Origin of the sequence: Salipiger bermudensis HTCC2601, from assembly GCF_000153725.1 — a bacterium.
GTDB classification, from domain to species: Bacteria; Pseudomonadota; Alphaproteobacteria; order Rhodobacterales; family Rhodobacteraceae; genus Salipiger; species Salipiger bermudensis.
The window spans coordinates 152,244-208,329 of sequence record NZ_DS022277.1; the positions used below are offsets into that span (position 1 = coordinate 152,244).

Sequence of the window (56,086 nt, forward strand, 5' to 3'; positions counted from 1 at the left end):
CCCGACGTGCCCGCGGGCCTCGCCAAGATCGCGCCGCACATTCCGCTGGTGGCGCTCACCAACTCGATGAACAGCCAGATTCCGCACAACATCGAGAAGCTCGGCGCGCCGATCGCGCATGTCTTCACCGCCGAAAGCGCGCAGGCCTACAAGCCGCAGATGCGCCCCTTCGAGTACATGTTCGACATGCTCGGCTGCGGCCCGGAAGACGTGCTGCACGTCTCGTCGTCGTTCCGCTATGACCTGATGACCGCGCATGATATCGGCATCAAACACAAGGTCTGGGTCAACCGCGGCCACGAGCCGGCCAACCCGTTCTACGGCTATACCGAGATCAAGGACATCTCCGGCCTGCCCGGCGTCGTCGGTCTTTGAGAGGAGCCACCGCGATGCAGTTCAAATCCTACTGGCACGACACGGCGCCAGCTTTCGCCTCGGCCCAGGACGGCCCGGTCGAGGGCAAGGTCGACGTGGTGGTGATCGGCGCGGGTTTCACCGGCCTCAACGCGGCCCGCAAACTCGCCCGCGAGGGGGTGAGCGTTGCGGTGCTCGAAGCCCGGCATGTGGGCTTCGGCGGCTCGGGCCGCAATGGCGGGCATCTCAACAACGGCATGGCCCATGGCTATGGCGAAGCCAAGGCGCAGCTCGGCGCCGAGCGCGCCAAGGCGCTGTGGCAGGCCTATGACCGCTCGATCGACATGATCGAGGAGGTGATCGCCGAAGAGGGTATCGCCTGCGACTTCCGCCGCTCCGGCAAGCTCAAGCTCGCCTCCAAGCCCGGTCACGTGGCCGGCCTGCGGTCGAATTTCGAGCTGATCCACCGCGAGGTCGATCCCGACACCCGCTTCCTCGAGGCGCATGAGCTGACAGACGAAATCGGCTCGGATCAGTTCCACGGCGCGATGCTCTACGGCAAGTCCGGCATGATGCATATGGGCCGCTACGTGAATGGGCTGGCCGAGGCCGCGCATCGCCGCGGCGCGAAGATCTGGGAAGACGCCCCGGTCATCGGGCGCAAGCGCGAGGGCGGCGGCTGGCTGATCCAGACGCCCAAGGGCACGATCCGCGCCGAGCGCGTGATCGCCGCGACCAATGCCTATTCCAACAGCGTCGAATGCGCGCCCCTGGGCTATTTCCGCAAGCGCATCATCTCGGTGGGCTCGTTCATCGTGGCCACCCGCCCGCTCAGCGAGGCCGAGATCGCGGCGACCCTGCCGGGCGACCGCACCTATGTCACCTCGATGAACATCGGCAACTATTTCCGCCTGTCGCCGGACAAGCGGATGATCTTCGGCGGGCGGGCGCGGTTCTCGGCCACCTCGGACCAGAGCTCGGACGCCAAGTCGGGCAAGGTGCTGCGCGCGGCGCTGACCGAGATGTTCCCGCAGATGGCCGGTGTCGGGATCGACTATTGCTGGGGTGGCATGGTCGGCATGACCAAGGACCGCTTCCCGCGTGCGGGTGAGGCCGACGGCATGCTCTACGGCATGGGCTATTCCGGCCACGGCGCGCAGATGGCGACGCTGATGGGGCAGGTTCTGGCCGACATGGCGATGGGCCGCACCGACACCAACCCGCTGCAGGGGCTCGACTGGCCCAAGGTGCCGCTGCACTCGGGCAAGCCGTGGTTCCTGCCGCTGGTGGGCGTGTATTTCGGCCTCAAGGACAGGCTGTCGTAGGTCGGGGCGCTTCAGAGCGCCCCCCCGATTGCTCACCCCAGCGATTGCATGGCCAGCCCGTAGGTCATGGGACCGCTCTGGGCACGGCGCAAGCGGCCGAAGCGCATGTCGGTGACTGTGTCGTAGACCCCGAGACCCGCAGCCGAGAGGAAGGCCTCGAAGCGTTCGCTCTCGACGATGGTGTCGAGCCGCAGGAACGCGCCTTCGTTGGCAAGGATGAAATGCGCCGCGAGTTGCATCGCCACCTCATCCTGCTCGGCGATCAGCGGTCCGATGACCCGGCCCTTGCCGAAGGCGCGCATCATGGCGAAGCCCTCGATTGCGCCGCCGCGCTCGGCGACGATCACCTCGGAGACCCCGTTCAGCGCGTCGAGGATTGCCGTCCTGGCCGCACCGTAGGCGTGCTGATCAAGCGCCCGGATCGCGGGCAGGTCGCCGGGCTGCATGGCCCGCACGGTCAGCCCCGTTACCGGCTCGGGCGGACGGATCGCGCGTGCCACGCCCTGATGCTGATACACCAGTCCCATCGGCACGAACCCGGCCGCTTCGTAGAGGCGATAGCCCTCACGTGTGGCCGACAGGCGCAGATCGCGCCCTTGCAGGTCGTTGATCACGCGCCGGAGAAGCCGTCCGCCGGTGCCCTGTGCCTGCAGACGCGGGGTGGTGACCATCATCCCGAGCATGGCGAAATCCTCGCCGCTCGGAAATCCCATCGCCGAGCTCAGCGGCCTGCCAATCTCATCAAGTGCGACATAGCCCTTGCCCAGCCCGATGCAGAGCGCGATGTCCGGGGGGCGGTGCGGCCAGAAAACGCTCATGGTCAGCTCGTGCATCCGCGTGAGGATGGCTGGACTGATCTCTTCGATATGCGCCTTGTAAATGTCGACCTGCATCCAGTCGCTTTCCACGCTGGGTGCCTTGCGTGTCATGAATGCGTCATGACGGGACAGCGCCTCTTGCGGCATCACTTCGGCGCTGCCTGCAGGCAGCGATGGGCCAAGATAATCCTGTGTGAGGCTTGTCTTCATGGTCTTTCCGTTTCGGGCCGGCGGCCCAATGACGGACCTCGTCCCCTTTATCCGACAAAATCCATGAAAAGATATGCCGTTTCGCCGCTCTCGCCCGAAGGTTCTGCTGTAGTTCAGCGCCCGCACCAGCGGCAACCCGCGATTTCGCGCATCGAGTCTGGTCAGTGATCACGCAATCAGGCGTCGCCAAGTCCCTCTGGCCACCGGCCAGCGCTGGCGACACGTGGTGAACAGTCTGACCATCAACACGCTGACGACACCTGCCCGCGAGGCGCCAGACTCGGCTTCCTGCGAACCACGATTTGATATGTTATATCATCGTCACAGTTCCTCTGTTAAACACGTCCGAGTCGATGCGAAAGGACGCACAATGAAGACATTCCGGATCACCGCCCTGGCCGCACTGGTCGCGGCGCCGCTTGCATCGGCGCAGGCGGACGAGCACCGCGAGCTCGGCGCGCACCAGCACGGCGTCGCATCCTCCGCACTTCGCACGAAGATCTCGGCCGCCCTGCGTCGCTTCGTCCATGCCCGCCCAGAGGCAGCCGCGCTGGTGGCCCGGCAGTTCATGGCTCGCGAGGACTGGTCGCAGGGCCCCTTGCTTGCCAAGATCATGGAAGGGGACAAGCTGACCTCGGCGCCCGACCTGATGGCGGTGGCGATCTACGTGGCACAGGCCCGCAGTGCGGATGCCAACATGGCGCGTGCCGACGGCTCAGAGGGCTGAGATCCTGACGGCCTGGTCGGCCCGGACATTCCGGGGCGCCACCCTCACCTGCGCTCGCGAAGACAGGCGCCCGGCTGACCGGGCGCCTGCGGTGCATCAGGCCAGCGCTCTGCGGCGACGACGGAGATGGACCGCGATCTCGACTGCCACGAGGACCAGCATCGACAGGCCGACCAGCGGGAAGAACACCCCCGCCGCGACCGCCATCAGCAGCAGCGCGCGCGGGATGCGCCAGTCCGTGGGTACCTGCGGCACGCCGAGCGCACCCGACGGGCGGCGCTTCCACCACATCGCGGCTCCGGAAACGCAGAGCCCGACCATGGCGAGGCAGGCCAGCAGCAGTACGATCTGGTTCACCAGTCCGAACTCCTGCCCCATATGCACCGAGATCCCCCACTCGGCCCAGCGGCCCAGCGTGCCGAGATCCGCAAGCCCCGCATCGTAGAGCACCTCGCCGCTATACTGATCGAGGTGGATGACCCGCTCATAGGTGATGTCGTCGGGATAGACCGAGGCGGTAAAGACACCCTCCGCTCCGCGCGGCATCGACACCGCATAGCCCGGCACGATGCCCAGCTCCTCTACCGTCGCGACCACCTGGTCGAGCGTCTGCGGCACGCCCTCCGCCGATCCGGACTGCGGCACCGGCTGCTGCTCGATGATCCAGGGCGCGCGGTCGGTGGCCTCCGAAAGCGGCACTGTCGAAAGCGGCAGGCCCGACCAGTAGCCCTCGGGCATGCCGAGGCCCAGCCCGTTGGCATAATCGTAGAACTTGCCGCCCCAGACCGAGGACCACGGCAGGCCGGTCATCGCGAGAAACACGATGAACCCGGCAGTGTAGATCCCCGTGACCGCGTGCAGATCGCGCCACCACGGCCGGCCCCGACTTGCCTTGATCGACACGGTGCCGAGCTTCTTGTTGCGCGGCCACCAGAGATAGGTGCCGGTTGCGGCGAGCAGCACCATCCAGCCGGCGGCCATCTCGATCAGCCGGTTGCCGAACCAGCCGACATATTCCAGCGAGTGCAGCTTGCGCACGACATACATCGCCGGGCTTCCGGCGGCGCCCGCGTCCCAGAGCGTGCCCAGAACGGTACACGTGTAGGGATCGACATAGACCGTGTTCTTGAGCCCGTCCGGGCCGAGGATATCGACCTCGGCGCTGCGATTGTCCGCCGCCGGGGGCGTGTAGGCCTTGATCTCGCCGGGATGCGTGTCAAGCGCGGCGCCGGCGATCGCCGAGGGCGCAAGCTGGCTGGCCGCCGGCTCGACAAAGCGCAGCCGGGAATGGGCGGCGTCGTTGATCTCGTCCTTGAAGAGATAAATCCCGCCGGTGACCGCGAGGATCAGGACGAAAGGCAGGATCAGCAGGCCTGCGATGAAATGCCAGCGCCAAACGGCGCGGTAGAGCGCGGCAGACCCCGCGCGAGAAGTGGTATCCGTCATGAGACAGCTCCGGTTGGCCCGACGATCCGCCGGGCACGAAAAAGGGCGACCGGGCGGGCGCACCGCCCCGGCGTGATGTCTGGAGATAAGACGGCGCAGCGCCGTCAGACGGAGACCGGTGGCGCCCTTGGGGAATGACGGAGGTTGCGCGCTTGCGCGGCCCGGTGCAGGTCGTCCCGCCGCTGCCAAGCCTCATGCGGCTCGAGCAGGGTCTGGCGCTCTGCCCGGGCGCTCTCGGGGGCGTCAGGAAGCCCATGACACAGCGGGCAATGGTGATCATGCCCGGCGTGCTCGCCGCAAAGATCGGCAGGGGCCGCGCCATAGGTGAGCGCATACGCCTCGTAGCCGGCAGCGGCGCGGTCGGGGGCCATGAGCATGGCGGAAATCATGCTCGACAATGCCAATAGCACGCCGAGCGAGAGACCCACTACAAGAGACGCCCGTTCACACATGACCGGCTTGTGGCACGGGTAGAGCTCGAGCGGAAGTGCAGAAATGCCAACGCGTTCCATGAGACTGTCCGGCATTCCGCGCCTCCCCCTGTGGGGGGCCCGTGTTCTGCAAGAAGCCACCGCGGGCGCCGCTCACGATCGTGTCCTGGCACGAGCATTATGACGCCGCGGGCGGCGCCAAGGGCAACGAACGCTGGCGGTCACCGTCGATCTTCAGTGAAGGTTTGGCCTACGCATTCCTGCCAATCCAACGCAAGTCAGGCGCGTGTGCATTGCCTCACCGACCGGATCTTGCACACGCCTTTCCTGCATCCGTACCAAAGGAGGCGTGGGACCGTCGAGCAGGAACCCATCGTCTCAGCACCAAGCTTTTTCGGCGCTCGGCGAAGTCGACCGATAGTGCGCCTCCTGGTTTGTCCATCGTCCGAGCGTCGTCTCGAAGCGCGCCGACCTAGATGATGGCTCGCGTCTTGTACCGGAACCTTGCAAGTCCGCGCCGACCGCCAAGTCTTGTCCACGCCCAACCGCCGCAAGCAGGCTCTTCTCGGCTGCCCTCTTCCTGTTCGGCCACGCCGCGACATCCTGCCGGTGTCGCGGCGGGGCTCGTCCGGGCTCTACATCATGCCGGGCAGCCACAGCGAGAGCTGCGGCAGCGCCACCAGAAGGCCGAGCGTCACCAGCATGGCGCACCAGAACGGGATCACGCCCCAGAAAATCTCGCTCAGCGGCACGTCGCGCGCCACCGACTTCACGATGAAGACGTTTATCCCCACCGGCGGCGAGATCAGCCCCATCTCGAGCGTCAGCACCACCAGCACCCCAAACCAGATCGGATCGATGCCGAGCGACAGGATCACTGGCATGAAGATTGGCAACGTCAGCACCAGCATCGCCAGCCCCTCGAGGAAGCAGCCAAGCACGAGGTAGATCGCGAGGATCAGGATCAGCGTACCGTAGGTGCCCAGATCGAAGGCCACGAGCATCCGGCTGACCTCGGCGGGCAGGTGGCTGAGCGCGATGAACGGGTTGATCAGGTGCGCCGCCATCAGGATCAGCATCACCGAGGCGGTGGTCACGACGCTGCTGCGTGCCGCCTGCCAGAAGCTGCGCAGGTCGAGCGTGCGGCTCACCGCGCCGATGACGATGACCAGAGCCGCACCGACGCCGGCGGCCTCGGTGGGTGAGAACACGCCGGTATAGATGCCGCCGATGGTCAGCAGGATCACCACGAGGATCGGGATCGCACCGAGAAACGCGCGGCCCTTCTCCGACAGCGTCGTGGCCGGGCCCTTCGGTCCGAGCGAGGGTTTCAGCGCGCACAGCAGCAGCACCGTCAGCAGGAACAGCGTCAGAAGCAGGATGCCCGGCAGCACGCCTGCCATGAACAGCCGGCCGATGCTTTGCTCGGTCAGGATGGCGTAGATCACGAAGCCGGTGGAGGGCGGGATCAGGATGCCCAGCGTGCCGCCCGCCGCCACCACGCCGGTGGAAAGGCGCGGGCTGTAATTGAACCGGTCCATCTCGGCCAGCGCGGTGCGGCCCATGGTCAGCGCAGAGGCCACCGATGAGCCCGAGAGCGCGGCGAAGCCGCCACAGCCGATCACGGTCGCCGCGGCCAGCCCGCCGCGCACCTGTCCGATGGTGGCATAGGCGGCCTCGTAGAGCCGCCGGCTCATGCCGGTCACGCTCGCCACGTTGCCCATCAGGATGAACAGCGGCACCACGATGAGCTCGGAATTCGAGGCCAGTGCGAAAGTCTCCGAGGCCAGCAGCCCGGTGGCCGCCTGAAGCCCGTTCAAGATCCAGATGCCCACGAAGCCCACGGTGAACATGGCAAAGGCAACCGGGATCCGCAGCAGAAGCAGGACAAGAAGCAGCACGAAGCCGGCGCTGCCGATCAAAACCGGGCTCATGATGTCTCCTGCGCGGGATGGGGGCGGCGCGGGGTGATCAGCGCGCGCAGGATCAGGGCCAGCGCGGCGATCAAAGACAAGGCGCAGAGCGCGTATTGAAACCACGCGGTCGGCAGGCGCAGCAGGTTGCTCGACAGGTTCAGCATTTGGCTCAGCTGCGCGCTTTTGAAGACGGTGTAGGCGATCGCAACGAAGATCGTCGCACCCAGCACACCGGCGACCAGATCGATGGCGCGGTTCAGGCGCGGCGGAAAGCGCGGCTCGAGAATGTCGACGACGATATGCCCGTCCTCGCGGCCGCAAAGCGCCATGCCGCCGAACACCACGATCACCATCGTCATCATCACCAGATCCTGCGCGCCGTAGAGCGGCGCTCCAAAATTTCGCCCGACCACGTCGACCACGATCACAGCCACCACGAAGAGCAGGCCCAGCGTGCCGATGATCGCGGAGAGGCGGATCAGCCCCTCCGCAAATTTGTGCAGGGCGCGCATCACTGGCCCTGGATCGCGGCCAGCGCCGCTTCGCCACCAACCTCGGCCACATAGGCGTCAGTGACCTCGGCCAGCGCATCGTCAAAGGCCTTGCTCGCTGCGGCGTCGAGATCGTTGACGGTGATGCTGTCCGAGCTGCGCGCCTCCTCAAGCGCCTTGTCGGCAGTGGCGACCCAGGCCTCCTCGGTCATCTTCGAGATCGGCTCGCCCTTGATTTCGTCGAGCGCCGCCCGCGCCTCGTCGGAGAGGCCGTCATAGACGCCCTTGTTCATCACCGTGTAAAAGGTGAGACGGCCGAGGTTCGGCCCGGTAGTGACGGTGCTCACAACCTCGTTGAGCTTGAAGTCCGACAGCACCGAGGCACCGCTGACCAGCCCGTCGATCAGGCCAGTCTGGAGGCCGTTATAGACCTGCGTCATCGGCAGCTGCACCGGCGTCGCGCCAAGCGCCTCCATCGCCTCGGCGGCAATTGAGCCCGCCACGCGGATCTTCAGACCGCTGAGATCGCCGGGGCTGAGCACCTCGCGCTCCTTCATCATCAGGATGTTGGGCTCGGCCCCCCAGAGTGCGATCGCCTCGGTCATCGGGAACTCGCTCTTGAGCTCGGCGTCGAACGCGCGCCAGAGCGCGGCATAGCCCGGCTCCTCGAGCGGCAGCGCGCCCGGCAGCTCGACGATCAGCGTCTTGGGGAATTGCGACGAGGTGTAGCCCGGCAGGCCCCAGCCCATGTCCGCCGTGCCCTGCACGATGCGGACATACTGATCCGCCGGACCTGCGCCAAGCTCACCACCGTGGAAAGCGCGCAGGCTCGCGCCTTCAGTCGTGCCCTCGGCGAACGCGCTGGCGAGCGGGTCGATCTGCGCCTCGGTGATGGTATGGAACGGTGGCGCCCAGTTGGCGTATTTGAGCTCCTGCGCCTCGGTCGCGGCGGCCAGCGAGACGGCGAGCGACGCTGCCGTTGCGAGTGACGTGATCTTCATGGTTCTCCTCCCGTTTGAACCCTCTTCAAGAGCCTGAGCCGTCCGTTGCGGCGGCACAAGCCAATCTCCCGTTCAGGCGAAAATGGCGTCTTTCAACGCGGCAAGATCAGCCGATCCCCCCGGCGCCAGAAGCCGCCGCGCCTTCATGTGGGTCCGCGCATTGTTGACGGTTTCCACCGCCGCAAGCCCACCCGCGTCAAACCGCGCGACCAGACCGTCCGCAACGACCTCCTCCGTCGCCGCGGGGCCGGCAAAGCCCGCGATCTGCAATTTCTGATCGCCCTGATCGGACCAGAACCACGGCACCGCCGCGTAGTCCGGGCAGGCGCCCTTGGCGATGCGGGCGGCGATCAGCCGGGCGTGATCGGTCGCGGCCTGAACGCTTTCCAGCCGTACCATGGCACCGCTGCGCGGATCGGGGAAGCTCGCACAATCGCCAAGCGCCGAGATCGCCGGGTCCGAGGTGAGGAGCTGCGCATCCACCGAGACGCCGTTCACGGTCTCGATCCCGGCTGCCTCGGCCAGTTCGGTGTTGGGGCGCACGCCAGCCGCCAGCAGAACGAAATCGGCCTCGACCCGCGCGCCATCATCGAGCGCCACGCCCGCCGCATCGACGCCGATCGCGGCACGCCCCAGATGAAGCGCGACGCCCTGTGCCCGGTGCCACGCCTCGAAATGCCGCGACATCGCCGGCGACACCGCCCGCGCCATCAGGCGCGGCGCGGCCTCGATCACGCGCACCTCGTGGCCCAGTTTGCGCGCCACCGCGGCGAACTCGAGGCCGATGAAGCCGCCGCCGATCACCGCGATGCGCCGGGGGGCGGCGAGCGCCTCGCGCAGACGCCCGGCATCGGCAAGGGTGCGCAGATCAAAGGCATGCTCCAGCCCGTCGATGGGCGGGCGCAGGTTGCGGGTGCCGGTGGCGAGGATCAGGTGATCATAGCCCAGCCGCCGGTCGCCCCCGACGCCGTCAAGCCGGACCTCGCAGGCCCCACGGTCGATTTCGAGCATCCGCGTGTCCGGCAGATAGGTCACCTGCTTGCTCTCGAAGAAGCTGGCGGGGCGCAGGGTCAGGGCCTCGGCCTTGCCGTCGAGCAGGTAGGCCTTCGACAGCGGCGGGCGCTGGTAGGGCAGCCCCGGCTCGGCGCCAATCAGGGTGATCGCGCCGTCAAAGCCGTTCTGCCGCAGGCTGATCGCGGCCTGAAGTCCGCCCTGCCCCGCACCGACGATGACGACCCGCGAAGGGCTCACAACTGCTCCTCCGGCAGGTGCACCACCAACCCGTCGAGCGACGGGTCGAGCTTGATCTGGCAGGACAGGCGCGAGCGCTCGGTGACCTCGGAGGCGGCGCCCTCGAGCATCTCGTCCTCGTCGTCGGAGCGCTGGCCTGTTCTGGCCTCCCACGCCTCGTCGACATAGCAGTGGCAAGTCGCGCACATCATCGAGCCGCCGCACTCGCCGACGATGCCCTCGACATCGTTCGAAACCGCGGCCTGCATCACGCTGGTGCCCTCTTCGGCTTCGATCACCGTCTCGGTCCCGTCATGGGCGACATAGGTCACCTTGATCATCGTTGTCTCCTCCTCGAATGTCTCGCGTCCCGCAGCGCTCAGTTGAGCACCACCGGCAGGTTGATCGGCCCGCGGAAGCCGAAGCCTTTCCAGACCACGTCCTCCGGGTTCGGCAGGGTCATGTTCGGGAAGCGGTCGAACAGCATCGGCAGGATGATCTTGCCGACCGTGCGGCGTGCCACATGTGCGCCTGCGCAATGGTGCGGGCCGTTGCCGAAGGCCTGATGCGGGTTCTTGTCGCGGAACACAAAGAATGACTCGCCGTCCTCGTAAAGCTCTTCGTCCCGGTTGGCCGAGGCCTGGATCGTCATCACCGTATCGCCCTTGGGGATGTCGAACCCGCCAAGCTCGGTGTCCTCGGTGACCAGCCGCGAGCTGGCCTGAATCGGCGCGACCCAGCGGATGCCTTCCTCGAAGGCCTTGTCCCAGGCCTCCTGCGCGCGCACCTCCGCCAGCTGGTCGGGGTTGGTCAGCAGGCCGTAGAGGATCGTCGCCAGCGCATCGCGCGGCTCGTTGATGCCGCCGCCGATGGCGATCTTGATATTGGCGTGGATCTGGCTCATGGGGATCGGGTCGTCGGCGGTCAGCATCAGCGAATAGGCCGAGCCGTCGGGCTCGCCGCGACGGATCGGCTCGAGCTCGGCAAAGAGCGCGTCCATCTCGTCATTCGCGGCATCCGAGGCGGCGAAGGGCTCGGGCTTCCAGCCGAAATTGCCGGCCCCGTCAATGAGCAACTGCGACCAGCGCATCATCTGCTCGTCGCTGGCCTCGGGGATGCCGAGGATATGCGCGAGGATGCGGGCCGCAAGCGGGCCGCAGAGATCGGTGAAGAGATCGACCGTCTCGCCGCGCGGCAGCCGCGCGATATAGTCCTCGGCGAGCTGCTCGTAGAGCGGCCCCCAGTCGGCCTTGATCCGCTTCGGCGTCAGCGCCTTCGAGATCGCCTTGCGTTCGACGAAATGCGCCTTGCCGTCCTTGCGCATCAGCGTGTGCGCCCGGAAGGCCGGCTTCATCGGGGTCTGCGGATCATCGCTGCTGAAAAGCTCGGGGTTGTCCTTGACCGCCTTGGTCAGCGCCGCCTTGGTGAGCAGGGTCCGGCCGGTCGAGGCGACCCGCAGCACCGGGCTCTCGGCGCGCAGTCGGCGATAGATCGGATAGGGATCCGAACTCAATTGGTCGAGCGTAATCGCCCCGTCAAGCGGTGCCAGTGCCATGAACTCCTCCCAAAGCTCTCCTCTGCGGAGACATTAGAGAGCCACGGCCTTGCCAAGCAATGCGATGGAATGATTACCTGCTATCGAAAAATTCGATGGACGCCCAGCCGACGCGAGGTCTTCACATGGCGCAGCCAAACGCCGATCCATCCAGCATCGACTTTGCTGCCCTCAACCTCTTGCGGGTGGTGCACGAGCTTGGCTCGTTCACCGCCGCGGCGGAAAAGCTCAACGTCAACCAGTCCGCGGTCAGCTACACAATCGCCAAGCTGCGGGCGTGTTTCCACGATCCGCTCTTCGTGCGCGAGGGCGGCCGGCAGGTCTCGACCGATCGCTGCGAGGAGATCCTCGCGCGCTCGCTCCAGATGCTCGGGATGCTTGACGAGATGCTGCAGCCCGACGCCTTCGAACCGGGCAGCGCGACGCAGAACGTCACCATCGCCTGCAATTATTACGAGCGCGTGCTGCTGATCCCGGCGCTGGTCAGCGCGATCCGCCGCGAGGCACCGGGGATGACCGTGAAGGTCATCAACGCGCTTGGGGACGGGCATCTGCGATTGCTCAACCGCGAGGCCGACGTGCTCATCGGACCGTTCGCGCGCTCGGAATCCGGGTTTCACTCACGCCGCCTCTATGCCGAGGAATATGCCTGCCTGATGGATGCCGCCCACCCACTGGCCGACACCGCGCTCGACATCGACAGCTATCTCTGCCTCAACCACGTGCTGATCGACTACGGCGGCGGCTGGCAGTCCGCCTATCTGCGCGAGCTCGAAGCGGCGGGGCACCGGATCGCGCCGGTCGTGGTTGCGCCGAGCCCGGCGGGGCTTGCGACGCTGATCATCGAGTCCGACCTCGTGGCCACGGTTCCGCGTCGGCTCGGAGAATGGAACGCCGATCGGCTCAAGGTGGCCGACTGCCCGTTCCCGGGGCGGTTCGACGTGTCGCTGGTCTGGGCCGCGCACACCAACGCCTCCGCGATGCATCGCTGGCTGCGCGACCTGATCTGGCGCGTCGCGCGACGATAGGGGACCCTCGGGGCGGCGCCTCAGCCAACAGGCCCAGCCTGAGCCTTGGCGTCACGCGACCTTCGGCTCGAGCCGCGCAACCCGCTGACGCGGGCCTTCACCTCCAGCCCATTGGACGACCGATAAGCGGTGCCTTCTTTCTGCGGGTGCCGTTTGAGTGTGCCGAACCATTGCCTCAGCCGAAGCAATCTCCGATCAAGGCGTCGAGCCTGGCCATCAGCGCATCCTGAAATCCGGGGGCAGTGGTTTTTGGATCCGGGCTCCGGGTCTTCATATGATGCCAATAGCCGCCGGAGACCTGCGCTTCGACATCGTCGCTGGTCGCCAGCCAGACCTGCGTGCGATGCGCCAGATCAAGCGGATCGGAGGCCGAGGCCCCGCCCATCCGCGTCGGCACCCAGCCCGGATCGACGGTGTTGCACAGCACCTCCGGCCAACGTTGGGCGAGCGCGTTCGACAGCGCGCCAACAAGCATCTTGCTTTCGCCATAGGCCTGAGAGGATGCCCAGCGACGGGTGGTCCACTCGATGTCGTTCAGCGCGCCATCATGACCGTAATGCATGCTGCTGCCGGTGAAGATCAGACGACTCGCCGCCACCCGTTGCGACAGCAGGTAGGGCGCCAGCGTGTTGACCGCGAGCACCTGTAGGCGGCCCTCTGCCGTCTCCTTGCGCGGGGACCCGCCGAGGATACCGGCATTGTGGATGATCGCATCGATTGGACCAAGAGCATTCACCTGATCGGCCAGCGCAGCGACCTCCTGCATCAGGGACAGGTCCCCTGTGACCACGCCAGCGGCCCGGTCTGCCAAAGCACCGAAGCTCTCGGCGCGGGCCGTGTTGCGGGCGTGCAGGATGACTTCGTGCCCTTCGTCCAGCAACTGTCGCGCGGCATTGAGGCCCACGCCCTGCGTGCTTCCGGTGATCAGGATGCGGCTCATGTCTCGTCTCCTTGGTCAGGCCATGTCACGGTGATTTCCGGCGCGAGGTGGAGGTCCGTCGTCTCCAGCCTCCCTGGCCCAAGGTTGTGGAACTTGTGCCAGACCCCGGCCGGCGCGCGCAGCATGTCGCCCTTCTGCGCGGTGATCTCCTGATCGCCCACGGTGAAGTGAGCGCAGCCTTCGCGAATGACGAAGATCTCGTCGTAAGGGTGGGTGTGAAAGCCCGGACCGGCGCCAACCTCGTTCGTCGTGTAGAACATCACCGAAATGCCGGTGCCGAGGCGATGCCCCTCGACCGTGCCGTTCCAGGTCTCGGGTTTCGTGGCCCAGTCGGCCCATGTCAGGGCAAGGGGACTGTCGGTCATATCATCCTCCGCGCGTCTCATTCCGCCGGTTGGCCCGCGCCCACGCCGTTGCGCAGCTTGCCCGAGACGGCAACAAAGAAGGTAAGCGCGCCGCCGGTCAGCGCCAGCCCCGCCCAGATCGACGACACGATGCCAAGGCCCGCATCCACCGTCAGCCCGCCCGCCGCCGCGCCGATGGCATTGGCGAGGTTGAAGGCCGCCATGTTCATGGCGCCCATCAGGGTCGGGGCCTCGGGGGCAAGGCGCATCAGCTGCACCGTGACCGAAGGCACCGCCGAGTTGATCGTGGCGCCCAGCAGGAAGAAGGTCGGCAACAGGATCGCGGGGGACTGCGCCGTCAGTGCCATGAGGATCAGCACTGCCATTGCACCGGCAAAGGCCACCAGCATTGCGCCAAAGCGGTAGCGGTCCGCCGCGCGCCCGCCGATCTGCGTGCCGACGAAGATGCCAAGCCCCACCAGCATCTGCGCCGGGGCGATCATCATATCGGACAGACCCGCCACCTGGGTCACCAGTGGCCCGATGAAGGTATAGACCGAAAACAGGCTCGCCACCGCGACGGAGGCAAAGGCCAGCAGCAGCCACACGGGTCCGCGCTTCAGCGCCGCCATCTCCTGCGCGACCGGTCCGCCGTCGAGGTCATGCGAATGCGGCACCAGCTTCAAGAGCGCCAGTGCCGAGGCAAGGCCAAGGACGGCGATCACCGCGTAGGACACGCGCCAGTCGAAGAGCTGCCCGATGAAGGTGCCCATTGGCGCGCCACCGATGGTGGCCACCGAGATGCCCGACATCACCAGAGCCACGGCCCAGCCGCCCCGGTCGCGTCCGACCATCTGCATCGCCGCCACCGTCGCCGCCCCGAAATAGGCCCCCTGCGGCAGCCCGCTGGCAAACCGCCCGACGATCAGTGACCCCAAGCCACCAGAGAACGCCGTCAGCACATTGGCCGCGCAGGCCAGCACCATAAGCCAGATCAGCAGCACGCGTTTGTTGAGCCGCGCCGCCCCGATGGTCAGCAGTGGCGCGCCCAGCGTCACGCCAAGCGCGTAGGCGGTGATGCCATGGGTGGCGTTCGGCAGACTGAGGCCAAGGTCGTCCGCGAAGAGCGGCAGCAGCCCCATGCTGGCAAATTCAGAGGTGGAAATCACGAAGGCCCCGAAGCCAAGCGCGATCAGCGCCCAGAGATTGGCCCGGGGGTTGGACCGTGTGTCAGTGGCCATGGAAATCCTTTCGATGGGATCTTGCGCGACTTCGGGCGCGGAGCCTTTGCCTGCTCAGGCTTGCCCCGAGTGGTTCGCGGTCAAGACAGGTCAGCGGACGGAAAAGCCCGCCCGCTGACGCAATACGCCTTGGCTGTCATTGCCGACTATGGGTGCCGCTCTTCTGACATCCATGAGCGATGCTCATCATGGCTCAGAGCTTGCCAAAGAAGCTCAGCAGCTTGTCGAAGGGGATCAGCTCTTCGCGGTCGTAGAGATCCACGTGACCGGCGCCCGGCACCTCGACCAGTTCCTTGGGCTCGGCTGCGCGGGCATAGGCGTCATGGCTGAACTCAATCGAGTGGGCCTCCGTGCCGGCGACGAACATCACCGGGCGTGGCGAGATCTCGTCCAGCCGGGTAAACGGGTAAAAGTTCATGAAGCCGATGTTCGACGACAGGGTCGGCTTGGTCGTGGTGCGGGGCGAATAGCCGCGCGGGGTGCGGTAGAAGTCGTAGAACTCCTTCGACACCGGGTCCGAGGTCTCGTCGATCTCGTCCGGCGCGCCGCTGGTGTATTCCGGCGCGGCCCCTTCGTATTCCGCCTGGCGCTGGGTCATGGCGGCGTCGAGCGTCGCCCAACGATCCTCGGCGCTGACCGAGCCGCCGATGCCGTGCCGGTTGGCGTCGCCCATGTTGTACATCGACACCGTCGCGATGGCCTTCAGGCGCGGGTCGATCTGCGCCGCCGCCAGCACGAAGCCGCCCGAGCCGCAGATGCCGAGCGCGCCGATGCGGTCCCGGTCCACGATGTCCTGCGTACCAAGGAAATCCACCGCCGCGCTGATGTTGTCGACATAGATGTCCGGCACCACGGTCTGGCGCGGGTAGCCATCGCTTTCCCCCCAGAACGACTGGTCAAAGCTCAGCGCCACATACCCTTCCGCCGCCAGTTTCCTTGCGTAGACGATGGAGGATTGCTCCTTTACCGCGCCAAAGGGGTGACCGATGACCACGGCGGGCAGCGGACCGTTGGCGTTTTCGGGGACGAATAGCGTGCCGACCACGGACATGCCGATCTTGTTGTGAAAAACAACGCGTTTCATGGGGTTATCCTTCTTTGTTACCTTCGCCTCACGGGCTTGAAGCACAAAATAGGCAGGCTTTACTCAGAGAGTAGGCGGGATAGATTTCTTGAAACCATCGAAACGATTCATGAGTGAGCCATGGCGAGAGAGAAGATAGACGACCTGCGCGCCTTCATCGCGGTGGCACGCGAGCGCAATTTCACCCGTGCCGCGGCGGGTATGGGGATCTCGCAATCCGCGCTCAGCCACACGATCCGGCAGCTCGAGGCCCGCCTTGGTGTGCGGCTGCTGACCCGCACCACGCGGGCGGTTGCCCCGACCGAGGCCGGGCAGCGCCTGCTGGAGGGGATCACGCCACATTTCGCCGGCATCGACGCGGAACTCGACGCTCTCGGCGACCTGCGTGATACGCCTGCGGGGACGGTGCGCATCGTGTCATCGGAGTATGGCGTCAGCCACATCCTCTGGCCGCGTCTTGCGCCGTTCCTTAAGGCGCACCCCGACATCCGGGTCGAGATCACGCAGGACAACGGGCTGAACGATATCGTCTCCGAAGGCTATGACGCAGGCGTGCGGCGCGGTGAACATCTGGCGCGGGACATGATCTCGGCCCGGATCGGTCCGGACCTGCGCTACATCGTCGTGGGCACGCCGGACCTGTTCGACAGCCGCCCGCGCCCTCGTCATCCGCGCGAGCTGGCGGCATTGCCTTGCGTGAACTTCCAGCTGCAATCGACCGGCGGGTTCTTTGCATGGGAGTTCAAGGAGAGGGACCACGAACTGCGGGTCAAGGTCGAAGGCCAGCTTGCTTTCAACAACATCTTCGATTGCCTGCGCGCAGCCGAGGCCGGGTTCGGCCTGACCTATGTGCCAGAAGAGATCGCCCGTCCCGGCTTGGCAGAGGGACGCCTGGTGCAGGTGCTCGAGGACTTTTGCCCGGTCTGGGACGGCTTCCATCTCTACTACCCCAACCGACGTCAAGCCTCTGCGGCCTTTCGCGCCGTGCTGGAGGCGCTGCGCCATCGCAGGTGAGAAGCTTCGACCTCTGGCGCACGCACTCTAATCGAGAACACGTGGTCGTCGGTCAGCCCCGCATGACCGCGATGTGCAGCGGCCGGGCAGACTCCGAGTGTCGATAGACCCACCGTGGCGCAGCCTGTTGCAGGAAGCGTCGTTCTCGCGCGGGTCTGGCCAGCGCAGTGCAGGGGCCGACAGAAGATCGGCCCCCACCATGGCAGGTCTTGCGACCCAGAAGGGCATGGCTGCGGTGACGAGGGCGTTCGCACAAGCCGCCCACACCGGGATCGCCCCCTGTGCTTAGGCCTCTGCCGCGTCGTCATTCGGCCAGAGCACGTCGAGCTCGGACCGGCTGATGCGCCAGGCGCCATTCACGCGGACGTAGCTGTCGACGTAACGCCCCAGCAACAGGAAGGGATGCTGCGTACCGGGACGGTCGGTCACGAAATCGAGCAGGTAGCAACTGCCGGTCGCAGTATCGCGGCCGGTCAGGGTGATCTCGTGGTTGGCAATGGCGTGCACGAAGGGGAAATGCCCGGCCTTGCGGCTATCGAACATCTGGTAGGCGCCGCGCAGGCTGGTCTTGATCTCGTCGAGGCCCTTCATCGACCCAACCGTGACGATCACCTCGGCGTCATCGGTGAAAACCTCGCCAATACGGTCGGCCTGATTGCCGTCCAAGAGCGCGCTGTAGTGTTGGCGCAGGGCGCGGATGTCTTCGCGGTCCAGCATCGCGCTGATGCGGTCTTCGCGGCGGGTGTCTATCACGGACGCGTGGCTCATATCATTCATCGATCTTGTCTTTCTCTTCGTCCCAAGTGGGGAAATCGGTGTACCCGGCAGCGCCGTTGCCGCCGTAGAACGCCTCGCGCGACGGCGTGTTGATCGGCCAGCCGTTCTGCATCCGCTCGACGAGGTCGGGGTTGGCGATGAAGGGCTTGCCGAAGGCGATGAGGTCCAGCGCGCCGTCCTTGAGCGCCTGCTCGCCGGTCTCCTGCGTGAAGCCGCCTGCGGCGATCAGCGTGCCGGTGAAGGTCTTGCAGAACTGCGAGGGGAAGCCCGCGGGCATCGCCTCGCCGCCGATGGTTAGCTGGTCGCTGAGGTGAACGTAGGCGGGCTGCCGCGCTTCGAGCGCCTCGGCAAGGGCGAGCCAGGTGTCGGCCTCGCCTTCGTATCCCTGCATCCCCGACAGCCGCCCGAACGGCGAAATGCGCACGCCCACGCGGTTCATGCCGATCTCGGCTGCGACGGCGTCGATGGTCTCCAGCAGGAAGCGCATGCGGTTCTCGATGCTGCCGCCGTAGCGGTCGGTGCGCAGGTTGGAGTTGGCGTTCAGGAACTGCTCGAACAGGTAGCTGTTGGCGCCGTGGATCTCGACCCCGTCAAAGCCGGCACGAATGGCGCGTTTGGCCGCCATCACGAAATCGGCGGTGACGCGGGCGACCTCCTCGGTTTCAAGCGCGCGCGGCGTCGAGGCGGGCTGCTGGCCCGGCTCTCCGTCCGGCCCGGTGGCGAAGGAGAACGCGGCCTCGCCGCGCTGTGCGGAGGCCGAGACCGGCGCAGCTCCGTCCGGTTGCAGCGACGTGTGCGACACCCGACCAACGTGCCAGAGCTGCACGAAGATGCGGCCACCGCGATCATGCACGGCCTTGGTGACCTTGGCCCAGGCCGCCTCGTGTTCGTCGGTGTAGATGCCGGGAGTATAGAGATAGCCGTTGCCTTCCTGGCTGATCGGAGCGCCTTCAGTGATCAGCAGCCCGGCGCTGGCGCGCTGCGCGTAGTACAGCGCGGTATGCGCGTCGGGGGCACCGGTCGCGGCGCGGGACCGGGTCATCGGGGCCATGACGGTGCGGTTCGGCAGGGGCAGGCCCGCGAGGTCGTAGGGCGAAAAGAGTTGCGACATGGGTGGGTCCTCGAAGGAATATAAGCAGTTGGCAGGAAGACATCTGTGCCCCGGCTTCATGGCCAGCGGCGTTTCAGAGGCTTGGGGGCCTTCCTTACTGAGCGCCAATCTATTGATCCTGTCACCGAATATAATAGGATCACAGTTCCAGTCATTTCGTCCCAAGGTTCCGCAATGCCCGAGCACGATGATCCCTTCTCCGGCGTGCGCGAGTTCGTCGAGACCATGCGCAACGGCTCCTTCACCGCGGCCGGTGCGCGCCTCGGGCTGACCGGCTCTGCCGTGGGCAAAAGCGTCAGTCGTCTCGAGGCGCGGCTTGGCACGAAGCTGCTGCACCGGACCACCCGCCGGTTGTCGCTGACGCCCGAGGGACAGCGCTATTTCGATGGCTGGGTGGCGATCCTGAGCGATGTCCAGGGGCTGGAGCAATCTGTCACCGTAGGCAGCGGGCAGGTGTCGGGGCGTCTGAGCATCCATCTGCCGGCGGCCTTCGGGCGGCGTCACGTCATGCCGGTGCTGAGCCGGCTGGCCGAGGATCACCCGGCGCTCGACCTCGCCGTCAGCTTTACCGAACGACGGGTGAACCTGATCGACGAGGGGGTGGACCTCGTGGTGCGGATCGGCGCGCTGAGCGACGATGCCGATCTTGTGGCCCGCAGGCTGGGGCGTCAGCGGCTGGTGATCTGCGCCAGCCCCGCCTACCTCGCCGCGCATGGCACCCCGGCCGCCGCGGCGGCACTCACCGAGCATGACTGCATCATCGGCAGCCGGCGGGACGGTGTGCCGCCCTCATGGCTCCTGCGACAGCCCGACGGGTCCATCAGCACGCAAGCCATCCGCGCGCGGCACGAATTCAGCGACGGCGATGCCATGCTGGAGGCCACGCTGGCGGGCGCGGGGCTGTCGCAGCTGCCGACATGGCTGGTGAGTGACGCGCTGGCGTCAGGGGACTTGATCACGGTGCTGGACGATGTTTCCGGGGCCGAAATGCCGATCCACGCGGTCTGGCCACGCTCGCGCTATCTCAAGCCCGGCCAGCGCGCCCTGATCGACGCGCTGGTTGCCGACGCGGCCCGTGCAGAGGCCGGCTACTGGCTCTGACAACTCGCGCCTTGCACAAAGGCGCCTCGGCTTTGCCGCAAAAACCCCGCTCACGCGGTCCCTGACCTGACGGGGCCTGTGTCAGGCGGGGTCTACGCCCTACAATTGCGGAACCATAGGATCGACTGATCGGAAAAACCTCAGGGTTATGGATTCTGAGGGTGGGAATATGTTCGAGATCAACGCAACACCGTTGAGTCCTCTCAGGCAGGACCGCTGCAACGACCCGCCCACGCCAAGCCCCGCAAGGACCGATCCCGTGCCCCGACACTCCCGCTTCGATCCGCTGCAACAGGACCGCGGCGCCGATCCCCTCGATGCCGTTTTCGGCACGCAAGGGATGACGGTCGGCCTCGTCACACCGCTCGAAGCCTATGCCGAAAGCCCCGTGCCGACGCTGGACGGCCATGCCGCCGCGGCGCGGCGCGCCGAAGAGGCGGGGTTTGCCAGCATCTGGCTGCGCGACGTGCCCTTCTTCGACCCGAAGTTCGGCGACGCGGCGCAGATCATGGATCCGCTGGTCTACGCCGGGTTTCTCGCCGCTGAAACGCGGACCATCGCGATCGGCACCGCCGGCATCGTGCTGCCGCTGCGCGAGCCGATCGCGGTGGCGAAACAGGCCGCCAGCATCGACATGCTGACGCAGGGCCGCTTCCTCCTCGGGCTGTCGTCGGGCGACCGTCCGACAGAATACCCCGCCTTCGGCGTCCGCTTCGACAAGCGCGCCGACCGGTTCCGCGAGGCGTACAGGCTGATCCGCAAACTGCAGGACGAGGCGTTCCCGCGCGGCAAGACCCAAGGCTTCGGTACGCTGTCGGGGAATCTCGACCTGCTGCCCAAACCGCAAGGCGATCGGCTGCCGATGATTGCAGTCGGGCGCGCCGGGCAGACGGTGCCGTGGATTGCGAAGAATGCCGATGCCTGGATCTGGACGGTGGATGACCCGAAATCGGTCACGAAGATCCTGAACGAGCTGAAGGCCGCCTCCGGCAAGCGGCGCCCGCCGCCCTATGGCTATTCGACCTTCCTCGACCTCGACCGCAACCCCGATGCCCCGGCGCGGCGCGACCACAACGTGCTGCGCATCGGGCGCAAGGCACTGCTGGCACGGTTGCAGCAGCAGGCCGCGCAGGGCGTGAAACACGTAGCATTCAACCTGCGCCCGTCGCGGCGCCCGGCCGAACGCATCATCGACGAAATGGGCGCGCACATCCTGCCTGCGCTTGCCCGTCCTTCCCGCAAAAGGTGACACATGACCCATGAACTTCAAGGTCCGGAACAGGACCGCGCGGCGCTTCTGGCGTTGATCGACAGGCTTGCGGCGGCATGGTCCGGCGACAGCCCGGGCGCGCCCTCCTGGCTGGACCCCGAAGCCCGGCTGGACAGCAACCTTCACGGGCAGCTCGGCGGCGCGCAGGACATCCAGAACGCGCTTGCCGCGGACGGTCGGCAGGGTGCCTGCACCATCCGCACCAGCAACCGCTACGCCGCCGCCCACGGCGATGAGGGCGTGGCCAGCTTCTATGCCTATGGGCTGTTGCAGAACCGCAGCGACGCCCAGCAGGCGCTGCTCTTCGGCGCGACCGTGGTGCTGCGCGCGACGCGCACCGAAGGCGACTGGCAGGTGAGCCATGTCCGGATCTCAAGCAGCTGGATGCGTGGCAGCGACCGGCTTGCCGTGCACTGGCTCTTGCCGCCCAGCGATGCGGGCTGGCAGGTGGGCGACCCGCCCCCTGTTCTGGTCAGCGAACTGCATTCCCCGTGGGCGTTGCAGCCCATCGGCACGCCGCCAAGCGATCTCTTCGATGCGATTTCCGAGCTTTACAGCCGCTATTCCTTTGCCATCGACCAGGGCGACATCACCCTGCTGATCGGCAGCTACACGGACGACGTCGCGGGCGGTTTTGCCCCGATGGGCCAGTACGAAGGGCGCCACGCCGTCATCGGCCAGCTGCGCAGCTTCCGGCGGCACTGGCCGTGGATGCAGCACTTCGCCGAGCTTGTCCGGGTCGAGGCCGATCCCGATGGGCGGCACGCCAATGCCATCGTCGGCCGGATCGTGCCCGAACAACCGATGACCCCGGAAGGCAAACCGCTTTACGGCGCGCATTACCAGCTGCGTGCGCGGCGCGAAGAGGACGGCCAGTGGCGATTCTGCTGGACGGATTACCGCCCCGGCTGGTTCGACACCGACAGCATTCCCGAATTCGACATCGGCCACAGCACCGCCTGACCGGCCCGTTCCGCCATCGCCCGCGCAACGCGGGCAACCCACTCTTGTCAAAAGGATATCCCATGCGACTGAGCATCCTTGATTACGTTCCCGTCGACGAAGGCCTTGAGGCGCAGGACGCGCTGGCCGCCTCGCTGCGCCTTGCACAGACCGCCGATGCAGCCGGCCTTCATCGCTACTGGTTTTCTGAGCACCACGGCATGCCCGCCATGGTCAGCAGCGCGCCCGAGCTGATGATGGCACGCACTGCTGCCGCCACCGACACGATCCGCCTTGGCTCGGGCGGTGTGCTGCTGCCGAACCACAGCAGTTACAAGATTGCCGGGAACTTCCAGTTGCTGGAAGGCATGTTCCCGGACCGGATCGACCTTGGGCTGGGGCGCGCTCCGGGCGCCGACCAGCGCGTCACCGCCGCGCTCAACGAAGAGAAGACGAGCCAGCTGCCCTACGGCCAGAAGCTCGGCGATCTGCTGGGCTTCCTGAGCGGGCAACACCCGTCCCAGAGCCGGCATGCCGGGATGCAGGCCCTGCCGCGCACGGCCCGCATTCCGCAGACCTTCGTGCTGGGCGCCTCCGGATCCACGGCAGGGGTCGCGGCGCAGGCCGGGCTTGGCTTCACCTTTGCGCATTTCATCAATCCCGGCCCGCAGGGCGCTGAAGCGGCTGCCGCCTACCGGTCGGCCTTCCAGCCCACCGTCTTCGGCGACAAACCGTCTGTCGTCGTCGCGGTCTTTGCCGCCGTGGGTGAAACCGACGCCGAAGCAAAGCAGTTCGCCGACACCTTCCACCTGTGGCTGTCGCATGCCGAGAGCGCGCAGCCCTTCGACCGGCTTCCGTCGCTCGAGACCACGCGCAACCACGACTGGAGCATTCAGGAACGGATGGTGCGGCAGCGCAACGAAGGCCGCCTGATCTACGGCACGGCGGAGAGCGTCGCATCGCAGCTGCGGGAACTGGGCCAGGCCTATGGCACCGACGAGGTCATGGTGAACCTGATGATGCCGGGGGAAGCCGCGCGCCAGACCGCCCTGACCAGCCTCGCGCAGGCGCTCGAGGTCACCCCGCAGGCAATCCCCGCCTGATCCCCGCGCACAGCACCTCTCAGAAACATGTGCCCCGGCCAGTCGCAGGCCGGGGCGGCTTCCATTTCAAAGGGTCCGGCATGACATCCTCCTCCGACCAGCTGCGCGCGCAGCATGACGCCCTGCACCTTGCCTACCGCTGGTTCGCCTTTTTCGAAGCACCGGGCAGCGCCCTCGCGCCGCATCTTGAGATCTTTGATCCGCAGGTCAGGCTGAGCGGCCATCAGGGGCGCCACCTGTTCGCCGATGACCGCGACAGCCTTGCCGCATGGTTCGCCACGGTGCCGGGCGAGCGCAGTTCGCACCACATCCTGCATGCGGCATTCGAACCCGCCCCCCAGGGGACGTTACGGCTGAACATGCTCGTCGCCTACCAGGCGATGCGCCCGACAGGCATTCAGGGCGCCATCATCCGCTACGAGACCGAGCTGTCGCATGGGCCCGACGGCGCGCGGTTCCTCTCGCTCGACAAGACACCAATCCTGCCCGACACGCAGGCACATTTTGCGCCATCCTGGGCTGCGAACCGCGTTCTGGCGCTGGCCCATGCAGCCCTGGCCGAGCTGCCCGAGAGCGATGCGCGCCTGCGCGAGGCGCTCGGGGCGTCGACGTCGCAGCTACAGGTGCAGGCCAACGTGCCCGAGGGCAGCCTGCGCTACCACGCCCTGCTGAGCGCCGCCGGCACGGAGGCAGCAGGCGGTTGCCACCTGCTGCTGGATCTCGAGGATGATGCCTCGGCGCCGCTGCCTGCCCTGTCCCGCATCGTTCAGGCAGAACGGTCCTCGTAGCATTCTCTGGCGTGATCCTGTTTGGACCGGCGGGTGTCTGTGCACGGCCGGCAGAAAGCAGCTACGGGGCAGGCCCACTCCTCGCCCTTTCTGCCCGAGGTGCTTTCCCCATTTCCAGCTCCTCGGCGCATGGAAAGAAAGCAAAGCGTCGGCAATTCCTGAGGCAGATCAGAAACGCGGGGCGCCCCATTGCGGAGGCGCCCCGTCGAAAGCGTGTTGGCCGGCTCAGATCGCCGGAAGGCGGTCGATGAACTTGTCCATGGTCAGCGGGTAGTCGCGGACCCGGACTCCGGTGGCGTTGTAGACGCCGTTGGCGATGGCCGCCGCCACCCCGCAGAGACCCAGCTCGCCCACGCCCTTGGCCTTGAGCGGCGTTGCCACCCCATCGAGCGTGTCGAGGAAGATCACGTCCTGCTCGGGGATGTCCGCGTGCACCGCGACCTCGTAATTGGCCATGTCGTGGTTGGCAAAGAAGCCCCGGCCACGATCAAGCGCCATGTCCTCAGAGAGCGCCGCGCCGACGCCCATCACCATGCCACCGATGACCTGGCTGCGCGCGGTGATCGGGTTGATGATCCGCCCCGCGTCGCAGACCGCCAGCATCCGCCGCACCCGGGTCTCGCCGGTATAGGCATGCACACCCACCTCGACGAAATGCGCGCCGAAGGTGCCCATGGCATAGCCCTGCTGGAAGTCGCCCCACTGGATCGCGTCCTCGGCCGAGACCTCCTCGTTGATCTCAGAGAGCGCCATGTCGGTGTCGCCACCGGTGACTCGACCGCCGTTGAACGACGCCTCATCGATGCCGAGATTGCCGGCGATCTTCTCGCGCAGTGCCATGCAGGCGGCATAGACGCCCGAGGTCGAGCTCGGGGCGCCGAACTGGCCGCCGGAACCGGACGAGACCGGGTAGGCACTGTTGGCCATGCGCATCTCGACGTCGGCCACGTCCATGCCCATGGTCTCGGCGGCGGTCTGCGCGAGGATGGTGTAGGAGCCGGTGCCGATGTCGGTCATGTCGGTCTCGATGATCAGCTTGCCGCCATCGAGGATCGCCCGCGCGCCCGAGGGCAACACGAGCGCGCCGCGATAGGCCCCGGCCACGCCGTGGCCGATCAGCCAGTCACCGTCGCGCTGACCACCGGGAGTGGTGTTGCGCTCGGACCAGCCGAAGGCCTCGGCGCCCCGCTCGAGACATTCCACGAAATGTCGGTCGCTGAAGGGAATGTCGGGGTTGGCGGGGTCGACCTGCGTGTCGTTGACAATGCGAAACTGCACCGGGTCCATGTCGAGCGCCTCGGCCATCTCGTCCATGGCAATCTCGAGCGCCATCAGGCCTGACGCCTCGCCCGGAGCGCGCATGTCGGCGGTCTCGGGCAGCGGCATGTCGACCACGTGGTTCTTCACGCGGCGGCTGTCGCCGGCATAGAAGATCGGGGTCTGCGCGGTGGCGTTCTCGCCACGCCCACCGGGCAGGCAGTAGGCCGCGGCCTCGTGCCAGATGCCGGTGAGGTGACCATCCGCATTGGCAGCGAGACGAATGCGCTGCACGGTGGCCGAGCGATGGGTGGTGTTGTTCATCACCATCGGGCGCGGCAGCGCGAGCTTCACCGGCACACCAGCGGCGCGCGAGCCGAGCGCCGCCAGAACCGCGTCGGCGCGCAGCCAGAGCTTGGCGCCGAACCCGCCGCCCACGTAGGGGCTCTCGACGCGGATGCGGTCCTGGTCGATGCCGAAGGTGGTGGCGATCGACTGGTGGTTCCAGTTGATCATCTGGTTCGAGGTCCAGACCGTCATGTTCTCGCCGTCGGACCAGTCGACGGTGGAGCTGTGCGGCTCCATCATCGTGTGGCTCTCACCGGGCGTGTGATACATCTGGTCGATGACCTGTGCAGCATCGCGGAAGGCAGCGCCGACATCGCCCACCAGCGTGTCGGGCTCGCCGGTGCCCTGAACCCGCTCAAAGGCCGCGTCGAGGTCGAGGTCGGCGGGTGTGCCCTCCTCGTAATCGACCTCGATCATCGCACTCGCGGCGCGCGCCTGCTCGAACGTGTCGGCCACGATCACGGCGATGGCCTGATGATAGTGCTGCACCTCGTCGCCGCCGAACAGGCGGGCGACGTTGTTCATGCCCTTCTCGAGCGGGTCTACCTCGAGTGTGGTCACCACCGCCCGCACGCCCGGCGCGCTGCGCGCAGCCTCGGCGTCCATGCGGGTGATGCGGCCATGTCCGATGGCGGCCCCGAGCGGGTAACCGTAGAGCGCATCGGGCGCCGCGTCGTTGCGCTCATAGGCGTAGGGCGCGGTGCCGGTGACCTTGAGCGGGCCGTCGATGCGCTGCATCGGCTTGCCCACGACCTTGGCGTCGTCGAAGAGATTGCTGTCGACCGGTTGGTTGAATTCCATCTCAGGCCTCCTTCAGCATGGCGGCGAGCGTGCGCTCGGCAAGGGTGATCTTGAAGGCGTTCTCCTCGGTGGGACGGGCGCCATCGAGCAGCACCGACATCACCGCAGAGGCGCCGTTGGGCAGCTCCGCATCCGCAGCGTCCGAGCGCCACGGTTTCGGCGCGACGCCGCCAAGCGCCACGCGGCCAGAGCCGTCGGCCTGACGGACCAGCGCCACCGAAACCAGCGCGAAGGCATAGGAAGCGCGGTCGCGGACCTTGTGATACTCCTGCGTACCGCCCACCGGCGCGGGCAGCCGCACATGGGTGATCAGCTCCCCCGGCATCAGCGCGGTCTCGTCCTCGGGGGTGTCGCCCGGCAGCAGGTGGAACTCCTCGAGCGGGATCTCGCGGGTCATACCGGCGGGCGTCACCGTCTCGACCACCGCGTCGAGCGCGCGCATCGCCACCGCCATGTCGGACGGATGTGTCGCGATGCAGGCATCCGAGGTGCCGATGACGCCGAGCTGACGCGAAAACGCGCCTTCGGTCAGCGCGCCACACCCCGAGCCGGGCGCGCGCTTGTTGCAGGGCATGTTGGTGTCGTAGAAATACGGACACCGGGTGCGCTGCAGCAGGTTGCCGCCCGTGGTCGCCTTATTGCGCAGCTGGCCTGTTGCACCGGCGGCGATGGCCCGGGTCAGCAGCGGATAGTCGCGGCGGATGCGGCTGTCAGCCGAGAGCGCGGTGTTGGTGACGAGCGTGCCGACGCGCAGGCCGCCCTCCTCGGTCTCGCTGATCTCGTCAAGCCCGAGCCCGTTCACGTCGATCACGTGTAGGGGGGTCTCGATCTCAAGCTTCATCAGGTCGAGAAGATTGGTGCCCCCGGCGAGGAACTTGGCACCCTCGACCTCGGCGGCACGCGCCGCGGCAGCGGCGGGATCGGCGGGTTTTTCGTAGGAAAAGGCCCTCATGCGCTTTCCTCCGCAACTTGGGTGATGGCCGCGAGGATGTTGGCGTATGCGCCACAGCGGCAGATATTGCCCGACATGCGCTCGCGGATCTCGGCATCGGTGATGGCGATCTCGGCGGTCAGGTCGCCGGTCACGTGGGAGGGGATGCCGGCGCGGATCTCCTCGATGACCTTGCGGGCCGACTGGATCTGTCCCGGGGTGCAATAGCCGCACTGGAAGCCATCATGCTCGACGAAGGCCGCCTGCATCGGGTCCATGCTCTCGGGCTGGCCGATACCTTCGATGGTCTCGACCTCGTCGCCGTCATGCATCACCGCGAGGCTCAGGCAGGAATTGATACGCTCGCCATTCACCGTGCAGGTGCAGGCGCCGCACTGGCCGTGATCGCAACCCTTCTTGGTGCCGGTCAGTTGCAGGTGCTCGCGCAGCGCGTCGAGCAGAGTGGTGCGGTTGTCGACGGTGAGCTCACGCTCTTCGCCATTGACCGAGAGCGTAACGGTCGTGGTCTCCGGGCCTGCGGTCGCCCCCGTGGACTGTGCCGCGGCACCGCCACGATTGACGGCAGAGAAGGCTGCGGCTGCGGCGGTTCCGGCCAGAAGGGTCCGGCGGCGCAGGCTGAAATCGATGGGTGGGCTCATAAGAGTTCCTTCCTCTCGCGTGGTCGGTCGGGGCGGGAGACAGCCGCGCCGGATGATCGTGATGGGAGGAATGCTAGGGCTCGAAAGGGGAGAGCAAAGCAAATTGAGTCTCATGATGACAATCGATCGGGCTCATGAAACCAAATTGGTTTTCAGGCGTTTGTCATCGTTTGGAGCGACCGCGAAACTGCGTTGGTCGCACATGTCCTCAGGGACCCAAGGCCCTGTTCTTCCATGTCGGCAGCTGATCCGGACGCCGTTCTTTTCCTGCAGCCTGAAGGCCTCTACCGAAAGGCCCGCGCCTTTCGCGCCAGCCGCAGCGTTCCGATCTCAGCGGCGGCTCATGCCCGCGGCATGCGCCAGCAGCAGGCTGCTTTCAGAGTTCACCACGCCCGGCACGCCTCGGATCTCGCGCAGGACGGTGTCGAAGGCCACGAGGCTGCCGGTACGGATGTCGACCACCAGATCCCACGCCCCGTTTGTCGACCAGATCGTGGTGACGCCGGGGATCTTCGCCAGTGCCCGGATCACCTGATGCGACATCTGCCCCTGAAGCTCGACCATGGTGATGGCGCGGACCTCGCCCTCGACATCGACATCGGTCTCGATGGTGAAGCGCCGGATGCGTCCCGAGCGCACCAGTTGGTCGAGCCGGGTCCGCACGGTGGTGCGGGACAGGCCGGTGATGTGGGCAAGCTCGGTCACGGACCGGCGGGCATCGTCCCGCAGCGCCGAGATGAGCGCCTGGTCGGACGCGGAGAGCGCCCCTGCAGCCTCTGCCGGAGTTTGATCATTTTGCACGATCAGCTTTCCAATTTGCGCAATCTGAGAGAACAATTGATCATCAAATCCGTCGAAAATGTCAACGCAACATGGGACAAGGCCCCAAAACCGGATCATTCGCGGAAAGGACAATCGACATGCCCGGAACCTGTGCCCTGCTCGGAGCCCCCATCGAGACCGGCGCCTCGCAGCGCGGCTGCATCATGGGCCCGGCCAGCCTGCGCACCGCCGGCCTCGCCGAGGGTCTCGCCGGACTCGGCTGGGAGGTTTCGGACCGTGGTGATGTGAGCATCGCGCCGCAAGCTTCGCAGCCCCACGCCAATCCCGCCCTGCATCACCTCGCCGAGACCTCGGCCTGGATCGCCGCGCTGCACGCTGCCGCCTATGATGCCGGCGCGGCCTGCGATCTGCCGATCTTCATGGGCGGCGATCACTCCATGGCCGCGGGCACCGTGCCCGCCATGGCGCGCCGCGCGCAGGAGGCGGGCCGTCCGCTCTTTGTCCTGTGGCTCGATGCTCACCCGGACCTGCACACGCTCGAGACCAGCGAAAGCGGCAACCTGCACGGCACGCCGGTGGCCTATTTCACCGGCCAGCCGGGCTGCGATGCCTACCCAACCCTGCCCGCGACGGTCGATCCGGCCAACATCTGCATGATGGGCATCCGCTCGGTCGACGCGGCCGAGCAGGTCCGCATCCGCGAGCTTGGCGTCGAGGTCCATGACATGCGCGCCATCGACGAGACCGGCGTGCTCGAACCGCTGCGCCGCTTCCTTGACCGTGTTCGCGAGGCGAACGGCATGCTGCACGTCTCCTTCGACGTGGATTTCCTCGACCCCGCCATCGCGCCCGCGGTCGGCACCACCGTCCCCGGCGGCGCCACCTTCCGCGAGGCGCACCTGATCATGGAGACGCTCTGCGACAGCGAGCTGGTGAGCTCGCTCGATCTGGTCGAGCTCAACCCCTTCCTCGACGAACGCGGCAAGACCGCCAAGCTGATGTGCGACCTGACCGCGAGCCTGTTCGGCCGCCGCGTCATGGATCGGATGACCCGGAGTGCCTATTGATGACCGCCGATGCCGCAAAAACCGCCCCGTCCGATCTGGCCTACGTGCCCTTCGTCTCGGTCGAGAACATGATGCGCCTCGTGCACCATGTCGGCATCGAGACCTTCCTCGAGGAGCTCGCGAGCCATATCGAGGCCGATTTCAAACGCTGGCCCGAGTTCGACAAGAGCCCGCGCGTCGCCTCGCACGTGCCCGGCGGCGTGATCGAGCTGATGCCGACCGCCGACAACGCGCTTTATGGCTTCAAGTATGTCAACGGCCACCCCAAGAACACCCGCACCGGCCACCAGACCGTGACCGCCTTCGGCGTGCTCTCGGAGGTCGCCACCGGCTACCCTGTGCTGCTGACCGAGATGACGGTGCTGACCGCGCTGCGCACAGCGGCGACCTCGGCGCTGGTGGCACGCCATCTCGCGCCGAAGGATGCCAGCGTCATGGCGATGATCGGCTGCGGCGCGCAATGCGAGTTCCAGGCCATGGCCTTCCGCGCGCTCTGCGGCATCAACCGGCTGCGGCTCTACGACCTCGACCCGAAGGCTGTCGAGAAGGCCAGCCGCAACCTGACCGCGCAAGGCTTCGAGGTGACACGGTGCGGCTCGGGGCAGGAGGCGGTCGAGGGTGCGCAGGTGATCACCACCTGCACCGCAGACAAGCAATACGCCACCATCCTGACCGACAACATGGTCGGCGCGGGCCAGCACATCAACGCCATCGGCGGCGACTGCCCCGGCAAAACGGAGCTGCACCGCGATATCCTGCTGCGCGCCGAGATCTTCGTCGAATACCCCGAGCAGACCCGCATCGAGGGCGAGATCCAGGCGCTCGACCCGGACCACCCGGTCACCGAGCTCTGGCAGGTGATGCGGGGCGAGACGCCGGGGCGGCGGGATGCGAAGCAGATCACGCTCTTCGACAGCGTGGGGTTCGCGATCGAGGATTTCTCCGCCCTGCGCTACGTGCGTGACAAGGTGCAGGGCACGTCGTTTGCCGAGCCGCTCGACATGCTGGCCGACCCGGACGACCCGCGCGACCTCTTCGGGATGCTCACCCGCTCCGCCGGGTGAGCAGCGCCATGCCACGCTCCGGGCCGGAACGACCGGCCCGACGCCCATCCTGAAAGCCGGCGGGACCGGGCATCGCCTGCCGCCCCGTCGCGCCAAGGTGGGCCCGCATTCCACGCAGCTTGACACGCCCCGTGCGCTCGCAGAGATTGCGCGCAGCAAGGCATGCGCCCAGCCGGACCGAGACGGTCCCCCTCCCCCGACATTCTCGCCGCAGACGGCCTGCTCGTGGCCCGCATATCGGCGTTTGACCCGACAAGGTTCCCATGCAGCGCGCCGATGCCACGCTCGAAATCGACAGCACCACCGCCATCGCGACCTTCCGAAACTATGCCGCCGATGCCGGCCGGCCGGTGTCCGACCACGGCGAGAGCATCACCGTCGCGCTTCCTCGCGGATCCCTGACCGTGATGCCAGACGGCGCTGGCACGCGGCTGCGGATCGAGAGCCCGGACGCGGTCGCGCTGCAGCTTGCGCGCGACCTGCTGGTCTCGAAGCTGGCCTTGCAGGGCGTGGTGCCGCGCTGGCAGGAGGATCTGGCGGGTCGTCAACCCGGCAACCAGTCGCGCGCCACGGTGCTCGCGGCGCGGCGGCTGTCTCCGAATTACAGCCGCGTGGTGATCGAGGGACCGGATCTGGCGCGGTTCGCCGAAGCCGGGCTGCATTTTCGCCTGCTCTTCGGACCCGAGGGCGGCGGCTGGCCCGAGACCGACGCGGGCGGCGCCACGCGCTGGCCCGGCGGCATGACCGCCTGGCATCGCCCGGTCTACACCACGCGCGCCATCGAGGTATCGGGCGCTGCCGCGCGCATCACCTTCGACGTCTTCCGCCATGCGGGCGGTCGGGTGACCGAGTGGTGTGACCGGGTCGCGCCGGGCGCCGAGATTGCCATGACCGGCCCCGGCGGCGGCGGCCTGCCCGAAATGGCCGGCTGGATGGGGCTTGTCGGCGACGAGACTGCGCTGCCGGTGATGATCCGCATCCTCGAGGCGATGCCTGACAACACCCGTGGCGAGGCGGTGCTCTTCGTGCCCGATGCCGCCGACATCCAGAGCGTGAGGCATCCCGAGGGCGTCTCGTTGCGCTGGGTTCTGCGCGGCGGTGACGAGACCCCGCTCGCGGCCCTGAAGACGCTGAACGTGCCAGCGCAGGATCGCTATGTCTTCTTCGCGGGGGAGAAGGCGCAGGCGCTGGCGGCGCGGGCTTGGCTGCCGGAACAGGGGTTGAAGAAGGGCGAATTCATCTCCGCCGCCTACTGGTCCTGAGACCTGCGCGCCGAACGCCCGGATCCCGCGCCCCGGTTCCTGGACGAAGCACCGGGCGACGCGGGGCGCGGTGTCCGACCCGCCCGTCTCGCTGCTGCCCCTGTCGGGCAAGCTTTCGGCACAGGCGGCACGACAGGCCGCGCCCCTTAATTGACTATTCCTGTCAGAAATGCGACTCTTCCAGCGCTCAGCAAGCCGGAGGACGGCCCGCCAGGCTGCCCTCCGCCCTTTCTGTCGAGCGTTCCCCGATGACCTTCATGCCCCGCATGACCGCCGAAACCCGTGCCATCCGCACCTTGCGCCCGCTCAGCTGGCGGCGCTGGCCGGGGGTGATCGCGGATGTCTGGCACGTGCACGGAGAGGCCGGCGGCGGCGGGTTCTACAGCGCCCCGGATCCAAGGCTGGTGGTGTTTCTCGGCAGTGGCGAGGGGCTTCACCTGCGCACCGAGGATGGCAGCCCGTGGCAGAGCGATGTCTCGGTGATGTACGTGCCCGCGCATGTGCCACTGTGGAGCCGCTTCGACACGGGCGGGGATCACGCGCATCTCGACCTGCATCTCGATGCGGGCCCTCTTCAGCAGCGCCTTCGCGGCCAGCCGCGAGAGGCGCTGACACGCCCCCGCCTTGCCGGCACCACACCCCGCATCGAAACGCTCGCAAGGATGATCGCGGACGAGGTCGAGCGCCCGGGCCGGCCCGACATCTCGAGTGACGGCCTGCTCTCGGCGCTGCTTTCGGAGGTGCTCGACCTCGGGCCGCCCACCCCGGGCGGCGAGCGCGGTGGCCTGCCTCCTCACCTTCTCCAGCGGCTCGAGACTCACGCCCGCGCGGCGCTGCACCGTCGCATCCCCAGCGCCGAACTGGCCGAGGTGGCTGGGCTGTCGGAAAGCTGGCTCACCCGGGGCTTCCGCGCCAGCCGCGGACAAACGCCGCAGAAATGGCTGATGGCGCTGCGACTCGAGGCCGCCGGGGCGATGATGCCCGACCCGAAGATCAGCCTCGCCGAGATCGCCGCCGCATGCGGCTTTGCCGATCAGGCCCACCTCACACGCGCCTTCCGGGCCCGGCATGGCGAAACGCCGGGAGAATGGAGACGCAGAAGATTTGTCCCGGATGCTTCAAAGCCCGCCGGTCCTGTACAAGCGGCACGATAATATCTGATCTATTTGATCGGGAAATGCCAACAACCCTCCGGACAGTGACATGACCCTTCCCCATCGTGCCGCCCTTGCCGCTGGCGCAAGCCTCTTGGCGCTGGCCACCGCCGCCTCGGCGCAGTCGACCGCTGACCTCTACGACCTCGGCACGCTGGTGGTCGACGGCTCTGCCGATCCCTCCGATCCGGTGCCGGGCTACGTCGCCACCACCGCCGCCACCGCCACCAAGACCGGCACGCCGATCCTCGAGACGCAGCAGTCGATCTCGGTCATCACCGGCGAGCAGATCGAGGATCAGGGCGCCACCACGCTGGGCGACACGCTGGGCTACACCGCCGGCCTGACGGCGCAGCCCTACGGCACCGACCCGCGCTTCGACGCGCCGACGATCCGCGGCTTCGACGGGTCGGATGCGCAGTATCTCAACGGCCTGCGCCTGATCCGCGACCTCGGCGCGCCGGCCTTCGAGATCTACTCGCTCGAGCGGGTCGAGGTGCTCAAGGGCCCGTCCTCGGCGCTTTACGGTGCCGGCATTCCGGGTGGCGTGATCAACCAGATCCAGAAGCGGGCGCAATTCCTCAGCTTCGGCGAGCTTGGCGTGGGCGTCGGGGACCCCAAGGCCACCGAGGGCTTCGTCGACTACAACCACGCCTTCTCCGACACCTTTGCCGCCCGCATCACCGCGGTGGCCCGCGACAGCGAGGAGGATGTCGAGGAGCTGACCAACGAGCGCAAGTATATCGGCCTCGCCACCCGCTGGGCGCCGACCGCCGCCACCCAGATCGAATTCCTCGGCTCGTGGCTGAAGGACAGCCCGATCACGCCCGCGGGCGTGCCCTACGGCCTTGTCGACAAGGTCGATGACGACGATCTGCGCAGCTTCTATGCCGGCGATCCGAGCGACGATGACAGCGAGCGCGAGATGCTCAACCTCGGCTTCTCGGCGCATCAGGAGATCAACGCCGACTGGTCGGTCGATGCAAATTTCCGCTACCAGAAATTCGACTGGGACTACACCGGCTTCTACGTCAACAGCGTCGATGCCGATCGCGATACCATCAGCCGTGGGGCCAACGACACCTCCGAGGACAGCTACACCCAGAACCTCGACCTGCGCCTTAACGGCCATTTCGACACCGGCGCCGTGGCGCACAGGGTTGTCGTCGGCCTTGATGCCCGGCGCTACGGGGTCGAGAGCGAGACCGGCTTCCGCTATGCCGACCCGATCAGCTATTCCGACCCCAGCTATGACGGCGCCAATCTCAGCGATGCGTGGTATGTCTCCGCCGACGACCTGACGCTCGAGCAGATCGGCCTCTACGCGCAGGACGAGATGTCGTTCGGCAACTGGCGCGCCAGCCTCGCGCTGCGCCACGACTGGACCAGCCAGACCGGCAGCACCTACACCAATTTCGCCGGGACCTCCCCGGTGGATCAGGAAGACGAGGCCACCACCGGCCGCGCCGGCATCTCCTATGTCTTCGACAACGGCCTCGCGCCCTACCTGAGCTATGCCACCTCGTTCGACCCCGAGATCGGCACCGACAACAGCGGCAGCGCCTTCGAGCCGACCCGCGGGCGGCAGTGGGAAGCCGGGGTGAAGTACCAGCCGCTCGGCTTCGACGGCTTCTTCTCGGCGGCGGTCTACAACCTCCGGCAGGAGAACGTGCTCTCGGCCTATACCGACGCCAACGGCATCGGCGATTACCGGCAGGAGGGCGAGGTTCTGTCGCGCGGCATCGAGCTGGAAGGCTCCGCCGATCTGGCGCAGGGCTGGAACATCCGCGGCCAGTACAGCTGGAACGACACCAAGGTGCTGAGCGGCGACAATGACGGCAAGTTGCTGGCCAATGCCCCCGCGCACAACGCGAGCCTGTGGCTGAACTACCAGTTCGCCTCTGCCAGCGCGCTTGACGGGCTGCAGCTCGGCGGTGGCGTGCGCTACATCGGCGAGCGCTATGGCGATGCGGCCAACAGCTATGATCTCGAGGACGTGACGCTGGTCGACCTTCAGGCCTCCTACGCGATCACCGAGGATCTCGGCATGTCGGTCAACGTGTCGAACCTCTTCGACGAGGCCTATGTCGCCAATTGCGGCTCCTTCGGCTGCTACTACGGCGATGGACGCACCGTGCAGGCCCGCCTGACCTGGAAGTGGTAAGCTCTCGCACAAGACACCTGAAGCGCCGCGCTCTCCTGCGCGGCGCTTTGTCGTCGCTGGCCCTCGCCGCGACGCCCGGCCTTTCGGCTGGCGGGGAGGCGCGCGTCGCGGCGATCGACTGGGCGATGCTCGAGACGGCGCTGGCGCTCGGGGTGACGCCGGTCGCGGCCTGCGAGCTGATCCGCTTCCGCGCCGACGCCATCGAGCCGGAGGTGCCCGAGAGCGTCACCGACCTCGGCCTGCGTGGGTCTCCGAATTTCGAGCTGCTTCAGCTCACCCGGCCGACGCTGATCCTGACTTCGCCATGGTACGCCCAGATCGCGCCGCGGCTCGAGGCGATTGCGCCGGTGTTCTCGCACGCGGTCTACACCGGTGAGCCGCCCTTCCCGCTGGCCGTCGCCGGGATGCACGCGCTGGCCGAACGGCTGGGCCGCGAGGCGGCAGCGCGCGCGGCAGAACGTGCCGCGATGCAAACGCTTGAAAGCCTGCGCGCCCGTCTGGCGCCGCTGCGTGCGCGCCCGGTCTATATCGTCCAGATCGGCGACGCGCGGCACTTTCGCGCCTTCGGCCCCGACAGCATGTTCGGCAATGTCGCCGCGTTGCTCGGCCTCGAGAACGCGTGGACCGCGCCGACCGAGTTCAGCTTTGCCGCGCCCACCCCGCTCGAGCGGCTCGCCGCCCGGCCCGAGGCGCGTATCCTGTCGGTCGGACCCATCCCGCCGGGGGCAGCGCCGGGACTGCGCCGCTCGGTGCTGTGGAATCGGCTCACGCCGGTGGCCGAGGACCGGTTCGAGGTCCTTCCGCCGGTCAACCCGTTCGGCGCGGTACCCGCCGCGCTGCGCTTTGCCCGGCTCGCCACCGAGGCGCTGGAGCGCATGGCATGAAGTTCGTCCTGCCGCTCGCCTTGCTGCTCTCGGCCCTGCTCTGGGCGCTGGCCGCGCCTTCGGGTCTGCCGGATCGGTTCGCGACCGAGGCGCTGAGCCTCGACGAATTGCTTATGCTCTATGGCCACATGCCGCGCGGGGCCATGGCGCTCGTCGCTGGGGGCTGTCTCGGGCTTTCGGGGGCGCTGTTGCAGGTGGTGCTGCGCAACCCGATCGCCGACCCTTCGACACTGGGCATCTCGTCCGGTGCGCAGTTGGCACTGGTGGCGGTGACGGTGCTCTTTCCGGGGTTACTTGGCTGGGGCCGCGCGCCGGTGGCATTGGCGGGCGCCGGCGCCGCGGCGGCGCTGGTCATGGGGATGGGCGCACTGCGTGGCTTCCACCCGGTGACCATGGTGATCGCTGGCATGCTGGTCTCGCTTTTCGCCTCGTCTTTCGCGGGCGCGCTGACGCTGGCGCAGGGTCAGTATCTGTTCTCGCTGGTGGTCTGGACCGGGGGCTCGCTGGTGCAGACCGGCTGGGGCCCGGTGCTGGCGCTTGCGCTGGTGCTGGCGCTTGGCGGCGGGCTCGCGGCGCTGATGGCGCGTCCGCTGTCGGTGCTCGGGCTCGAGGCCGAGAGCGCGCGCGCGCTCGGGCTTTCGGTGGGCCGGGTGCGGGCGCTGGCGGTGGTGCTGGCCTGCGTGCTGGCGGCGAGCGTCTCTGCCGCGGTGGGGCTGGTGGCCTTCGTGGGCCTCGCCGCCCCGGCGCTCGCCCGCGCGCTGGGAGCGCGCCGCCCGGGGCAGATCCTCGCGCTGGCACCGCTCACCGGCGCGGTGCTGCTGTCGCTGGTCGACGGGCTGGTGCTGACCGCCGCCGGCTACGGCACCGAGATGTTCCCGACCGGCGCCGTCACCGGCCTGATCGGCGGCCCGCTGCTGCTGTGGCTGCTGCCACGCCTGCGCGCCACGCCGCCCCCTGCCCCCGACGCGCACCTGCCACGAAAGGCTCGCCCGCTGCGGCGCGTGGGGCTGATCGCCCTTGCGACGGTCGTGCTGCTAGGCCTGCTGCTGATGCTCGGCCGCACGCCCGACGGCTGGAGCCTGCTCGACCGCGAACGCCTCGCGCTGTTCCTGCCGAACCGCCTGCCACGGCTCGCCGGGGCCGCCGCCGCCGGGGGCCTGCTGGCGCTGGCCGGCGCGGCGCTACAGCGGCTGACGGCCAACCCGCTCGCCTCGCCGGAGGTTCTGGGCGTCTCGGGCGGGGCCGCGATCGGCTATGCCGGGGTGCTGTTCCTCGCCGCTGCGCCCTCGGCCGTCGCACTGACGTCCGGCGCGGCGCTTGGCGGGGCGCTGGCCATGGCGGTGCTCACCTGCGCCGTGCTGGGCCGCGACGCACGGCCCGAGCGCCTGCTTCTGGCCGGCGTCGCGGTCTCGTCGCTGGCCGCGGCGCTGCTGTCGATCCTGATGGCCGCCGGCACGATGAAGAGCTTTGCCGTGCTCGCGTGGCTCTCGGGCTCGGCCTCGGCGCTCACGGCATCCGGCGCGGCGCTGCTGGTCGCCCTGCTCGCCTTCGCCTGCGCGGCGGCGGTGCTGATGGCGCGCTGGCTCACCATCCTGCCGCTCGGCCCCGAGGTCGCCCGCGCGCTCGGCCTGCCGCTGCGTGGCGCCACGCTCTGTGTCGTCGCGCTTGCGGCGCTGGCCACCGGTGCGGCCACGGTGCTCGTCGGCCCGCTGAGCTTCGTCGGGCTGATGGCGCCGCACCTTGCCCGGCGCTGCGGGCTTGCGCAGGCGGTGCCGCACCTGCTTGGCAGTGCCGCTCTCGGCGCGGCCCTCATGCTCGCCGCCGATTTCGGCGCCCGCATGGCGAGCTTTCCCTATGACCTGCCGCTCGGCCTCTTCGCGTCGCTTCTGGGCACGCCCTGGCTGATCTGGATGATGCTGAGGCGCCCGACATGACCGCGCTCTACACCCTTTCCGACGTGACCCTGACCGTGCCCGGCCGCACCTTGCTGCACGGGCTCGACCTGAGCCTGCCCTCTGGCAAGGTGACCGGGCTGATCGGGCACAACGGCTCGGGCAAATCGACGCTGCTGAAACTGCTCTCGCGCCAGACGCAGCCCACGCGGGGCAGCATCACTTTCGCAGAGCGTCCGCTGCCCGACTGGCCGACACGCGCGCTTGCCCGCCATCTCGCCTACCTGCCCCAGCATCCGCCCGCCGCCGAGGGGCTGAGCGTGCGCGAGCTGGCGGCCCTTGGGCGCTACCCTTGGCACGGCGCGCTTGGTCGTCCCGGCCCCGAGGACCGCAACGCCACCGATGCCGCCATCGCCGCCTGCGGACTCGACGGCCTTGCCGCGCGCCGCGTCGATACGCTCTCGGGCGGCGAGGCGCAGCGGGCGTGGCTTGCCATGCTGATCGCCCAGGAGGCCGGCACCCTGCTGCTCGACGAGCCGATCTCGGCGCTCGACATCGCGCATCAGGTCGAGGTCCTGACGCTGGTGCAGAGCCTCAGCCGCGCGCGCGGACGCTCCGTCGTGGTGGTGCTGCACGATCTCAACATGGCGGCACGCTATTGCGACCATATCGTCGCGCTCAAATCCGGGCGGCTGGTCTTCGAAGGCACTCCCGACGACCTGATGACCCCGGACCGTCTTCATGACATCTATGGCGCGCGCATGGAGGTCATGACCCGCGCCGACGGCTCCCCCGTCGCCCTCCCCGTGTAAGGCCCAAAATGCTCAGACAGTTCTTCGACTACTACCGCCCGCACATGCGGCTCTTCTGGCTCGATTTCGGCTCTGCCGTGCTCTCGGGCCTGCTCGAGCTGGCCTTTCCGCTGGCCATCGCGGGCTTCATCGACCACCTGCTGCCGGGCGGCGACTGGGGGCTGATCGTACTGGCCTCTGTGGCGCTGGTCTGCGTCTACGTCATCAATGCCGGGCTGATGCTGGTGGTGACCTACTGGGGCCACATGCTGGGCATCAATATCGAGACCGAGATGCGCGCCCGCGCCTTCGGACACCTCACCCGGCTGGGCTGGGGCTGGTTCGACCGCGCCGAGACCGGCAAGCTCGTCGCCCGTGTGACCCGCGATCTCGAGGAGATCGGCGAGGTCGCCCATCACGGTCCCGAGGACCTCTTCATCGCCATCATGACCTTTGCCGGCGCCTTCGGGCTGATGCTCTGGCTGCACCCGCCGCTGGCGCTGATGACGTTGGTGATCGTGCCGGCGATGGGCTGGCTTCTGGCAGTCTATGGCGGCCGGATGACGCGGACCTGGCAGGCGATCTACGGCCGCGTGGGGGCCTTCAACGTGCGGCTCGAAGAAAGCATCGGCGGCATCCGCGTGGTGCAGGCCTTCACCAACGAGGCGCATGAGCGCGCGCTCTTCGCCGAGGATAACGCCCGCTACCGCGCCACCAAGCTCGACGCCTACCGCATCATGGCGGCGCTGAGCGCGCTGCAGTATTCCGGCATGCGGCTGGTGCAGGTGGTGGTGATGGTGGCCGGCGCGGGCTTTGTCTTCGAGGGCGCAATGAGCACCGGCGACTACGTCGCCTTCCTGCTGCTGGTGGGCGTGTTCTTCCGCCCGCTGGAAAAGATCGCCGCGGTGATCGAGCTCTACCCCCGCGGAATCGCGGGCTTCCGCCGCTATCTCGAACTTCTGGACGAGCACCCCGAAATCGCCGACGCCCCTGAGGCGCGCGAGGCCCCGGCCCTGCGCGGCGAGATCGCCTTCGACAATGTCGAGTTCACCTATGACGGGGCGCGCGGCGTCTTGCACGGCGTGTCACTGACCGTGCAACCCGGTGAGACCGTGGCGCTGGTCGGACCCTCCGGCGCCGGCAAGACCACGATGATGGCGCTGGTGCCGCGCTTCTACGAGCCCACCGCCGGCGAGATCCGCATCGACGGGCTGCCGCCGGCCTCGTTGACCCTCGAGAGCCTGCGCCGGCAGGTCGGGCTGGTGTCGCAGGACGTGTTCCTGTTCGCCGGAACCCTGCGCGAGAACATCGCCTATGGCCGGCTCGGTGCGACCGAGGAGGAGATCCTCGAGGCGGTGCGCGATGCCCAGCTCGGCCCGCTGGTCGACAGCCTGCCGAGCGGGCTCGACACGGTCGTGGGCGAGCGCGGGGTGATGCTCTCGGGCGGGCAACGCCAGCGGGTCGCCATCGCGCGGGTCTTCCTGCGCAACCCGCCGATCCTGCTGCTCGATGAGGCCACCTCGGCGCTCGACCGCTCGACCGAGCGCGAGGTGCAGGCGGCGCTGGCGCGGCTCGCGGTCGGACGTACGACGCTGATCATCGCGCACCGGCTCGAGACCATCCGCCACGCCGACCGCATCGTGGTGATGGATGGCGGGCGCATCGTCGAGATCGGCAGCCACGATGATCTGGTCGCCCGGCAGGAGGCCTATTTCCGGCTGCTGGACTGACGCACAGGGGTGCGCCAACTGAAGGGGCACAACGCAGGTCGCGACGATAGGACCGGCGCCGGGCGGTGTGCTCACTCCGTACCCGAGGCGCCCATGACCGGGCGCCACTCTCGGCTCTCGCCCTGCCCGACGCGGTTCAGCGTCATCTCGAGCCGGAAGGTCTCGGGTAGGTAGAGGGCCTGCAGATACTCGACCCCACGTCCCTCGCGATCGCGCACGATCCGTCGCAACGACAGGAGCGGTGCGCCCGTCGCGACGGACAGCGCCTCTGCCACGTCTGCGCGGGCAAGCGTCGCGCTGACCGACTGGTGCGCGCTCTCCACCTCGACCCCGGAGCGCTCGAGCAGGGCATAGAGCGGCGAACTCGCAAGGTCGGTCTCGGTGTAGTTCCGTGCGATCCGCTCGGGGACGTAGGTCGTCAGGTAGGACATCGGGCGGTCCTTGTAATAGCGCACCCGGATCGCTGTCTGGCACCTCTCCGACGGATCGATGGCCATCTGTTCGGCCACGTGAGGCGGCGCGATGTCATAAGTAAAGGACAGTAGGCGGGCGGTCGTTTCATGGCCGATCTGTTCCAGCTGCGGGATCAGCTTCGTGAAGTCCGCGTCCAGAGGTGCCTCCGCGACGTGGCCGCGAACGGCTCCGGTCTGGTCCCGCTTGATCAGGCCCTCGTCTTCGAGCGCGGCCAGCACCTTGCGCACCGTGGCGCGCGAGACTCCATACTCGGCGGCGAGGCGGGTTTCCCCGGGCAAGGCCGCCCCGTCCGCATGCGCCCCTGCGGTCAGACTGTCGCGAAGCAGAAGATAGACTCGACGGGCTTTGCCGCCCGGAGCCAGACCGATTGTTCCACTCATCCCTGTTCCTTCCGACCGAATGACCCGACGCAGTGCCACTTGTTTGGGCAGGTTAGTCGGCCAGACCAGCCAAGCAAGTGTCAAGTGGACCAAACCGTTTGACGTGCAAAAATATAGCCATCTATTTGTAGTGCACATAATACAACTATGTTTCGCCGCCTTTGACGATACGCCCGGATTGAAGCCACGAATGACACAGAGCACAAATCCTGACCCCATGGCCTTCGCCGCGCTGACGCAGCGCTCGGAGCAGACTGCCACCCAAGCCGAGGCCATGCGGCCCGGCAGCCACGACACCTCTGCCACGCAGACCGGCGCGGCGCTCTGCAGCCACGCAAAGATGGCCGAGAGGCGCTGCCCGGGTCAGCGGGAGGTCTAGGGCGATGGAGAAGACACAGCCCGACCCCGTCACCGCCCTGATCCGCGACCGGCTCGACGGAAAGCGCGCCCTGCTGGACGAAGAACTCGCCCCCTGTGCCGCCGAAAGCGCCGCGATCGGCGCGGATGTTGCGGGCTTTCGCAACCGCCTGTCGCCCGGCTGCGGCCCCTTCGACTTCGAACTGGGGAGCCGCCGGAAATGAGCCGCGACATCCGCCTGCTGTCCATCGCCGAGCTTCAGGCGCGCTATTCTGATGGCAGCCTGACGCCCTCCGAGACGACCGAGGCCTGTCTGTCCCGCGCCGAAGAGATGAATCCCGAACTGGGCGCCTTCATCTCGATAGACGCTCAAGCCGCGCGCGCCGCCGCTCAGACCCCGCGGCCGGGGGCGCTTTCGGGTGTGCCGCTGGCTCACAAGGACATCTTCGCGACCCCGGACCGGCAGCCCGGGTGCGGCGTCGTGCGCGGGGCGCTGCCCTGTCCACCGCTGCCTCCGTCACCGCTTCTGGCACGCATGGAGGCGGCCGGCGCCATCGACCTCGGTCCGCTGAACATGGCCGGGTTCGCGCTTGGCACGACCGGCGCGAACGCTCTGGTGGGCGATGCCCGCAACCCGTGGGACCCGGCCTTCTGCACCGGCGCCTCCTCGTCCGGCTCGGCGGTGGCGGTCGCGGCGGGGCTGGCCTTCGGATCGATCGGAACCGACAGCGGTGCCTCGGTACGGGTTCCTGCCGCGCTGTGCGGCATCGTCGGCTACATGCCCGAACACGGTGCGCTGGACGGCACCGGCTGCTTCCCGCTGAGCTGGTCCGCGGACCGGCCCGGCGTTCTGGCGCGCAACGTGGCCGACGCGGCCCTGCTGACGGCGGTGGCGCGGGGGCAAACGCCTGCACCGGTCGAACGCCCGGCGGGTCCACTGCGCATCGGCCTGCCCGAAAGCTACTATACAGAAGGCCTCAGCCCCGCGATGGCAGATGCGTTCAGCGCGGCGATCCGGCATATCGAGCAGTGCGGCCACAGCATCGTGCCCGTTCCGGTGGTCGAGACGACCGAGATGCGCTCGCTGCACCGGGCGCTGATGCGCACCGAGACCGCGGCGGTCCATCGCGCGATGATGTCGAGTCACCCCGCGCTCTACGAGCTCTCGGTGCGCAAGTTCATCACCGGCGGCGAGGGGATCCTCGCGGTGGATTACGTGGATGCCCTGAGGCTGCGCGCGGTCATGCAGGCCGAGGCGCGCCAGCTGACCTATGCCCATTGCGACGTGCTGCTGACGCCGACGACCCGCTCGCCCGCGCTGCGCTACGACGCGATCGCCGACACCTCTCGCGCAGAGACATGGGCACAGGTGACCGGGCTTGCGCATTTCACCCAGCCCGCCAGCTACCTTGGCCTGCCCGCCATCTCGGTGCCCTTCACGCTGAGCCCGGACGGGCTGCCCCTTGGCGTTCAGCTGATCGCCCCCGCCGAACGCGAGGCGACGCTGCTGTCCGCGGCCTTGGATTTCGAGCGCCATTGGACCGACCTTGCGGCCTTCCCGCCCCTTGCCGGCTGACCCGGCACCCCGCGAACACCCCAACAGGAGAAACAAAATGACGACGAAAATGACCCGCCGCGCCTTTGCCAGTATGGCACTTGCCGCCCCGTTGGTGATCCGCTCGGGCACCCGGCTCTCGGCACAGACGCTGAGGGAAATCAATTACATCACTCCCTACGGCAACTCCACCGTCTACGCCCCCGACTACGTGGCCATCACCAATGGCTACTTCGAGGAGCAGGGCCTCAAGGTGAACCTGATCCCCGGCAACGGCTCCTCCGCGTCGGTCCAGCAGCTGCTGGCTGGCCAGGTCCAGATCGCTCGCACCGGCGGGCTCGACCTGATCGCGGCGCTGTCGACCGGCAACGCGCCGATCCGCGCGTTCGGCACCATCGCCCACACCTCGACCTGGTGGATCATCTCGGGCGCCGACGCGCCGATTGAGACCCCCGAGGACTTCCGGGGCAAGACCATCGGCATCGTTTCGGCCGGTGGCGGATCGGAAAAGGTGATCGACATCCTTCTGGCCGGCGCCGGCGTGCCCAAGGACGAGGTCACCTTCCAGGTGGTCGGCAACTCGCCCGGCTCGATGGACCTGATCGAGATGGGCCGCCTCGACGGCTTCATCGGCGACATGTCCGTCTGGGCGCCGCTGAACGATCGCGGCGCGGCGATGCACGCGATGTCGCTCGACCCCTACATGGACGTGCCGGGGCAGGTCTACTTCACCACCAACGAGATGCTTGAGACCGACCCCGATGTCTGCCTCGCCTACATGCGTGCCGTGAAAAAGGCGGTTCAGGTCATCGAGGCCGACGAGACCGGCGCCGCCAGCATCGAGGCGATGATGCCCTTTGCGTTCCCGGAGCTCGACACTCCCGAGGCCGCGACGCTGACGCTGCAGGCCGAGAAGGAGCTGTGGGTCGCCCGGGGCGACGAGGGCATCGGCAAGATCTATCCCGAGGCCTTTGCCAAGGGCTGGGAACAAATGGCCGCCGCGAACCTGTCTGATCCCGACATGGACCCCTCGGTCGCCTACACCACCGCCATCTCGGATCAGCTCTGAGCCAACGCAAGCACGAACAGGACCACAATGACTGTCGCTATTTCATGCCAACAGGTCAGCAAGACCTACGAGACCCGCAACGGACCGGTGAATGCCCTGAGTCCCTGCGATCTCGAGATTTCACCTGGCGAGTTCGTCGTCCTGCTGGGGCCCTCGGGCTGCGGCAAGACGACCCTGCTGCGCATGATCGGCCGGCTTCATGACCACACGTCCGGTTCGCTTGATCTGACCCCTGTCGAAGCCGGTGAAACCACCACCGGCTTCGTCTTCCAGCAGGCCAACCTGATGCCCTGGATGACCGTGGAGGAGAACGTGGCCCTGCCGCTGCGTCTCAAGAAACAGCCCAAGGCCACCCGGATGGAGACGGCGCGCGACCTGTGCAGCCGCGTGGGCCTCGAGAATTTCACCAAGAGCTGGCCCCGCGAGCTCTCGGGCGGCATGCAGCAGCGTGTCTCGATCGCACGCGCGTTGGCCGATGACCCCCAGCTTCTGCTCATGGACGAACCCTTCGGCGCGCTGGACGCGCTGACCCGGACCCGCATGAACAGCGAGCTGGAACGGCTGTGGATGGCCTCCGGCGCCACCGTGGTTCTGGTCACGCATTCCATCACCGAGGCGATCATGCTGGCCGACCGCATCGTGGTGATGAGCGCGCGCCCCGGTCGCATCGTCAGCGAGACCCGCGTGCCATTCCCGCGGCCACGCGGCACCCAGATCGAGAACACCCCCGAATTCCAGGCCATCGCGGCCGACCTTCGCAGCCAGTTGGAGCACTGACATGAACCGGATCAGGCATTTCGCACCCGGCATCGTGTCGGTCGTGGGCTTCTTCGCAGTGTGGGAGATCTACTGCCGCATGTCGGGGATCAACCCGCTCATCCTGCCGCCGCCCAGCCAGATTGGAGCGATTTTCTTCGACGTCGCGCTGGATCCGCGCACCCTGCGCCACGCCAGCATTACCCTGACCGAGACACTGGCCGGCTTCGGGCTTGCCACGGTGATCGGTATGACCGTGGGCTGGGCCGTCGCCGCCTCTCCGCTGATCGAGCGCGCGGTGCACCCGTTCATCGTCGCGAGCCAGGTCATCCCCAAGGTGGCGCTGGTGCCGCTGTTCGTGGTCTGGTTCGGCTTCGGCATGACCTCGAAGATCGTCGTGGCGGCCGTCATCGCCTTCTTCCCGGTGCTGGTGAACACCGTTCTCGGCCTGCGCTCGGTTCAGCCCGGGCACGCGGATGTGTTCCATTCGCTGAAGGCCACCCTGTGGCAGCGCATCTGGCTGCTGCAAATTCCTTCGGCCCTGCCGGCCATTCTGGCGGGCATGGAGATGGCGATCGTGCTGGCCACGATCGGCGCCGTGGTCGGCGAATTCCTCGGCGGCAGCAGCGGCCTTGGCTACATGGCCGTGGCGACGATGAACGCCTTCCAGACCGACCGTCTGTTCGTCATCATCATCCTGCTGACGCTCATCGGCTTTGTCCTCTACGCCATGATGGCGGGGCTGAAACGCGCGCTCGTCTCATGGTCGGACAACCAGAAGGCAGGGTCCTGAGCCATGCTCGAACCCGATGAGAACCAGCGCCTGATCCTCGATACGGTCGACCGTTTCATGGCGCGCCACATGCCGTCCGAAGAGGCCGGCCGCCGGGACGAGGCCCACACCCCGCCATATGACCTGCTGCCGCATCTCGGTGAAGCCGGGTTTCTGGGACTGCCCGTCCCGGAGGCGCATGGCGGGCTGGGCCTCGACTGGACCACCATGGCGCTGGTGCAGGAGCGGCTGGCCTGGCACGCCTATGCGGTCGGCTCGATCGTCAACCGCGTGGTGGGCTTCGGGGCGATGTCGGTCCTGTCCTACGGATCCGAGGCCCAGAAGGCCCGGCTGCTGCCGCGCATCACCTCCGGGCGCTGCCTGATCGCGCTGGCCCTGACAGAACCGCAGGCGGGATCGGATGCGGGTGCAATCCGCACCCGGGCCGAGCGCAGCGGCGATGGCTGGGTCCTGACCGGCGGCAAGACCTGGATCAGCGACGCCGGCGGCGCCGATTACCTGCTGACCGCCGCGCGCACCGACCCCGACAGCCGTGGCTCGCGCGGGGTCTCGATGTTTCTCGTGCCGCGCGACGCGCCCGGCATCGCCATGACCCAGATCCCCAAGGTCGGCAACAATTGCATGCCGAGCTGGGAGATCGGCCTTGATGGCGTGCAGGTGGGCGCGGAAGCGCTGATGGGCGAGGAGGGCAAAGGGTTTTCCGGCCTGATGTCGACCCTGCACTACTCGCGCGCCAGTATGGCCGCGACGGTGCTGGGCTGTGCGCAGGCGGCGCTGGATCTCACCATCGCCCATGCCAAAGAGCGCAAGCAGTTCGGGCGCCCCATCGGGTCGTTCCAGACCATCCGCCACCGGATCGCCGACATGCAGATGCGCGTCGATGCCACCCGGCTGGTCGTGCGCCACCTCGCCTGGATGATCGCCGAGGGGCGCGACAGCAGCCGCTTTGCCTCGCAGGCGAAGGTTCAGGCCACCGAATGCCTGCAATTCGTGACCGATCACGGCATGCAGATCCTCGCCAGCGCCGGCTATGCCCGCGAAAGCGCCATGCAGCGCTACTGGCGCGACGCACGGCTCTATTCCTTCGGGGAGGGCTCGAACGAAATTCAGCGCGACCTCATCGCGCGCCAGCTTGGCCTTTGAGACGCGCCGAGGCGCAAGGGAGACAGACGACATGCACGACATTATGGCCATCGACACGGTTGTGAACCTGTTCACCGACGAGGTCGAGGCGCTGCGCCCGGCCAACCGGAAGCAGTTCTATCAAGGCAAGATGAAGGTCAGCGACTCGACCATGAACGGCGTCTCGCTGGACGAGATGCTGCGCCGCATGGATGCGGCAGGGATCGAGAAGTCCTTCCTGATCGCCGCCAAATGTGGCCCCGAGGGCCCCGCCGCCTGCTACCGCCTGCCCCCCGCGATGGTGGCGCGGGCGGTGAAGGCGCATCCCGACCGGTTTCTCGGGATGATCGGCATCGATCCGACCGAAGGCATGACCGGCGTACGCGAGATGGAGCACGCGATCACCGAGCTGGGCTTTGTCGGCGCACATTCCTATCCGCACTGGTTCGAGCTCGCGCCCAACCATGCGCGCTACTACCCGTTCTATGCCAAGTGCGTGGAGCTGGACGTGCCGATGCAGCTTCAGGTCGGCCAGTCGATGATCTACGATCCGACCTATCCGCGCCGCTCGGTCGGCCGGCCGATCACGCTCGACGACGTCGCCTGCGACTTCCCCGAGCTGAAGCTCATCGGCATTCACGTGGGCATCCCGTGGACCGAGGAGATGATCGCGATGGCGTGGAAACACCGCAACGTCTACATCGCCTCGGACGCGCATTCGCCCAAGTACTGGCCGGAGAGCTTCAAGCACTACATCCGCTCCTACGGGCAAGACAAAGTGCTGTTCGGGACCGATTTCCCGGTCCTCGACTTCGAACGCACACGGAACGAGATCGAGGCCATGGAGCTGCCCGAGGCCGCGAAGCGCAAGTTCCTGCGCGACAACGCCCGCCGCCTCTACAAGCTGGACTGAGGTCGCCGCGCCGCCGCGTCCGGTTCAGGCGTCTAGGAACCTCAGCAATGCCGCCGCGGCCTCGTCGGGCCGGGCGGTTACCGACGGGATCACCCGCGCCTCGGCCTCTGGTATCAGCGCGGCATATTCCGCGTGCCATTGCAGCAGCATGTCCCCCTCGCCGCAGGCCGCCAGCGTGGGGCGCGTGATACGTGGGAACTCGGCCCGCTTGTCGAAGCGGAAGGCAGCGCGATAGGACAGGTGATAGGTCCTGTAGGCCTTGGCCACGTCGATGACCTTCTCGTGCAGCACATCGGGCGGCGGCAGGCCGATCTTGCGCGCGTGGACGGCATCGGTCGCATACCATGGCCAGAACATGTAGGTGTCGCGCACGAAGTGCCAGATCCAGTTCAGATGCCCGCCGTGCAGATCCGCCTCGAGCGCGGGCGCGTAGCGGTCGAGGATCTCGGCCTGCATCTCGTCGGAATAGAGCCCGATCCCGTCCAGCACCAGCCGCCGCACCCGCGCGGGCCGTGCGATACTCAGCGCTGCGGCGATCGAGCCGCCCGTGTGGGTGCCGTAGAGGTCGCATTGCGCGATCCCCAGCCCGTCCAGCGCCTCGGCCAGCCGGTCGGCAAAGAAGTCGATCTCGGGCACGTCAGGCATGTCGCCGGCGGAGTCGCCGTTGCCCATCGTGTCAGGCGCAATCACCCGGCGCCCGCGCGCGGCAAGAGCCTCCATCAGGGGCACCAGCCCGCTGGACGAGCCCGGCGAGGCATGGATCAGCACCACGACAGGCGCATCCTCGGGACCGGCGGCACGGTAGTGCACCTGCCCGCCGGCGACATCGACAAAGCCGCGCCGGATCATGCCGGGACCTCGGCCATGTCGGGTGCGCCGCGCCGCTTGGAGCGCCACAGCACCGCGGCAAGGGCCAGCGTGAAGACAAGGCTGAGCACCGCCATCTGCAAGACCCAGAGCTGCGGCTCGCGCGCCTGGATCAGCGCCCGCCCCATCAGATGCATGGCCACGGCCAGCCCGCCGAAGATCGCCCATCCACCCCAGAGACCGGCACGATCATGGGCTGCGATGCCGCCCGGGGGCTCTTCCTCGCGGGTCAGGTCCGAAAGATCGCGCGGGGCCTCCGCCGCGACCTGGCCGTCGCCCTCTCCCACGGCAGCCCGCTCCATGCGCCGGGCCATCAGCCGCGCGAGCAGTCCGCCCTGCGCCGCAGCGGCCTTTTTGCCGGCCCCCGGCGCGGAGCCGTCGCCCGAGGTGGTCACGGTGAAGAAACGCGACGCCAACAGCGCCAGCAGGATCACCGCGACGCCGGCAAGGTCCGTGCGGACCTCGGGGACGATCATCATGCCCGCGCCGACGATCATCACCAGCCGCAGCGGCAGGGCGATCGGCGCGGAGAAGTAACCCACGAAGGCGATCGACAGCGTTGCCAGCCCGAAGGCCGCCGTCAACGAAGCCTGAAGGATCTCGGCCGGGCTGCCCTGCATCAGCAGCGCGGGCTGGTAGACGAACATCACCGGGATGATGAAGGCCGCGATCCCGAGCCGGGCCGCCGCCACCGAGGTGGCCATCGGGTTCGCCCGCGCGAGCGGCGCCGCCGCAAAGGCCGCGAGCGCGACCGGCGGCGTGATGTTCGAGACGATGCCGAAATAGAAGGCGAACATGTGCGCGGCCATTTCGTCGACGCCGAGGGCGCGCAGGATCGGCACGATGGTGGCGACCATGGTGATGTAGACCGCCGAGGCGGTCATGCCCATGCCCAGCACGATGGCGACCAGCCCGCTCATCGCCAGCAGCAGCCACAGCTGTTCGCCCGCCGCCGACAGGGCGCCCTGCGTGATCTGGAAGCTGAGCCCGGTTGAGAAGATGGCCCCGATGATGATGCCCGCCGCGGCCGCGGTGACCGACAGCGCCGCGGTCGAGCGCGCGGTCTGCTCCATCGCTGCGGCGAGCCGCATCGGTGTCGGCCAGGTGCGGCGGCTGGCGAAGCCGGTGATGACCGTCCCGGCCAGCGCGATCACCGCCACGAACACGATGGAGTAGCCGGCCACGAGCCCGCCGATGATGAGCGCAATGGGGATCAGTAGGTAGCCCTGCCGCCGCAGCACCTCCCAGGTGCGCGGCAGGCTGTCGCGCGGCAGTGTCCGCAGGCCGGTGCGCTTGGCCTCGAAATGCACCGCGACGAAGATCACCAGGAAATACAGCAGAGCCGGGATCAGGGCCGCCAGGATGATTTCCGAATAGGGGCGGCCAAGGAACTCGGCCATGATGAAGGCGATGGCGCCCATCACCGGCGGCATGATCATGCCGCCCGTCGAGGCCGCGGCCTCTGCGCCGCCCGCAAAGGCCGGACGATAGCCGAGCTGACGCATCAGCGGAATGGTGAAGGCTCCGGTGGTGAGCACGTTGCCGATGGCGCTGCCCGACAGTGTGCCCATCATCGCCGAGGACACCACGGCAGCCTTGGCCGGCCCGCCAGTGCGGTGCCCGAACATCGAGAAGGCGAGGCGCAGGAAAAAACTGCCGACACCGACCACGGCCAGCAGGTTGCCGAACAGGATGAACAGCACGACATATTGCGCCATCACCCCCAGCGGCGTGCCGAAGATGCCGCTGTCGCCCAGCACCAGCGCTCGCAGCAGGGTAAGCGGTTTCGTTGGCGGGCCGTAGAACACGCCGGGCGCGTGGTTCGCGAACAACGCATGCAGCACGAAGGCCCCGGCCACGAACAGCAGGATCGGGCCCAGCGTCCGGCGCACCCCTTCGACCACCAGCCCCAGTGTCAGCAATGCCGCGAACAGGTCGGTGTTGGACATGATGACCTGTCGCAGGGCCCAGTTCGGCAGCGTGCTGACATAATACCACGACAACCAGATTGCCCCGGCCAGCAGCGCCCCGTCGATCACCGACCAGCGGTTGAACGGGTCGGACCAGCTCCGTCCGAGCGGGTGCACCAGCACCACCAGAGCCATGGCGAGGGTCAGGTGCAGCGGGTTCATCAGCATGGTCGGCGGTGCCCCGTAGATCGCCGCGTAGAGGTGGATCAGCGAGAAGAAGACGGCGCCGAAGAGGATCAGCAGACCGTTCAGGCGCGCAGCGCCGGAGCCCTGCACGAGCAGGCTCAACGCGTTCTGAGGCGGGGTGTCGGACATTCGGAACCTGTGCTGTCTTGTTGAGGGGGCGAAACCGCCGCCCCCCAGTGAGAACGGATCGGTGGCGCGATCAGTCGTCGGCGAGTCCGGCCTCGGAGTAGAACATCATCGCGCCGGGATGGGTCTCGACCGAGGCAAGGTCGAGCATGGTCTCGGGCTGGATTTCCTCGGAGCCCGCGAAGAGGCCTTCGAATTCACCAACGTTCTCGACCAGGGCCTTGGTGATCTCGTAGACGATCTCGTCCGGCACGTCGGCCGAGATCACGGCCTCGTTCATCAGGTAGGGCAGCATCACCGCCTCGTCCTGGCCGGCATAGGTGCCGGCGGGCAGCTCCTGCATCGTGGTTCCGGCCAGAGCCGCGGTATAGGCCTCGCCTGCCGCCTCGTCGAAGCCCATCAGGGTGAAGCCCGGCTGGTTCTCGATCTGCATCAGCATGCTGTAGGGCGCCGGCCCGGCAAAGAAGCCGACGTCGAGACGCCCGTCCTGAAGCGCGCCCGCCGTGTCGCCATAACCGATCTCGTCCACCGTGCCGCCCGCAGCGCGCACGGCGTCGAAGCTGCTGCCGTTCGCCTCCAGCGCCTCGGCAATCATCGGCAGGAAGATCGACGTCGCGTTGGCGCCCCAGATACGGTAGGCCTCATCATCGATGTCGGCCAGCGAGGTCAGCTCGGTGTCGGCCGAGGCGACGGGCTGGAAGTAGGCCCCGTAGAGCGTCATCAGGTGGCGCACCTGGGGTGTCGGCACGCCAAGCGATCCCTCGCCACGCTGGACCACCGGCGTCAGGAAGCCGTAGGTCAGCACAATCTCGACCTCGCCCTGCGCCATCAGAGCCATATTCGCCTCGGTGCCGCCCGCGATGGTCGTCGCGGTGACCCCCTCGACATTGGCATTGATGATCTCGGCCATCTTGGCGCCCACCACGGGGTAGGTGCCTGCAAGGCCCGAGCCGATGCGGATGAAGGTTTCGGCCTGCGCGCCGGTGGCGACGAGAAGGGCCGCAGCGGCGGCGGTCATGACAAAAGTGCGTTTCATTGAGGCATCCCTGTGTGGAAATCGGGTCAGATATGAGCTTCGCCGCTGAAGCGGTCTTTTTCTTCTTGATGGGTCATACTGCTAAAGTTTATGTCAATAAGACATTTAACGTATCGCAAAAATAACGCGTTCTTGTATTCCCGACAGGCTGGAGATGATGAAATGAGCAGCGGATTCAACTTTGCAGAAACGCTGGACCATGCGGCCCGATCGCGCGGGGATCACCCGGCACTGATCCACGACGGCACCACGCTCAGCCACGCCGAGTTTGCCGCCCTGGTGCGCCGCACCGCCACCGTTCTGACCGAAGACGGGATCGGGCGCGGCGATCTCGTGGGGCTCGGCATGCAGGACAGCATCGAATATGTCGCCCTGCTGTTCGCGCTGGCCCGGGTCGGGGCGATCACGCTGCCCGTCGATGCCCGCTGGCACGAGGATGAAAAGCGCCGGATGGTCGAGTTCTTCGCGCCGCGCCTGTTGTTCTCGGACGACCCTCTTCCCGGGATCGAGGGCTGCCCGGTGCAGCTGGCCGATGACGTGTGGAAGGCCCGGGTTGCCACGGCTTCGGAGGATGCGCCGATCGTGCATGCGCCCGACCTCGGCATGGTCGTGTCGCTGTCCTCGGGCACCACGGGGCGACCCACTGGCCCGCTTCTGACCCACGAGCAAATGTATGCCCGCACCGTCAGCCAGATGGCCTCGCTGGGGTTCTCCTGCTACGATCGCTTCATGACCGCGACGCCGCTCTACTTCGGCGGCGGGCGAGCCTTTACCCTTTCGCAGATCGCCATCGGTGCGACGCTCATCCTGAACACCCCACCCTTCAAGGCGCAGGAGCTGGCCCGCGCCGTGGCCGAGACGGAAACCACGGCGCTGTTCCTCGTGCCGACGCTGCTGCGCCGCCTGCTCGAGCTGCCCGACTCCGAGCTGGCCGGGTTCCACGGCCTGCGGCAGCTGATCTCGTCCGGGTCGCCGCTGCATGCCCATGAGCGCGAGGCCGTGCGCGCGCGCCTGACCCCGAATTACTACGAATACTACGCCTCGACCGAGGGCGGCGGCGTCTCGGTGCTGGCCCCGGCGGATCAGCGTGCGCACCCCGAAACCGTGGGCCGCCCCGCTTTCAGGGTCGACCTGCAGATCGTCGATGACGCCCATGCCCCCGTGGCGCCCGGCGAAACCGGCCATGTCCGATATCGCGGGCCCGGCGTTGCCGAATGGTTCTTCCGCGACGAGGATGCGGCCGCGAAGGCCTTCCACGATGGCTATTTCTATCCCGGCGATCTCGGCGCGCTGGACGCAGGCGGTTTCCTGACCCTGAAGGGCCGCTCGAAAGACGTCATCATCCGTGGCGGCGTCAACATCTATCCCCCCGAGATCGAGCGGATCGCGTCGGCGCTGCCTGCAGTGGCGGAATGCTGCGTCTTCCCGGTGCCGCACGCCGCCTTCGGCGAGGAGGTGGGCATTGCCGTGGTGCTGCGCGACGGTGCCGATGCAACGGCGGTGCAGACCAGCATCACCGAGGAATGCGCCGCGAAACTGGCGCGCTACAAGCTGCCGCAGCATTTCTTCGTGATGGACAGCTTCCCCAAGAACAGCGGCGGAAAGGTCATCAAACCCAAGGTGATGGAAGCCGCGCTGAAGAGCTGACGCGGACAGCGCCGGTCCCGCAGCGGGCGGGACCGGACACGTTCAGCGCTGCCCATCCTCGGGCAGCAGCCTGAAGACGGGATAGCCATCCGGGCTTGCGTCCAGCTCGACCCGGGCGCCGCAGCGGGGCGCGTCGGATCCGGTCAGCCGACCGGGAAGGCGCAGCCCCTCCTCGAGATCGATCAGCGCGATGATGTAGGGCACCTCCTCGCCGAACGCGGACGAGGGCGCGCGATGCACTTCGGTAAAGGTGTAGACCGTGCCGCGCCCCGATGGCGTGAACGGCACGGTGTCCGGCGAATGACACGCGGGACAAAGCGGGCGCGGGTAGGCGCGCGGTTGCCCGCAGGCCTCGCAGCGCACCACGGTGTCGAAGGGGGCGTTGCCCATCAGCTGTCCTCCCCGCCCAGAACGAGCGTGCAATGTACTCCGATGATCCCGCCGTTGCCGTGCACCAGCGCATGATCCGTGCGGTCGAGCTGACGCGCCCCGCCATGGCCGAGGATCTGCCGTGCGGCCTCGACCACGTGGAAGAGCCCGGCCGGCACGCCGCAATGGCCCGCAGACAGCAGCCCGCCATGCGGGTTTACCGGCAGTGCGCCCTCGGCGCCGATGGCACCCGAAAGCACAAAATCCCCCGCCTCGCCCTTCGGGCAGAACCCAAGGTCCTCAAGCTCGAGCAACACGGTGATCGTGAAGCAATCATAGAGGCAGGCGAAATCCATGTCCGTTGCGGCCAGCCCCGCCGTCGCGAAGGCCGAGGCCCCCGACCGGGTGGCGGAGGTGGTCGACAGGTCGGCGGAATCTCCGACCCAGGGGTGCCCCATGGCATAACCCGACCCTAGCAGCCACGCCGCACGGCGCGACAGCGCACGGGCGCGTTCGGGCGTCGTCACGATGACCGCCCCTGCCCCATCCGAGACCAGCGAGCAGTCCAGCCGCCCGAACGGCGTCGCGATGCGCGGCGCGTCCAGCACGTCCTCGACCGAGATCGGACGGCTCTTGTGGGCATTGGGGTTGCGGCCGGCATGGCGACGCGCCTCGACGGCGACCTGTGCCAGCGCTTCGGGAGTGGTCCCGAAATCATGCATGTGGCGCTGTGCCACCATGGCGTAGAGCGCAGGAATGGGCGGGCCCAGCGGCTGCTCGAGCTCGGCATGGGCGGCCGATCCCTTGCTGGCCATCGCGGCCACCGCGCCGTCGCGTGACAGACCGCTGAGCAGGTTCTGACCGGCGACGCACAGCACCGTGTGGCAGGCACCGCTGGCCACGGCCATCGCCGCCTGATGCACCATGGCGGTTCCCGAGGCGCCGGCGATGTCGACCGTGGTGAAGAAATCCGGTTGGATCCCAAGCGCAGAGGCAACGACAGTACAGGGCATCATCCAGCCGTCGATGCGGGTGGGGGTGGTGATCAGCCCGTCGATGTCGTCAAAGCCAAGGCCAGCCTGCGCCAGCGCGTCGGTGGCTGCCTCGGCCATCAGCCCCAGCGAGGTGCTGTCCGGGTGCTTGCCGATGCGGCTTTCTCCCGCGCCGACGATGGCGGCCGCGCCACGCCTCATCGACTCAGCACCACGAGCGCGTCACAGACCGTGGCGCCCTGCCCCGCTTCGCCGACGATGACCGGGTTGAGGTCGAGCGTCTCGATGCGGCCATCGCTGCCCATGCCCAGATCCGACAGCGTCGTGATCGTGCGCACCAGCGCGGACACGTCTGCTGGCGCCCGGCCTCGATGGCCGTCGAGCAGCGGCCACCCGCGCAACTGGCGCAACATCGACAGCGCCTCGTCCTCGCTCACCGG

General features: G+C 67.5%; 54 protein-coding genes (2 of these 54 only partly in view). 28 read left to right on the top strand and 26 right to left on the bottom strand.

Annotation, left to right across the window (positions count from 1 at the left end; genetic code table 11):
* Both R2601_RS19945 and R2601_RS19950 read left to right on the top strand, forming a co-directional pair.
* A protein-coding gene (locus tag R2601_RS19945; RefSeq protein ID WP_007801685.1) for a haloacid dehalogenase type II crosses the window boundary here: on the top strand, positions 1–375 show its 3' portion. Its footprint begins 291 nt before the window's first position; 375 of the gene's 666 nt are visible here — the last part of the coding sequence; its start codon lies beyond the left edge, outside the window; it ends in the stop codon at positions 373–375.
* A gap of 14 nt (positions 376–389) precedes the next feature.
* Positions 390–1,679: an NAD(P)/FAD-dependent oxidoreductase gene (locus R2601_RS19950; protein ID WP_007801686.1), complete on the top strand. Its 1,290-nt coding sequence runs from the start codon at positions 390–392 to the stop codon at positions 1,677–1,679.
* Between the two features lie 32 nt (positions 1,680–1,711).
* Here R2601_RS19950 and R2601_RS19955 read toward each other — a convergent pair whose 3' ends face one another.
* Positions 1,712–2,707 carry a GNAT family N-acetyltransferase gene (locus R2601_RS19955; RefSeq protein ID WP_007801689.1) on the bottom strand — a complete coding sequence of 332 codons (996 nt, stop codon included), beginning with the start codon at positions 2,705–2,707 and terminating at the stop codon, positions 1,712–1,714.
* A 370-nt stretch (positions 2,708–3,077) separates the two neighbouring features.
* Here R2601_RS19955 and R2601_RS19960 point away from each other — a divergent pair, with 370 nt between their 5' ends.
* Positions 3,078–3,434: a hypothetical protein gene (locus R2601_RS19960; protein ID WP_007801691.1), complete on the top strand. Its 357-nt coding sequence runs from the start codon at positions 3,078–3,080 to the stop codon at positions 3,432–3,434.
* A 96-nt stretch (positions 3,435–3,530) separates the two neighbouring features.
* Here the strand turns inward: R2601_RS19960 and R2601_RS19965 are convergent, their stop codons facing one another.
* The 8 genes from R2601_RS19965 to R2601_RS20000 form a co-directional block, all read right to left on the bottom strand.
* Complete coding sequence (locus R2601_RS19965) at positions 3,531–4,880, bottom strand: PepSY-associated TM helix domain-containing protein (protein ID WP_007801693.1); 1,350 nt, start codon at positions 4,878–4,880, stop codon at positions 3,531–3,533.
* A gap of 104 nt (positions 4,881–4,984) precedes the next feature.
* Positions 4,985–5,407 (bottom strand): hypothetical protein, encoded by a 423-nt coding sequence (locus R2601_RS19970; protein WP_007801694.1) that lies wholly within the window; start codon positions 5,405–5,407, stop codon positions 4,985–4,987.
* Between the two features lie 539 nt (positions 5,408–5,946).
* Positions 5,947–7,245: a TRAP transporter large permease gene (locus R2601_RS19975; RefSeq protein WP_007801696.1), complete on the bottom strand. Its 1,299-nt coding sequence runs from the start codon at positions 7,243–7,245 to the stop codon at positions 5,947–5,949.
* Positions 7,242–7,739, bottom strand: coding sequence for a TRAP transporter small permease (locus tag R2601_RS19980; protein WP_007801698.1), 498 nt, complete (start codon positions 7,737–7,739; stop codon positions 7,242–7,244). The genes R2601_RS19975 and R2601_RS19980 overlap by 4 nt, the downstream gene beginning before the upstream one ends.
* Positions 7,739–8,719, bottom strand: coding sequence for a TRAP transporter substrate-binding protein (locus R2601_RS19985; protein WP_007801700.1), 981 nt, complete (start codon positions 8,717–8,719; stop codon positions 7,739–7,741). The genes R2601_RS19980 and R2601_RS19985 overlap by 1 nt, the downstream gene beginning before the upstream one ends.
* Positions 8,720–8,791: 72 nt before the next feature.
* Positions 8,792–9,970 (bottom strand): NAD(P)/FAD-dependent oxidoreductase, encoded by a 1,179-nt coding sequence (locus R2601_RS19990; RefSeq protein WP_007801702.1) that lies wholly within the window; start codon positions 9,968–9,970, stop codon positions 8,792–8,794.
* Complete coding sequence (locus R2601_RS19995) at positions 9,967–10,290, bottom strand: 2Fe-2S iron-sulfur cluster-binding protein (RefSeq protein ID WP_007801705.1); 324 nt, start codon at positions 10,288–10,290, stop codon at positions 9,967–9,969. Before R2601_RS19995 ends, R2601_RS19990 begins: the two co-directional genes overlap by 4 nt.
* Before the next feature lie 38 nt (positions 10,291–10,328).
* A complete protein-coding gene (locus R2601_RS20000; protein ID WP_007801707.1) occupies positions 10,329–11,504 on the bottom strand; it encodes a cytochrome P450 in 1,176 nt (391 codons plus the stop codon).
* Between the two features lie 125 nt (positions 11,505–11,629).
* On the opposite strand from R2601_RS20000, the gene R2601_RS20005 reads away from it, so the two are divergent.
* Entirely contained in the window at positions 11,630–12,532 is a 903-nt protein-coding gene (locus R2601_RS20005) for a LysR family transcriptional regulator (protein WP_007801708.1), read from the top strand.
* A gap of 175 nt (positions 12,533–12,707) precedes the next feature.
* On the opposite strand, the gene R2601_RS20010 is transcribed toward R2601_RS20005, so the two are convergent.
* The 4 genes from R2601_RS20010 to R2601_RS20025 all read right to left on the bottom strand — a co-directional run bounded on the left by R2601_RS20010 (position 12,708) and on the right by R2601_RS20025 (position 16,141).
* Positions 12,708–13,472 carry an SDR family NAD(P)-dependent oxidoreductase gene (locus R2601_RS20010; protein ID WP_007801711.1) on the bottom strand — a complete coding sequence of 255 codons (765 nt, stop codon included), beginning with the start codon at positions 13,470–13,472 and terminating at the stop codon, positions 12,708–12,710.
* Positions 13,469–13,837: a cupin domain-containing protein gene (locus R2601_RS20015; protein WP_007801712.1), complete on the bottom strand. Its 369-nt coding sequence runs from the start codon at positions 13,835–13,837 to the stop codon at positions 13,469–13,471. The genes R2601_RS20010 and R2601_RS20015 overlap by 4 nt, the downstream gene beginning before the upstream one ends.
* Before the next feature lie 17 nt (positions 13,838–13,854).
* Entirely contained in the window at positions 13,855–15,057 is a 1,203-nt protein-coding gene (locus tag R2601_RS20020; RefSeq protein WP_007801713.1) for an MFS transporter, read from the bottom strand.
* Between the two features lie 193 nt (positions 15,058–15,250).
* Positions 15,251–16,141 carry an alpha/beta hydrolase gene (locus R2601_RS20025; protein WP_007801714.1) on the bottom strand — a complete coding sequence of 297 codons (891 nt, stop codon included), beginning with the start codon at positions 16,139–16,141 and terminating at the stop codon, positions 15,251–15,253.
* Between the two features lie 120 nt (positions 16,142–16,261).
* On the opposite strand from R2601_RS20025, the gene R2601_RS20030 reads away from it, so the two are divergent.
* Entirely contained in the window at positions 16,262–17,155 is an 894-nt protein-coding gene (locus tag R2601_RS20030) for a LysR family transcriptional regulator (RefSeq protein ID WP_007801715.1), read from the top strand.
* 285 nt (positions 17,156–17,440) lie between these two features.
* On the opposite strand, the gene R2601_RS20035 is transcribed toward R2601_RS20030, so the two are convergent.
* Together R2601_RS20035 and R2601_RS20040 are read right to left on the bottom strand one after the other, a co-directional pair.
* Entirely contained in the window at positions 17,441–17,908 is a 468-nt protein-coding gene (locus R2601_RS20035; protein ID WP_254656087.1) for a nuclear transport factor 2 family protein, read from the bottom strand.
* Positions 17,909–17,924: 16 nt separating this feature from the next.
* Positions 17,925–19,043 carry an alkene reductase gene (locus R2601_RS20040; RefSeq protein WP_007801717.1) on the bottom strand — a complete coding sequence of 373 codons (1,119 nt, stop codon included), beginning with the start codon at positions 19,041–19,043 and terminating at the stop codon, positions 17,925–17,927.
* Between the two features lie 174 nt (positions 19,044–19,217).
* Between R2601_RS20040 and R2601_RS20045 the strand changes: the two genes are divergently transcribed.
* The 5 genes from R2601_RS20045 to R2601_RS20065 all read left to right on the top strand — a co-directional run bounded on the left by R2601_RS20045 (position 19,218) and on the right by R2601_RS20065 (position 24,247).
* On the top strand, positions 19,218–20,144 hold the full coding sequence (locus tag R2601_RS20045; protein WP_007801719.1) for a LysR family transcriptional regulator: 927 nt from the start codon (positions 19,218–19,220) through the stop codon (positions 20,142–20,144).
* Positions 20,145–20,313: 169 nt separating this feature from the next.
* Positions 20,314–21,393 (top strand): TIGR03571 family LLM class oxidoreductase, encoded by a 1,080-nt coding sequence (locus R2601_RS20050; RefSeq protein WP_110740104.1) that lies wholly within the window; start codon positions 20,314–20,316, stop codon positions 21,391–21,393.
* A 3-nt stretch (positions 21,394–21,396) separates the two neighbouring features.
* Positions 21,397–22,377 carry a nuclear transport factor 2 family protein gene (locus R2601_RS20055; protein WP_007801723.1) on the top strand — a complete coding sequence of 327 codons (981 nt, stop codon included), beginning with the start codon at positions 21,397–21,399 and terminating at the stop codon, positions 22,375–22,377.
* Positions 22,378–22,439: 62 nt separating this feature from the next.
* Positions 22,440–23,459, top strand: a complete 1,020-nt coding sequence (locus R2601_RS20060; RefSeq protein WP_007801725.1) for an MsnO8 family LLM class oxidoreductase — start codon at positions 22,440–22,442, stop codon at positions 23,457–23,459.
* A gap of 80 nt (positions 23,460–23,539) precedes the next feature.
* Positions 23,540–24,247 carry a hypothetical protein gene (locus R2601_RS20065; RefSeq protein ID WP_007801727.1) on the top strand — a complete coding sequence of 236 codons (708 nt, stop codon included), beginning with the start codon at positions 23,540–23,542 and terminating at the stop codon, positions 24,245–24,247.
* A 225-nt stretch (positions 24,248–24,472) separates the two neighbouring features.
* On the opposite strand, the gene paoC is transcribed toward R2601_RS20065, so the two are convergent.
* The 4 genes from paoC to R2601_RS20085 form a co-directional block, all read right to left on the bottom strand.
* Entirely contained in the window at positions 24,473–26,653 is a 2,181-nt protein-coding gene (gene paoC / locus R2601_RS20070) for an aldehyde oxidoreductase molybdenum-binding subunit PaoC (RefSeq protein WP_007801730.1), read from the bottom strand.
* Position 26,654: 1 nt separating this feature from the next.
* Positions 26,655–27,605 carry an FAD binding domain-containing protein gene (locus R2601_RS20075; RefSeq protein WP_007801732.1) on the bottom strand — a complete coding sequence of 317 codons (951 nt, stop codon included), beginning with the start codon at positions 27,603–27,605 and terminating at the stop codon, positions 26,655–26,657.
* Positions 27,602–28,243 carry an aldehyde dehydrogenase iron-sulfur subunit PaoA gene (gene paoA / locus R2601_RS20080; protein ID WP_007801734.1) on the bottom strand — a complete coding sequence of 214 codons (642 nt, stop codon included), beginning with the start codon at positions 28,241–28,243 and terminating at the stop codon, positions 27,602–27,604. Before paoA ends, R2601_RS20075 begins: the two co-directional genes overlap by 4 nt.
* A gap of 330 nt (positions 28,244–28,573) precedes the next feature.
* Positions 28,574–29,044 carry an Lrp/AsnC family transcriptional regulator gene (locus tag R2601_RS20085; RefSeq protein ID WP_050768492.1) on the bottom strand — a complete coding sequence of 157 codons (471 nt, stop codon included), beginning with the start codon at positions 29,042–29,044 and terminating at the stop codon, positions 28,574–28,576.
* 119 nt (positions 29,045–29,163) lie between these two features.
* Here R2601_RS20085 and rocF point away from each other — a divergent pair, with 119 nt between their 5' ends.
* The 9 genes from rocF (at position 29,164) to R2601_RS20130 (ending at position 41,034) form a co-directional block, all read left to right on the top strand.
* Positions 29,164–30,093, top strand: coding sequence for an arginase (rocF, locus tag R2601_RS20090; protein WP_007801737.1), 930 nt, complete (start codon positions 29,164–29,166; stop codon positions 30,091–30,093).
* The gene (gene ocd / locus R2601_RS20095) at positions 30,093–31,157 is read left to right on the top strand and encodes an ornithine cyclodeaminase (RefSeq protein WP_007801739.1); all 1,065 of its coding nucleotides are present in this window, start codon (positions 30,093–30,095) and stop codon (positions 31,155–31,157) included. The genes rocF and ocd overlap by 1 nt, the downstream gene beginning before the upstream one ends.
* Before the next feature lie 263 nt (positions 31,158–31,420).
* On the top strand, positions 31,421–32,419 hold the full coding sequence (locus tag R2601_RS20100; RefSeq protein ID WP_007801741.1) for a siderophore-interacting protein: 999 nt from the start codon (positions 31,421–31,423) through the stop codon (positions 32,417–32,419).
* 248 nt (positions 32,420–32,667) lie between these two features.
* Positions 32,668–33,573, top strand: a complete 906-nt coding sequence (locus R2601_RS20105) for a helix-turn-helix domain-containing protein (RefSeq protein ID WP_007801744.1) — start codon at positions 32,668–32,670, stop codon at positions 33,571–33,573.
* Between the two features lie 49 nt (positions 33,574–33,622).
* The gene (locus R2601_RS20110) at positions 33,623–35,737 is read left to right on the top strand and encodes a TonB-dependent siderophore receptor (protein ID WP_040545587.1); all 2,115 of its coding nucleotides are present in this window, start codon (positions 33,623–33,625) and stop codon (positions 35,735–35,737) included.
* A gap of 47 nt (positions 35,738–35,784) precedes the next feature.
* The gene (locus R2601_RS20115; protein ID WP_007801749.1) at positions 35,785–36,621 is read left to right on the top strand and encodes an ABC transporter substrate-binding protein; all 837 of its coding nucleotides are present in this window, start codon (positions 35,785–35,787) and stop codon (positions 36,619–36,621) included.
* Positions 36,618–38,555: a Fe(3+)-hydroxamate ABC transporter permease FhuB gene (gene fhuB / locus R2601_RS20120; RefSeq protein WP_007801750.1), complete on the top strand. Its 1,938-nt coding sequence runs from the start codon at positions 36,618–36,620 to the stop codon at positions 38,553–38,555. The genes R2601_RS20115 and fhuB overlap by 4 nt, the downstream gene beginning before the upstream one ends.
* Positions 38,552–39,325, top strand: coding sequence for an ABC transporter ATP-binding protein (locus R2601_RS20125; protein WP_007801752.1), 774 nt, complete (start codon positions 38,552–38,554; stop codon positions 39,323–39,325). The genes fhuB and R2601_RS20125 overlap by 4 nt, the downstream gene beginning before the upstream one ends.
* 8 nt (positions 39,326–39,333) lie before the next feature.
* Entirely contained in the window at positions 39,334–41,034 is a 1,701-nt protein-coding gene (locus tag R2601_RS20130; RefSeq protein ID WP_007801753.1) for an ABC transporter ATP-binding protein, read from the top strand.
* Between the two features lie 71 nt (positions 41,035–41,105).
* On the opposite strand, the gene R2601_RS20135 is transcribed toward R2601_RS20130, so the two are convergent.
* On the bottom strand, positions 41,106–41,888 hold the full coding sequence (locus R2601_RS20135) for a GntR family transcriptional regulator (protein ID WP_007801754.1): 783 nt from the start codon (positions 41,886–41,888) through the stop codon (positions 41,106–41,108).
* A gap of 190 nt (positions 41,889–42,078) precedes the next feature.
* On the opposite strand from R2601_RS20135, the gene R2601_RS26705 reads away from it, so the two are divergent.
* From R2601_RS26705 to R2601_RS20170, 8 genes are read left to right on the top strand one after another with little or no spacing between them, the layout of a single operon-like run.
* Positions 42,079–42,267, top strand: coding sequence for a hypothetical protein (locus R2601_RS26705; RefSeq protein WP_144266936.1), 189 nt, complete (start codon positions 42,079–42,081; stop codon positions 42,265–42,267).
* A gap of 4 nt (positions 42,268–42,271) precedes the next feature.
* Positions 42,272–42,469 carry a hypothetical protein gene (locus tag R2601_RS20140; RefSeq protein ID WP_007801756.1) on the top strand — a complete coding sequence of 66 codons (198 nt, stop codon included), beginning with the start codon at positions 42,272–42,274 and terminating at the stop codon, positions 42,467–42,469.
* Positions 42,466–43,821 carry an amidase gene (locus R2601_RS20145; protein WP_007801757.1) on the top strand — a complete coding sequence of 452 codons (1,356 nt, stop codon included), beginning with the start codon at positions 42,466–42,468 and terminating at the stop codon, positions 43,819–43,821. The genes R2601_RS20140 and R2601_RS20145 overlap by 4 nt, the downstream gene beginning before the upstream one ends.
* A 37-nt stretch (positions 43,822–43,858) precedes the next feature.
* Complete coding sequence (locus R2601_RS20150; RefSeq protein WP_040545589.1) at positions 43,859–44,869, top strand: ABC transporter substrate-binding protein; 1,011 nt, start codon at positions 43,859–43,861, stop codon at positions 44,867–44,869.
* A 27-nt stretch (positions 44,870–44,896) separates the two neighbouring features.
* On the top strand, positions 44,897–45,646 hold the full coding sequence (locus R2601_RS20155) for an ABC transporter ATP-binding protein (RefSeq protein ID WP_007801759.1): 750 nt from the start codon (positions 44,897–44,899) through the stop codon (positions 45,644–45,646).
* Position 45,647: 1 nt separating this feature from the next.
* Positions 45,648–46,418, top strand: coding sequence for an ABC transporter permease (locus R2601_RS20160; protein WP_007801762.1), 771 nt, complete (start codon positions 45,648–45,650; stop codon positions 46,416–46,418).
* 3 nt (positions 46,419–46,421) lie between these two features.
* Positions 46,422–47,561, top strand: coding sequence for an acyl-CoA dehydrogenase family protein (locus R2601_RS20165; protein ID WP_007801763.1), 1,140 nt, complete (start codon positions 46,422–46,424; stop codon positions 47,559–47,561).
* Positions 47,562–47,592: 31 nt separating this feature from the next.
* Positions 47,593–48,453 (top strand): amidohydrolase family protein, encoded by an 861-nt coding sequence (locus R2601_RS20170; protein WP_007801765.1) that lies wholly within the window; start codon positions 47,593–47,595, stop codon positions 48,451–48,453.
* 24 nt (positions 48,454–48,477) lie between these two features.
* Here the strand turns inward: R2601_RS20170 and R2601_RS20175 are convergent, their stop codons facing one another.
* From R2601_RS20175 to R2601_RS20185, 3 genes are all read right to left on the bottom strand, one after another.
* Positions 48,478–49,302, bottom strand: a complete 825-nt coding sequence (locus R2601_RS20175) for an alpha/beta fold hydrolase (RefSeq protein ID WP_007801767.1) — start codon at positions 49,300–49,302, stop codon at positions 48,478–48,480.
* Positions 49,299–51,605, bottom strand: a complete 2,307-nt coding sequence (locus R2601_RS20180; protein WP_007801769.1) for a TRAP transporter permease — start codon at positions 51,603–51,605, stop codon at positions 49,299–49,301. The genes R2601_RS20175 and R2601_RS20180 overlap by 4 nt, the downstream gene beginning before the upstream one ends.
* A gap of 70 nt (positions 51,606–51,675) precedes the next feature.
* A complete protein-coding gene (locus R2601_RS20185) occupies positions 51,676–52,638 on the bottom strand; it encodes a TAXI family TRAP transporter solute-binding subunit (protein WP_007801772.1) in 963 nt (320 codons plus the stop codon).
* Between the two features lie 162 nt (positions 52,639–52,800).
* On the opposite strand from R2601_RS20185, the gene R2601_RS20190 reads away from it, so the two are divergent.
* Positions 52,801–54,285: a class I adenylate-forming enzyme family protein gene (locus R2601_RS20190; RefSeq protein ID WP_007801774.1), complete on the top strand. Its 1,485-nt coding sequence runs from the start codon at positions 52,801–52,803 to the stop codon at positions 54,283–54,285.
* A 42-nt stretch (positions 54,286–54,327) separates the two neighbouring features.
* Here R2601_RS20190 and R2601_RS25640 read toward each other — a convergent pair whose 3' ends face one another.
* The 3 genes in view from R2601_RS25640 to R2601_RS20205 are tightly spaced (each overlapping or abutting the next) and all read right to left on the bottom strand, a layout consistent with a single transcriptional unit that may run on beyond the window.
* Positions 54,328–54,675, bottom strand: coding sequence for a Zn-ribbon domain-containing OB-fold protein (locus R2601_RS25640; RefSeq protein WP_007801776.1), 348 nt, complete (start codon positions 54,673–54,675; stop codon positions 54,328–54,330).
* Positions 54,675–55,847, bottom strand: a complete 1,173-nt coding sequence (locus R2601_RS20200; RefSeq protein ID WP_007801779.1) for a thiolase family protein — start codon at positions 55,845–55,847, stop codon at positions 54,675–54,677. The genes R2601_RS25640 and R2601_RS20200 overlap by 1 nt, the downstream gene beginning before the upstream one ends.
* Positions 55,844–56,086 carry the end of an acetate--CoA ligase family protein gene (locus R2601_RS20205; protein ID WP_007801781.1) on the bottom strand. The gene runs 1,863 nt beyond the window's last position, so only the last 243 of its 2,106 coding nucleotides appear in the window; its start codon lies beyond the right edge, outside the window; it ends in the stop codon at positions 55,844–55,846. Before R2601_RS20205 ends, R2601_RS20200 begins: the two co-directional genes overlap by 4 nt.

Bases quoted from the DNA above. Each gene is read 5' to 3' on its own strand.
- R2601_RS19950 (WP_007801686.1), top strand. From the start codon at position 390: ATGCAGTTCAAATCCTACTGGCACGACACGGCGCCAGCTTTCGCCTCG.
- R2601_RS19955 (WP_007801689.1), bottom strand. From the start codon at position 2,707: ATGAAGACAAGCCTCACACAGGATTATCTTGGCCCATCGCTGCCTGCA.
- R2601_RS19960 (WP_007801691.1), top strand. From the start codon at position 3,078: ATGAAGACATTCCGGATCACCGCCCTGGCCGCACTGGTCGCGGCGCCG.
- R2601_RS19965 (WP_007801693.1), bottom strand. From the start codon at position 4,880: ATGACGGATACCACTTCTCGCGCGGGGTCTGCCGCGCTCTACCGCGCC.
- R2601_RS19970 (WP_007801694.1), bottom strand. From the start codon at position 5,407: ATGCCGGACAGTCTCATGGAACGCGTTGGCATTTCTGCACTTCCGCTC.
- R2601_RS19975 (WP_007801696.1), bottom strand. From the start codon at position 7,245: ATGAGCCCGGTTTTGATCGGCAGCGCCGGCTTCGTGCTGCTTCTTGTC.
- R2601_RS19980 (WP_007801698.1), bottom strand. From the start codon at position 7,739: ATGCGCGCCCTGCACAAATTTGCGGAGGGGCTGATCCGCCTCTCCGCG.
- R2601_RS19985 (WP_007801700.1), bottom strand. From the start codon at position 8,719: ATGAAGATCACGTCACTCGCAACGGCAGCGTCGCTCGCCGTCTCGCTG.
- R2601_RS19995 (WP_007801705.1), bottom strand. From the start codon at position 10,290: ATGATCAAGGTGACCTATGTCGCCCATGACGGGACCGAGACGGTGATC.
- R2601_RS20000 (WP_007801707.1), bottom strand. From the start codon at position 11,504: ATGGCACTGGCACCGCTTGACGGGGCGATTACGCTCGACCAATTGAGT.
- R2601_RS20005 (WP_007801708.1), top strand. From the start codon at position 11,630: ATGGCGCAGCCAAACGCCGATCCATCCAGCATCGACTTTGCTGCCCTC.
- R2601_RS20010 (WP_007801711.1), bottom strand. From the start codon at position 13,472: ATGAGCCGCATCCTGATCACCGGAAGCACGCAGGGCGTGGGCCTCAAT.
- R2601_RS20015 (WP_007801712.1), bottom strand. From the start codon at position 13,837: ATGACCGACAGTCCCCTTGCCCTGACATGGGCCGACTGGGCCACGAAA.
- R2601_RS20020 (WP_007801713.1), bottom strand. From the start codon at position 15,057: ATGGCCACTGACACACGGTCCAACCCCCGGGCCAATCTCTGGGCGCTG.
- R2601_RS20025 (WP_007801714.1), bottom strand. From the start codon at position 16,141: ATGAAACGCGTTGTTTTTCACAACAAGATCGGCATGTCCGTGGTCGGC.
- R2601_RS20030 (WP_007801715.1), top strand. From the start codon at position 16,262: ATGGCGAGAGAGAAGATAGACGACCTGCGCGCCTTCATCGCGGTGGCA.
- R2601_RS20040 (WP_007801717.1), bottom strand. From the start codon at position 19,043: ATGTCGCAACTCTTTTCGCCCTACGACCTCGCGGGCCTGCCCCTGCCG.
- R2601_RS20045 (WP_007801719.1), top strand. From the start codon at position 19,218: ATGCCCGAGCACGATGATCCCTTCTCCGGCGTGCGCGAGTTCGTCGAG.
- R2601_RS20050 (WP_110740104.1), top strand. From the start codon at position 20,314: ATGTTCGAGATCAACGCAACACCGTTGAGTCCTCTCAGGCAGGACCGC.
- R2601_RS20055 (WP_007801723.1), top strand. From the start codon at position 21,397: ATGACCCATGAACTTCAAGGTCCGGAACAGGACCGCGCGGCGCTTCTG.
- R2601_RS20060 (WP_007801725.1), top strand. From the start codon at position 22,440: ATGCGACTGAGCATCCTTGATTACGTTCCCGTCGACGAAGGCCTTGAG.
- R2601_RS20065 (WP_007801727.1), top strand. From the start codon at position 23,540: ATGACATCCTCCTCCGACCAGCTGCGCGCGCAGCATGACGCCCTGCAC.
- paoC (WP_007801730.1), bottom strand. From the start codon at position 26,653: ATGGAATTCAACCAACCGGTCGACAGCAATCTCTTCGACGACGCCAAG.
- R2601_RS20075 (WP_007801732.1), bottom strand. From the start codon at position 27,605: ATGAGGGCCTTTTCCTACGAAAAACCCGCCGATCCCGCCGCTGCCGCG.
- paoA (WP_007801734.1), bottom strand. From the start codon at position 28,243: ATGAGCCCACCCATCGATTTCAGCCTGCGCCGCCGGACCCTTCTGGCC.
- rocF (WP_007801737.1), top strand. From the start codon at position 29,164: ATGCCCGGAACCTGTGCCCTGCTCGGAGCCCCCATCGAGACCGGCGCC.
- ocd (WP_007801739.1), top strand. From the start codon at position 30,093: ATGACCGCCGATGCCGCAAAAACCGCCCCGTCCGATCTGGCCTACGTG.
- R2601_RS20100 (WP_007801741.1), top strand. From the start codon at position 31,421: ATGCAGCGCGCCGATGCCACGCTCGAAATCGACAGCACCACCGCCATC.
- R2601_RS20105 (WP_007801744.1), top strand. From the start codon at position 32,668: ATGACCTTCATGCCCCGCATGACCGCCGAAACCCGTGCCATCCGCACC.
- R2601_RS20110 (WP_040545587.1), top strand. From the start codon at position 33,623: ATGACCCTTCCCCATCGTGCCGCCCTTGCCGCTGGCGCAAGCCTCTTG.
- fhuB (WP_007801750.1), top strand. From the start codon at position 36,618: ATGAAGTTCGTCCTGCCGCTCGCCTTGCTGCTCTCGGCCCTGCTCTGG.
- R2601_RS20125 (WP_007801752.1), top strand. From the start codon at position 38,552: ATGACCGCGCTCTACACCCTTTCCGACGTGACCCTGACCGTGCCCGGC.
- R2601_RS20130 (WP_007801753.1), top strand. From the start codon at position 39,334: ATGCTCAGACAGTTCTTCGACTACTACCGCCCGCACATGCGGCTCTTC.
- R2601_RS20135 (WP_007801754.1), bottom strand. From the start codon at position 41,888: ATGAGTGGAACAATCGGTCTGGCTCCGGGCGGCAAAGCCCGTCGAGTC.
- R2601_RS26705 (WP_144266936.1), top strand. From the start codon at position 42,079: ATGACACAGAGCACAAATCCTGACCCCATGGCCTTCGCCGCGCTGACG.
- R2601_RS20140 (WP_007801756.1), top strand. From the start codon at position 42,272: ATGGAGAAGACACAGCCCGACCCCGTCACCGCCCTGATCCGCGACCGG.
- R2601_RS20145 (WP_007801757.1), top strand. From the start codon at position 42,466: ATGAGCCGCGACATCCGCCTGCTGTCCATCGCCGAGCTTCAGGCGCGC.
- R2601_RS20150 (WP_040545589.1), top strand. From the start codon at position 43,859: ATGACGACGAAAATGACCCGCCGCGCCTTTGCCAGTATGGCACTTGCC.
- R2601_RS20155 (WP_007801759.1), top strand. From the start codon at position 44,897: ATGACTGTCGCTATTTCATGCCAACAGGTCAGCAAGACCTACGAGACC.
- R2601_RS20160 (WP_007801762.1), top strand. From the start codon at position 45,648: ATGAACCGGATCAGGCATTTCGCACCCGGCATCGTGTCGGTCGTGGGC.
- R2601_RS20165 (WP_007801763.1), top strand. From the start codon at position 46,422: ATGCTCGAACCCGATGAGAACCAGCGCCTGATCCTCGATACGGTCGAC.
- R2601_RS20170 (WP_007801765.1), top strand. From the start codon at position 47,593: ATGCACGACATTATGGCCATCGACACGGTTGTGAACCTGTTCACCGAC.
- R2601_RS20175 (WP_007801767.1), bottom strand. From the start codon at position 49,302: ATGATCCGGCGCGGCTTTGTCGATGTCGCCGGCGGGCAGGTGCACTAC.
- R2601_RS20180 (WP_007801769.1), bottom strand. From the start codon at position 51,605: ATGTCCGACACCCCGCCTCAGAACGCGTTGAGCCTGCTCGTGCAGGGC.
- R2601_RS20185 (WP_007801772.1), bottom strand. From the start codon at position 52,638: ATGAAACGCACTTTTGTCATGACCGCCGCCGCTGCGGCCCTTCTCGTC.
- R2601_RS20190 (WP_007801774.1), top strand. From the start codon at position 52,801: ATGAGCAGCGGATTCAACTTTGCAGAAACGCTGGACCATGCGGCCCGA.
- R2601_RS25640 (WP_007801776.1), bottom strand. From the start codon at position 54,675: ATGGGCAACGCCCCCTTCGACACCGTGGTGCGCTGCGAGGCCTGCGGG.
- R2601_RS20200 (WP_007801779.1), bottom strand. From the start codon at position 55,847: ATGAGGCGTGGCGCGGCCGCCATCGTCGGCGCGGGAGAAAGCCGCATC.